Source organism: Epilithonimonas tenax DSM 16811 (genome assembly GCF_000428485.1).
GTDB lineage: Bacteria > Bacteroidota > Bacteroidia > Flavobacteriales > Weeksellaceae > Epilithonimonas > Epilithonimonas tenax.
The window spans coordinates 57,672-115,342 of the sequence record NZ_AUAA01000002.1; the positions used below are offsets into that span (position 1 = coordinate 57,672).

Annotated in this window: 57 protein-coding genes, 1 pseudogene and 1 riboswitch (2 of these 59 cut by a window edge); of the genes and pseudogenes, 24 read left to right on the plus strand and 34 right to left on the minus strand. The window is 38.4% G+C overall.

The annotated features are described in order from the left end of the window. The 13 genes from nadD to F564_RS0101165 form a co-directional block, all read right to left on the minus strand. On the minus strand, positions 1-138 hold the 5' end (the start) of the coding sequence (nadD, locus tag F564_RS0101105; protein ID WP_228373824.1) for a nicotinate (nicotinamide) nucleotide adenylyltransferase. It extends 477 nt beyond the left edge of the window; 138 of the gene's 615 nt are visible here — the first part of the coding sequence; the start codon lies at positions 136-138; its stop codon lies off the left edge, out of view. Positions 139-156: 18 nt separating this feature from the next. Then, positions 157-1,188, minus strand: coding sequence for a hypothetical protein (locus F564_RS0101110; RefSeq protein ID WP_028120972.1), 1,032 nt, complete (start codon positions 1,186-1,188; stop codon positions 157-159). Further along, complete coding sequence (locus tag F564_RS0101115; protein ID WP_028120973.1) at positions 1,188-2,780, minus strand: flavin monoamine oxidase family protein; 1,593 nt, start codon at positions 2,778-2,780, stop codon at positions 1,188-1,190. The genes F564_RS0101110 and F564_RS0101115 overlap by 1 nt, the downstream gene beginning before the upstream one ends. A 14-nt stretch (positions 2,781-2,794) precedes the next feature. Further along, positions 2,795-4,309, minus strand: coding sequence for a polyamine aminopropyltransferase (locus tag F564_RS0101120; protein ID WP_028120974.1), 1,515 nt, complete (start codon positions 4,307-4,309; stop codon positions 2,795-2,797). After that, entirely contained in the window at positions 4,302-4,517 is a 216-nt protein-coding gene (locus F564_RS0101125; RefSeq protein ID WP_028120975.1) for a DUF350 domain-containing protein, read from the minus strand. Before F564_RS0101125 ends, F564_RS0101120 begins: the two co-directional genes overlap by 8 nt. Before the next feature lie 24 nt (positions 4,518-4,541). Further along, entirely contained in the window at positions 4,542-4,736 is a 195-nt protein-coding gene (locus F564_RS0101130; RefSeq protein WP_034980406.1) for a hypothetical protein, read from the minus strand. Continuing rightward, a complete protein-coding gene (locus F564_RS0101135; RefSeq protein WP_051259518.1) occupies positions 4,736-6,178 on the minus strand; it encodes a DUF4178 domain-containing protein in 1,443 nt (480 codons plus the stop codon). The genes F564_RS0101130 and F564_RS0101135 overlap by 1 nt, the downstream gene beginning before the upstream one ends. Continuing rightward, positions 6,175-6,543 carry an S-adenosylmethionine decarboxylase family protein gene (locus F564_RS0101140; RefSeq protein ID WP_051259519.1) on the minus strand — a complete coding sequence of 123 codons (369 nt, stop codon included), beginning with the start codon at positions 6,541-6,543 and terminating at the stop codon, positions 6,175-6,177. The genes F564_RS0101135 and F564_RS0101140 overlap by 4 nt, the downstream gene beginning before the upstream one ends. Positions 6,544-6,635: 92 nt before the next feature. Then, a complete protein-coding gene (gene ctlX, locus F564_RS0101145; protein ID WP_028120979.1) occupies positions 6,636-7,553 on the minus strand; it encodes a citrulline utilization hydrolase CtlX in 918 nt (305 codons plus the stop codon). A 40-nt stretch (positions 7,554-7,593) separates the two neighbouring features. Continuing rightward, positions 7,594-8,508: a dimethylarginine dimethylaminohydrolase family protein gene (locus tag F564_RS0101150; protein ID WP_028120980.1), complete on the minus strand. Its 915-nt coding sequence runs from the start codon at positions 8,506-8,508 to the stop codon at positions 7,594-7,596. A gap of 178 nt (positions 8,509-8,686) precedes the next feature. After that, on the minus strand, positions 8,687-9,973 hold the full coding sequence (locus F564_RS0101155) for a citrate synthase (RefSeq protein WP_028120981.1): 1,287 nt from the start codon (positions 9,971-9,973) through the stop codon (positions 8,687-8,689). A gap of 219 nt (positions 9,974-10,192) precedes the next feature. Beyond that, complete coding sequence (gene eno / locus F564_RS0101160; protein WP_028120982.1) at positions 10,193-11,485, minus strand: phosphopyruvate hydratase; 1,293 nt, start codon at positions 11,483-11,485, stop codon at positions 10,193-10,195. A 124-nt stretch (positions 11,486-11,609) separates the two neighbouring features. Beyond that, a complete protein-coding gene (locus tag F564_RS0101165; RefSeq protein ID WP_051259520.1) occupies positions 11,610-12,002 on the minus strand; it encodes a septal ring lytic transglycosylase RlpA family protein in 393 nt (130 codons plus the stop codon). Positions 12,003-12,135: 133 nt separating this feature from the next. Here F564_RS0101165 and F564_RS0101170 point away from each other — a divergent pair, with 133 nt between their 5' ends. From F564_RS0101170 to F564_RS18495, 4 genes are all read left to right on the plus strand, one after another. Beyond that, complete coding sequence (locus tag F564_RS0101170; protein ID WP_028120984.1) at positions 12,136-12,903, plus strand: enoyl-CoA hydratase-related protein; 768 nt, start codon at positions 12,136-12,138, stop codon at positions 12,901-12,903. Between the two features lie 9 nt (positions 12,904-12,912). Continuing rightward, positions 12,913-13,344 carry a deoxycytidylate deaminase gene (locus tag F564_RS0101175; protein ID WP_028120985.1) on the plus strand — a complete coding sequence of 144 codons (432 nt, stop codon included), beginning with the start codon at positions 12,913-12,915 and terminating at the stop codon, positions 13,342-13,344. Between the two features lie 39 nt (positions 13,345-13,383). Next, entirely contained in the window at positions 13,384-14,295 is a 912-nt protein-coding gene (gene xerD / locus F564_RS0101180) for a site-specific tyrosine recombinase XerD (RefSeq protein ID WP_028120986.1), read from the plus strand. A gap of 97 nt (positions 14,296-14,392) precedes the next feature. After that, positions 14,393-14,944, plus strand: coding sequence for an NUDIX hydrolase (locus F564_RS18495; RefSeq protein ID WP_051259521.1), 552 nt, complete (start codon positions 14,393-14,395; stop codon positions 14,942-14,944). A gap of 503 nt (positions 14,945-15,447) precedes the next feature. Here the strand turns inward: F564_RS18495 and F564_RS0101195 are convergent. Both F564_RS0101195 and miaA read right to left on the minus strand, forming a co-directional pair. Continuing rightward, positions 15,448-16,002, minus strand: coding sequence for a thioredoxin family protein (locus F564_RS0101195; RefSeq protein WP_028120987.1), 555 nt, complete (start codon positions 16,000-16,002; stop codon positions 15,448-15,450). Positions 16,003-16,082: 80 nt separating this feature from the next. Next, the gene (miaA, locus tag F564_RS0101200) at positions 16,083-16,985 is read right to left on the minus strand and encodes a tRNA (adenosine(37)-N6)-dimethylallyltransferase MiaA (RefSeq protein ID WP_028120988.1); all 903 of its coding nucleotides are present in this window, start codon (positions 16,983-16,985) and stop codon (positions 16,083-16,085) included. Positions 16,986-17,383: 398 nt separating this feature from the next. Here miaA and F564_RS0101205 point away from each other — a divergent pair, with 398 nt between their 5' ends. Both F564_RS0101205 and F564_RS0101210 read left to right on the plus strand, forming a co-directional pair. Continuing rightward, entirely contained in the window at positions 17,384-18,538 is a 1,155-nt protein-coding gene (locus tag F564_RS0101205) for a methionine aminotransferase (RefSeq protein ID WP_028120989.1), read from the plus strand. 8 nt (positions 18,539-18,546) lie between these two features. Continuing rightward, on the plus strand, positions 18,547-19,113 hold the full coding sequence (locus tag F564_RS0101210) for a DUF2911 domain-containing protein (protein ID WP_034980407.1): 567 nt from the start codon (positions 18,547-18,549) through the stop codon (positions 19,111-19,113). Positions 19,114-19,170: 57 nt separating this feature from the next. Here the strand turns inward: F564_RS0101210 and F564_RS0101215 are convergent, their stop codons facing one another. Both F564_RS0101215 and hutI read right to left on the minus strand, forming a co-directional pair. Continuing rightward, on the minus strand, positions 19,171-19,794 hold the full coding sequence (locus F564_RS0101215) for an HAD family hydrolase (protein ID WP_028120991.1): 624 nt from the start codon (positions 19,792-19,794) through the stop codon (positions 19,171-19,173). Then, positions 19,791-21,017 carry an imidazolonepropionase gene (gene hutI, locus F564_RS0101220; RefSeq protein ID WP_028120992.1) on the minus strand — a complete coding sequence of 409 codons (1,227 nt, stop codon included), beginning with the start codon at positions 21,015-21,017 and terminating at the stop codon, positions 19,791-19,793. The genes F564_RS0101215 and hutI overlap by 4 nt, the downstream gene beginning before the upstream one ends. A 152-nt stretch (positions 21,018-21,169) precedes the next feature. On the opposite strand from hutI, the gene F564_RS0101225 reads away from it, so the two are divergent. After that, positions 21,170-21,856, plus strand: coding sequence for a hypothetical protein (locus tag F564_RS0101225; protein WP_028120993.1), 687 nt, complete (start codon positions 21,170-21,172; stop codon positions 21,854-21,856). 32 nt (positions 21,857-21,888) lie between these two features. Here F564_RS0101225 and metF read toward each other — a convergent pair whose 3' ends face one another. The 7 genes from metF to F564_RS0101260 all read right to left on the minus strand — a co-directional run bounded on the left by metF (position 21,889) and on the right by F564_RS0101260 (position 30,817). After that, complete coding sequence (gene metF, locus F564_RS0101230) at positions 21,889-22,848, minus strand: methylenetetrahydrofolate reductase [NAD(P)H] (RefSeq protein WP_028120994.1); 960 nt, start codon at positions 22,846-22,848, stop codon at positions 21,889-21,891. 38 nt (positions 22,849-22,886) lie between these two features. Beyond that, positions 22,887-25,550, minus strand: coding sequence for a methionine synthase (gene metH, locus F564_RS0101235; RefSeq protein ID WP_028120995.1), 2,664 nt, complete (start codon positions 25,548-25,550; stop codon positions 22,887-22,889). A gap of 76 nt (positions 25,551-25,626) precedes the next feature. Next, on the minus strand, positions 25,627-26,637 hold the full coding sequence (locus F564_RS0101240; protein ID WP_028120996.1) for a homocysteine S-methyltransferase family protein: 1,011 nt from the start codon (positions 26,635-26,637) through the stop codon (positions 25,627-25,629). A 21-nt stretch (positions 26,638-26,658) separates the two neighbouring features. After that, positions 26,659-27,075: a hypothetical protein gene (locus F564_RS0101245; RefSeq protein WP_028120997.1), complete on the minus strand. Its 417-nt coding sequence runs from the start codon at positions 27,073-27,075 to the stop codon at positions 26,659-26,661. A gap of 4 nt (positions 27,076-27,079) precedes the next feature. After that, a complete protein-coding gene (locus F564_RS0101250) occupies positions 27,080-28,240 on the minus strand; it encodes an O-succinylhomoserine sulfhydrylase (RefSeq protein WP_028120998.1) in 1,161 nt (386 codons plus the stop codon). 91 nt (positions 28,241-28,331) lie between these two features. Continuing rightward, positions 28,332-29,870 carry an ACT domain-containing protein gene (locus tag F564_RS0101255; RefSeq protein WP_028120999.1) on the minus strand — a complete coding sequence of 513 codons (1,539 nt, stop codon included), beginning with the start codon at positions 29,868-29,870 and terminating at the stop codon, positions 28,332-28,334. Further along, positions 29,870-30,817: an alpha/beta fold hydrolase gene (locus F564_RS0101260; RefSeq protein WP_028121000.1), complete on the minus strand. Its 948-nt coding sequence runs from the start codon at positions 30,815-30,817 to the stop codon at positions 29,870-29,872. The genes F564_RS0101255 and F564_RS0101260 overlap by 1 nt, the downstream gene beginning before the upstream one ends. A 57-nt stretch (positions 30,818-30,874) precedes the next feature. Then, a riboswitch (SAM riboswitch) is annotated at positions 30,875-30,982 on the minus strand. A 297-nt stretch (positions 30,983-31,279) separates the two neighbouring features. Between F564_RS0101260 and F564_RS0101270 the strand changes: the two genes are divergently transcribed. Beyond that, positions 31,280-32,086 carry a glucose 1-dehydrogenase gene (locus tag F564_RS0101270; RefSeq protein ID WP_028121001.1) on the plus strand — a complete coding sequence of 269 codons (807 nt, stop codon included), beginning with the start codon at positions 31,280-31,282 and terminating at the stop codon, positions 32,084-32,086. Between the two features lie 415 nt (positions 32,087-32,501). Next, on the plus strand, positions 32,502-35,108 hold the full coding sequence (locus F564_RS0101275) for an MGH1-like glycoside hydrolase domain-containing protein (protein WP_028121002.1): 2,607 nt from the start codon (positions 32,502-32,504) through the stop codon (positions 35,106-35,108). Positions 35,109-35,172: 64 nt separating this feature from the next. Here the strand turns inward: F564_RS0101275 and F564_RS0101280 are convergent, their stop codons facing one another. Then, positions 35,173-35,823 carry a hypothetical protein gene (locus F564_RS0101280; protein ID WP_028121003.1) on the minus strand — a complete coding sequence of 217 codons (651 nt, stop codon included), beginning with the start codon at positions 35,821-35,823 and terminating at the stop codon, positions 35,173-35,175. A 20-nt stretch (positions 35,824-35,843) separates the two neighbouring features. Further along, on the minus strand, positions 35,844-36,266 hold the full coding sequence (locus F564_RS0101285; RefSeq protein WP_028121004.1) for an OsmC family protein: 423 nt from the start codon (positions 36,264-36,266) through the stop codon (positions 35,844-35,846). Between the two features lie 128 nt (positions 36,267-36,394). Between F564_RS0101285 and F564_RS18500 the strand changes: the two genes are divergently transcribed. The 7 genes from F564_RS18500 to F564_RS19790 all read left to right on the plus strand — a co-directional run bounded on the left by F564_RS18500 (position 36,395) and on the right by F564_RS19790 (position 43,736). Next, positions 36,395-37,144, plus strand: coding sequence for an energy transducer TonB (locus tag F564_RS18500; RefSeq protein WP_051259522.1), 750 nt, complete (start codon positions 36,395-36,397; stop codon positions 37,142-37,144). A gap of 128 nt (positions 37,145-37,272) precedes the next feature. Next, a complete protein-coding gene (miaB, locus tag F564_RS0101295) occupies positions 37,273-38,709 on the plus strand; it encodes a tRNA (N6-isopentenyl adenosine(37)-C2)-methylthiotransferase MiaB (protein WP_028121005.1) in 1,437 nt (478 codons plus the stop codon). A 47-nt stretch (positions 38,710-38,756) separates the two neighbouring features. Beyond that, on the plus strand, positions 38,757-39,266 hold the full coding sequence (locus tag F564_RS0101300) for a hypothetical protein (protein ID WP_028121006.1): 510 nt from the start codon (positions 38,757-38,759) through the stop codon (positions 39,264-39,266). Then, a complete protein-coding gene (locus F564_RS0101305) occupies positions 39,238-40,035 on the plus strand; it encodes a tetratricopeptide repeat protein (RefSeq protein WP_028121007.1) in 798 nt (265 codons plus the stop codon). The genes F564_RS0101300 and F564_RS0101305 overlap by 29 nt, the downstream gene beginning before the upstream one ends. A 44-nt stretch (positions 40,036-40,079) precedes the next feature. Next, on the plus strand, positions 40,080-41,387 hold the full coding sequence (locus F564_RS0101310; protein WP_028121008.1) for a sigma-54 interaction domain-containing protein: 1,308 nt from the start codon (positions 40,080-40,082) through the stop codon (positions 41,385-41,387). Further along, positions 41,384-41,941 (plus strand): LPS assembly lipoprotein LptE, encoded by a 558-nt coding sequence (lptE, locus tag F564_RS0101315; protein WP_394330622.1) that lies wholly within the window; start codon positions 41,384-41,386, stop codon positions 41,939-41,941. Before F564_RS0101310 ends, lptE begins: the two co-directional genes overlap by 4 nt. Positions 41,942-41,987: 46 nt before the next feature. Beyond that, complete coding sequence (locus tag F564_RS19790; protein WP_051259523.1) at positions 41,988-43,736, plus strand: hypothetical protein; 1,749 nt, start codon at positions 41,988-41,990, stop codon at positions 43,734-43,736. A 35-nt stretch (positions 43,737-43,771) separates the two neighbouring features. Here the strand turns inward: F564_RS19790 and F564_RS0101325 are convergent, their stop codons facing one another. Both F564_RS0101325 and F564_RS0101330 read right to left on the minus strand, forming a co-directional pair. Then, positions 43,772-44,596, minus strand: coding sequence for a GLPGLI family protein (locus F564_RS0101325; RefSeq protein ID WP_028121010.1), 825 nt, complete (start codon positions 44,594-44,596; stop codon positions 43,772-43,774). A 4-nt stretch (positions 44,597-44,600) separates the two neighbouring features. Then, entirely contained in the window at positions 44,601-45,536 is a 936-nt protein-coding gene (locus tag F564_RS0101330) for a GLPGLI family protein (RefSeq protein ID WP_028121011.1), read from the minus strand. Between the two features lie 230 nt (positions 45,537-45,766). On the opposite strand from F564_RS0101330, the gene F564_RS0101335 reads away from it, so the two are divergent. From F564_RS0101335 to F564_RS20495, 7 genes and pseudogenes are all read left to right on the plus strand, one after another. Next, positions 45,767-46,096 carry a HesB/IscA family protein gene (locus F564_RS0101335; RefSeq protein ID WP_028121012.1) on the plus strand — a complete coding sequence of 110 codons (330 nt, stop codon included), beginning with the start codon at positions 45,767-45,769 and terminating at the stop codon, positions 46,094-46,096. Positions 46,097-46,130: 34 nt separating this feature from the next. Further along, positions 46,131-46,505, plus strand: a pseudogene (locus tag F564_RS21180) (four helix bundle protein). A 37-nt stretch (positions 46,506-46,542) separates the two neighbouring features. After that, positions 46,543-47,991 carry a Fe-S cluster assembly protein SufB gene (gene sufB, locus F564_RS0101345; protein WP_028121013.1) on the plus strand — a complete coding sequence of 483 codons (1,449 nt, stop codon included), beginning with the start codon at positions 46,543-46,545 and terminating at the stop codon, positions 47,989-47,991. Between the two features lie 45 nt (positions 47,992-48,036). Beyond that, entirely contained in the window at positions 48,037-48,780 is a 744-nt protein-coding gene (gene sufC / locus F564_RS0101350; RefSeq protein ID WP_028121014.1) for a Fe-S cluster assembly ATPase SufC, read from the plus strand. A 39-nt stretch (positions 48,781-48,819) separates the two neighbouring features. After that, entirely contained in the window at positions 48,820-50,127 is a 1,308-nt protein-coding gene (gene sufD / locus F564_RS0101355; protein ID WP_028121015.1) for a Fe-S cluster assembly protein SufD, read from the plus strand. A 264-nt stretch (positions 50,128-50,391) separates the two neighbouring features. Further along, a complete protein-coding gene (locus tag F564_RS0101365; protein ID WP_028121017.1) occupies positions 50,392-50,913 on the plus strand; it encodes a hypothetical protein in 522 nt (173 codons plus the stop codon). Between the two features lie 37 nt (positions 50,914-50,950). Continuing rightward, positions 50,951-51,103: a hypothetical protein gene (locus F564_RS20495; protein WP_154656775.1), complete on the plus strand. Its 153-nt coding sequence runs from the start codon at positions 50,951-50,953 to the stop codon at positions 51,101-51,103. Between the two features lie 99 nt (positions 51,104-51,202). Here the strand turns inward: F564_RS20495 and F564_RS0101375 are convergent, their stop codons facing one another. The 3 genes from F564_RS0101375 to F564_RS0101385 all read right to left on the minus strand — a co-directional run bounded on the left by F564_RS0101375 (position 51,203) and on the right by F564_RS0101385 (position 54,546). Then, positions 51,203-53,041 (minus strand): ABC transporter ATP-binding protein, encoded by a 1,839-nt coding sequence (locus F564_RS0101375; RefSeq protein WP_028121018.1) that lies wholly within the window; start codon positions 53,039-53,041, stop codon positions 51,203-51,205. A 55-nt stretch (positions 53,042-53,096) separates the two neighbouring features. Continuing rightward, positions 53,097-54,023 (minus strand): M28 family peptidase, encoded by a 927-nt coding sequence (locus tag F564_RS0101380; RefSeq protein ID WP_028121019.1) that lies wholly within the window; start codon positions 54,021-54,023, stop codon positions 53,097-53,099. 133 nt (positions 54,024-54,156) lie between these two features. Continuing rightward, positions 54,157-54,546 (minus strand): DUF4293 family protein, encoded by a 390-nt coding sequence (locus F564_RS0101385; RefSeq protein ID WP_028121020.1) that lies wholly within the window; start codon positions 54,544-54,546, stop codon positions 54,157-54,159. Between the two features lie 173 nt (positions 54,547-54,719). Here F564_RS0101385 and rho point away from each other — a divergent pair, with 173 nt between their 5' ends. Further along, positions 54,720-56,498, plus strand: coding sequence for a transcription termination factor Rho (gene rho, locus F564_RS0101390; RefSeq protein ID WP_028121021.1), 1,779 nt, complete (start codon positions 54,720-54,722; stop codon positions 56,496-56,498). 124 nt (positions 56,499-56,622) lie between these two features. On the opposite strand, the gene F564_RS0101395 is transcribed toward rho, so the two are convergent. The 3 genes from F564_RS0101395 to F564_RS0101400 form a co-directional block, all read right to left on the minus strand. Then, positions 56,623-56,916 carry a GNAT family N-acetyltransferase gene (locus tag F564_RS0101395; protein ID WP_028121022.1) on the minus strand — a complete coding sequence of 98 codons (294 nt, stop codon included), beginning with the start codon at positions 56,914-56,916 and terminating at the stop codon, positions 56,623-56,625. A gap of 72 nt (positions 56,917-56,988) precedes the next feature. Next, positions 56,989-57,129, minus strand: a complete 141-nt coding sequence (locus F564_RS20500; protein WP_154656776.1) for a hypothetical protein — start codon at positions 57,127-57,129, stop codon at positions 56,989-56,991. Beyond that, positions 57,126-57,671 carry the 3' end of a type IX secretion system plug protein gene (locus F564_RS0101400; RefSeq protein WP_028121023.1) on the minus strand. 666 nt of this gene lie beyond the right edge of the window, so only the last 546 of its 1,212 coding nucleotides appear in the window; the start codon falls outside the window, past its right edge — the gene reads right to left on this strand; the stop codon is at positions 57,126-57,128. Before F564_RS0101400 ends, F564_RS20500 begins: the two co-directional genes overlap by 4 nt.

Sequence of the window (57,671 nt, forward strand, 5' to 3'; positions counted from 1 at the left end):
CCACAGTTCTTCCATATCAGAATGCTCCAAGATATAATTCCCCAGGATCAAATGTCCAATATGAATGGGATTGAATGAGCCAAAAAAAAGGCCGATCTTCTTACGGTTTTCCAAATTGATGAGGGTTTTGAACCTCAAATTTAGAGAATTAAAATGTTAATCAGAAATCGCTTGGTTTTTATTTGCTTTCCAAATAAAGCCATCCAACAGATAATGCGTGAGTTGTGGAACTGTAAGCAAAGGAACCAGAAGGTAGTGCCAGTTTTCAATGCTGATGCCAGATTCGAAATGTTCTTTCCAAACCAGTTTTTCCCAGGACAATTCTTCGAAAAAAGCAAATCCAATGATGATCAAAATAAAAAATACCAATCCAAATCCTGTTTTGAAGACCGAACGGCGCTTGAGTTCAGAGACAGATTTTCCTCTAATTTCGCTCAGATAGATCAGCGCCATGTAAGGGATACCGTGCGAAATAACGTTGAGAAAAGTAAAGATCAAATCATTGTCAAAATAAATGATCCCAAAATACCAAGATAGATAAGTACCCAAGAGAATGAGGTTTTTCGGTAAATTAAACTGTTTTGTTTTAAGAAATGAAACTGTGGTTTTCATCACGTAGATCAGCAAGATCAAACCGTAAATGATCTGTGCGAGTTCCAGTAAAAATGGTACGTTCGGTATCCAACTGAATTCACCATCGATAAACCAATCAAACTTTCTCGGCGTCTGCGTCCAATAGATCATCGGAAAAATAGTGGCTGAGTAGATGGCAAATGTGTCGACCGTTTTTGAAAATCCTTTGGGTTCAAAACGGGAATACAGTCTAATAAAGCCGTATTGCTGACGGATAAAGTGAAAAACGGCCACCATAGCCAAACTGGACCAAAATATCAAATCTCCCAATCGGTAAAGCAAAATGCCAATAATCAAGCTGATAACAGGAATTGCCAAATACAATTGTTTCCGTTTTCTGAATTCTGAGCCTACAAAATACGTCTTGAAAAGTGTAGAATAGACGTGCGCAACATCTACAAAAACAATCAAAAAAAGCCATGTATAAAAGGAATAATGGTCTTCTATTCTGAGCAATAACCGTTGAAAAAACAAAACAATCAGCAATACCAAAAACGGAGGCGAGAGCATGAAAATACCGTCTAATTTACCGTTGTGAATCCAGGGCTGTCTCATTATTTGAACATTTCTTTTGCCGCATGGCGACCTTGGTGAAAAGCTTCCTCAAAAATAGAAATTCCGGAAAGGTCTGTGTGCGCAAAGAAAATTTTTCCGTCTATATTTTGCTGCGCTAATTTTTTTTCTTTCCCGAAAATAAAATCCGGAACAGGCGCGATCATCCCATGTCCTAATTTGTGAAAACGAATATCAATAATGAAATCTTCGATCTCCGGATGCGCGACTTTCAAATCATCCAAAACCAGTTTTTTCAGGGCTTCATCTTTCAGGTGGTATAATTTTTTCCTTGCTTTTTTGCAGTCGTCTGAAGAGAAACTTCTGTAATAAGTGATGACTTTTTCCCCGACAATCTGGTTGAGGTTCTGATGCTGATCGTTAATATAACCCAAACCTTCTGTGCCAAAGATCACATTGTCCCAAGCCAGTTCTTCGCCACCACCAAATTCATTCTTCAGGGTCAAAGTCGCCAACAACCAAGGCACGTAATTGAAATTCTTCAATTTTCTGTCTTTGAAAATATATTGATTGACAAATTGTGGCGTTGCAAAAAGCACTTTTTCTGCACTGATTTTTTTCGAAATTTTAGCTTGATTATCAAAAACAAAAACTTCTACATTTTCCTCATTCCAATTCACATCATAAACCAAATGTTGCGACAGATTTTTACCTTCCACAAACTTCGAAAGATGTTTTGCCAGTCGTGCATTTCCTTCTGGCCAAGTGAAAACCTGATCGTGGCGGTTGGTTGCCCAATTGTTTTTCCTTCCAGAGAAATAATGGATTCCGGCCCAGGCAGAAACGTATTTCATTCCCAAACCGTAATCGTCTTTGCAGGAATAATCCATCAGCCAAAGTAATTCTGTGGATTTGAAATGATGACGGACAAGCCAATCCCAAAAAGTAATTTTATCTAAATCCTTGGCTGCATCGCTGGATTTTGAAATCGGAATATCAAACCAATACTTTCCGGTATTATCTTTTTTAAGGCGAAATTCATCCATTAATTTGAAAAAACGCTCGAATTCTTTTTTTGTTTTTACTGAAATTCCGTTTTGTGGCACAAGGTCATTTTGCCATTCGTTTTTGAAAAATAAACGCTCTTCTTTTGGGAACGTCAGTTGTTCATCATCCAAGATTGGCAATCCATTTTCATCATCACCAAGATAGATGTTGCAGTCTTTCAGAAAATCAATTAAGTCCGGATCTTCTTTGTTGGGAATCGGAAGGTAATGCGCGCCGAGAGGAAATTTGGAGAATTTGTTCTCGCCGTTGGAAGCATTTCCTCCCAAATGATTTTCCATTTCTACCAGGAGAAAATCATTCTCATTATTTTTTTTAAAATACCGGCAAGCCGAAAGTCCCGAGATTCCGCTGCCTACAATGAGGAATTTGGTTTTGATTTCGTCCGAAGGTTTTGGGAAATCCTTCGCCCAAAGTTGGTGTCCCAAGACATCATTGGTCCCAGTGATCTTCAGTAATATTGTTTTTGTTTTCTGTTTGCAATACTGTAAAAAAGGCAACATAGCTCCAGCCCAAAACAAAGTTGTGAGGAATGATTTTCTTGAAATAGGCTTGGATTTCTGAGACACTTATAAGATTTTAATTACTGGACTTTTCCCCATTCTTCATCAAAATATCTTACCAAAACCTGATTGTCCAGACGGTTGACTTCCAGATTGTCAGCTTTCATATCCTTATCAAAGTGAGACATCTGCCGGAAATTATAATCGTAATATCTCAAGTTAGGAATTGTTCTGACGATTTTGTTATCAACCGGTGCAAATGAAGCGAGGCAAAATCCCCATTCTCCAAAACTAGGCACGTACGTGTGATAAGCGGTTGTAAAAGGGAAAATCTGATTAATGGTTTTATCAATGCACCAAAATGATTTCGGAGCGAAATAGGGCGATGTGGTTTGAACTACAATTATGGTGTCCGGCGTTGTGATTCTTTCCAGCTCTTTATAAAACTGAACAGAATATAATTTGCCCAAACTATAGTTGGAAGGATCCGGAAAATCGATGATGACAACGTCGTATTTATTTTTGTTTTCCTTCACCCAGATGTAAGCGTCTTTATTAATCACTTTCAGTTTCGGGTTAGAAAGTGAACCGTGATTGAGCTGTTTCATCGTTTCATTGTCACGGAAAAAATTGGTCATTTCGCCATCCAGATCTACCAATGTGATATGCTTGACCTCTTTATATTTCAGGATTTCCCGGACTGCAAAACCGTCGCCTCCGCCTAAAACCAAGACATTGGAAATAGACTTTGCTGTGGACATTGCCGGATGCACCAGAGCTTCGTGATAACGGTATTCATCAGCCGAAGAAAACTGAAGATTGTTGTTAAGATAAAGTCGGAAGTCCTTATTATTCCTCGTCAAAACAATTCTTTGATAAGGTGAATTGTTGGCGTAAACAATATTTTCGCCGTACAGTTTCTCTTCAGAAAAGGCTAAAATCTTATCAGAAAAAATAAAAAGTATGAATAAAACGATGAAGGAAAAGATGGCTCTTATTTTTAAAAAAGTTGAGTTTTTGAGTTCTTTTTGAAGATAAAAAGTGAGGAAAATTGCAATCGAAATATTAATTAATCCAAAAAATAAAGGCGTGCGGACAATTCCTAAATGAGGAATAAGAACCAACGGAAAAAGAATCGAAGCCAATAAAGCGCCAATGTAATCGAAGGCAAAAACATTGGAAACCAAATCTTTGAAAGCGACTTTGTCCTTGAGGATATTCATCAGTAGAGGAATTTCCAAACCGACCAAACAACCTGTAAGAAAGACAAACAGATACAACACTGGCTCAAAATGCTGAAGCGTGTTGAACAATATGAAAAGAACCACAGAGCTGATGCCGCCAACCAATCCTACCAGAATTTCTATTTCTACAAAGACATTCAGCAGGTTTTTATGGATGAATTTGGCCAAATAGGAACCTACACCCATCGAAAAAAGATAGACGCCGATGATAAAAGAAAACTGCTTTACAGAATCGCCCAACAGATAACTCGCCAGCGCGCCAGCTACCAATTCGTAGATCAGGCCGCAAGTTGCAATCACAAATACGGAAAAGAGCAGAAGCAGTTCAAACGAGATCCGTTTTTTATCCATGAATTGCTGCGCTGATAATGATAGAAATCCCGATGATGAAGGCGCCCAAAATGATAGCCAACGCTATGTTGTTGTTTTTTGAGATCTCGTGCCAGGTTTTTTCAGGTGTCAGTTTTTCGAGGATCACGTAGCAAACCAACAAGATTGCTACGCCCAAAAAAGCGTACAATATGGAGTTGAGTATCGGCAAATAATTAAAATTTCCCATAGTTTATAGTTTTAAGATTCAATTTTATTTATGATAAAATCTGTAGAATGATGTTCCATGTGATCGGCTGCTGGCGGTGCCATCTTTGTATTTTTCCGTGGTTGCGCAATCGCAAAATTGGTTGCCGGAATACGTGAGATACAGAAACCAACCTAGAAAAAATGTTCCTAGAAATATCAGTAACAGATTGTTTTTGAGGTAATGTGTGATTTTTTCCATCAGTTTGTAAGATCGTTAAACGGAGAGTAATTGCTATTTTCCCATTTTGCTTTGTCAAAAAGATATTTTCCCCAATAATTAAGAGCGACCAGCAGAGCCATAATGCCCAAAACAATTAAGTAATTCCAGAAGCTTACAGGTTCCCAGTAGGCCCGAATCCCAAAATTGGGATTGGAGGAATCTTTGTCTGGAATGTTGGCAGAAAAATTCGGGTTTTTCAGTTTAAAATCTTTTGCCTGCTGGAGTTCTTCGTAAAGGATAGGATCATTGGTTTTTAGATTGCTTAGGTTATAAGCTGTTTTATCTGCCGTAGCAAGGATCATAACATCCACAAAACCATCACCTGTGTAAGTGTATGATTTCTGACCATCTGGCGAAAAGAATGTTTCTTGGGCGGACTGCTCAAAACCCTGTTTCTGGGCACTGACCGTAAAATGATACTTCCCGGGCGCCACGCCACAAAAATTGAATTCTTTTTCTGTGCCGCCTTCTGACCAGCTTTCGCCATCTTCGAAGCCATGGTATTGTTCTATATCCTGAGACGTATATTCTATTTCGTTAGAGTTTTCATTGACGAGGCTTAATTCTACATTGGCCCAGGAATTATCTACGTTGGAAGCGAGTTTTACATTGAGGGGAGCCGAAGCGCCAGTGAGTTCAAATGATTTGGAAATCAATTCTTTGCCGCGCACAGAGTCGAATCTGATGTGGTCATTAAAAACCTCGTAATTGCTCCTGGAAATGGTGTTGTAAAATTGAAATAAACTGATGATCAGGGCCACCACTGCAAATATATGTAAGAGCTGTCTTGGATTCACATAGTAAGGCTGAATAATCCCAAAGCCCGAATATGTGGGCATAGAAGAGGGTTTGAACTGTCGTTTTATTTCGTATTTTGAGATGTGCTTCCCCCAGAAAAAATGCTTCTCGGCTCCCACTTCTTCCAGAGAGACCATTTCTGTTCCGTTGACAAATTCTTTGTAATGAGCCAGGGTGAATTTAATTTTATCTTCAAAAAAACCTGTTGCTGCTGCAATACTGTTGGGTGTAGACTCGTACCACCGGTATTTTTTGCCATTAAATTCCGCGTGGAATTTGAATTCCGTGGCCGGTTTTTCCTTTGGTAACATAAAGACCCAATGTCCGTTGCTCTCGCTGAGGAATGCGTTATTTAGATTTTGATTCTTGAGGTAATATTCCCGCCAGAAAACAGAACTTCCGTATTTTTTTACAACAATGGCAACAACGGTGTATTCGGTTCCATCGATTTTTCCTTTTTGACCAATGTCCAAAACCACATTTTCAGTTGGCTTTTTGACATTCTTGATAATTTTCCCTTGCTCACTCAACATTGCGCAAGACTTGCAGATATAGCTCTCAATTGTAAAATCAAGTTCTAAAGTGTTTTCTGTTTTGCAACTTGGACAGATGTAATTCATCATCTTCGGATTTTGTGTTCTTTGATGATTTGGGCTTCAAAATAAGTCAGTAATTTGGATGTGATCTTTTCCACCTTCTCTGTGTTATCGCCATAGTAATTACAAAGCAGCAGGTCCAGTGTCAATTGCTGAAACTCTGGCCAGGTGTGAATGCACAAATGGGACTCTTTCAGTATAATGGCGGAAGTGAAACTGTTATTGTCAAAAATATGGAATGTTTCACCAACGACTTCTGTGTCGCATTCTTCCAAAAGTTTTTTAGCATAGTCCAGATATTGGGGATAATTGATCAGCAGATCCGGATTATCAACCTGTAAAGTCAAGAGAACATGCAATCCTTCTTGATAAATTTGTAGAGGTTTCATCATTCTTGGTTATCGAGAAGCAATATCTTATTTTTTTGGTTGATTTACAACAGAAAATTAAAAAAGCTGCAAATGGTTGCAGCTTTCAGTAGATTTTATTTTTTCGGCAGGAAGACCTCGGCCAGCATACATCTGGCACTTCCACCGCCGTTGGTTTCTATGGTTTCCAGATCCGAGTAGATGATCTCACAGTGTTTTTCGATGTCAAAAACCTGATTTTTGTTCAGAGAACTGTAAGCACTTTGACTCATCACCAGAAATTTTTCTCCAGAATTGTTCTGGACCTGAAGCATATTGCCAGCGAAATGCTGCATTTGTTCTTCGGAGATTTCGATCAGTTCTTTTCCGCTATTTTTGATGGTTTCTACCACGTTTTGTCTTTCTGCTTTGTCATCGATGCAACCCAGGCAGACGACGACAAATTGGTCCGCCACACACATCATCACATTGGTATGATAGATCGGTAGTCTTTCTTCGCCTGCAGTCTGGTAAGAATGGAAAACGACTGGCGTAAATCCAAATTCACTGCAAAATTTTCTAAAAAGTGCTTCGTCTAATCTCAATGAAACAGATCCGTAAGCGATCATATGGTCGTGGTCGAAGATCATACTTCCGGTTCCTTCCAGATATTTGTTCTCAGTTTCAGTCTTAGAATAATCGATGACTTCTTTGACTTCAAACTGTTCTTTGATTTGATTAATGATATCTTCGCGTCTTTCCAAACGTCTGTTTTCTGCAAACATTGGATAGAGAACCGCTTTCCCATCTTGATGGAAGCTGACCCAGTTATTAGGGAAAATAGAATCCGGTGTTTTCGGGTCAATGGTATCTTTTATGGTGATCACATTGATGCCTTTTGACTTTAATTTGTCAACGAAAGATTTGAATTCCTGCAGGGCTTTTTCCTGCACATTGCCTTCCTGCTGAACTTGGAAATAATTGTTAACCGCCGTCTGCTCATTAAAACCGAAAGCGATGGGCTCTATCATTAAAACTGTATCTGTAGTTTGCATTGTATTAATTATAAGATTAAGAAATTTAGAGATTGAGAAATTATTCTCTCACTAATGGAAGTGTTGAACATCTCAAAAGTCCACCCATTTTAGAAATTTCACGGTATGGGATTTCTTCTACGGTAATACCCCATTCATTACGGAAATGGTCGTTCATTCTGGTGAAAGCTTTATCAGAAACTACGACATCTGGCGCAATTGAAAATACATTCGGGAACATCTGGAACATCTCTTCATCATTGACATTGAAACAATTTTCTTCACCAAAAATATCGATAACCAATTGATAATCATCTTCGTCAACGAATCCATTTTTATAAATGACACATTTGTCTTCACCAATTGGGTTAAAGGTACAATCCAGGTGTAGAATCCCTTCGTAAGGTTTGGTGTCGCTTTTCTTAAGGTCAAGATCGATGATTCTTTTTTTAGGGAAATACTCTTTCAGGATCTCGATAGCATACTCGTTGGTTCTGGCTGTTTTCAGATTTCTGTAATCCGGGCTGTAACTGGTTCCGATGAATAAGAATTCGTCCCAAACGATGACATCACCACCTTCGATGTGTGCTTTTTCCGGAAGGTTGATGACGTTTCTCCAGGATACTTTGTCTATGATGTGACGGTAAGCTTCCTGTTCATCTGCACGATCTGGTATGATGTTGGAAATGATCATCTTATCTTCTATCACAAAAGCCACATCGCGTGCAAAAACCTGATTGTAGTCCTTGATGATTTTGGGACGGAAAACCTCCACATCATATTTTTTCAGGACTTTTTCAAATTCTGACATTTCAAAGACAATATCCTGTTCTGTTGGGTAGATATTGTTTTGTATGGTGTGGTAGGATTTGGCATCATAGCTTTCTGCAAGCGTAGGCATAGGCCCATTTGACTTTGGTTGTCCAAGAACCACGGACTTCAGTTTGCCGGTTTCGTTTTTAATATTTAGATCAATTGCCATAAGATTGTAAGTGTCGCAAATATAATTAAAGCTTCGCAATAAGCAGGGATATAGGTATAATATCTATTTTAAATAGATATGATGATGTTTTACTTTCCTGTTGTGTTGTGTCACCAAAAAATCATCCCCAAAAACAGTGTTTCGGGGATGATTGATTTTTAGTCAAAAGATCTTATCTGCTTTTAATATCCAGGTAATCTCTTTGCTGAGCACCTTGGTAGATCTGTCTTGGTCTTCCGATTGGATCACCTTTCAGTCTCATTTCTCTCCACTGAGCAATCCATCCTGGTAATCTTCCTAATGCGAACATGACGGTAAACATTTCTGTAGGGATTCCCAAAGCTCTGTAGATGATTCCTGAATAGAAATCTACGTTTGGATATAATTTTCTTTCGATGAAGTACTCGTCTTCCAAAGCTACTTTTTCCAACTGCATAGCAATGTCTAGCGCTTTATCCTGGATTCCTAAAGAATTAAGGATGTCATCTGCTGCTTTTTTGATGATTTTCGCTCTTGGGTCAAAGTTTTTGTAAACTCTGTGACCGAAGCCCATCAAACGGAAACTGTCGTTCTTATCTTTGGCTTTTTCTACCCATTTGTTTACGTCGCCACCATCTTTTTCTATTAATTCAAGCATTTCAATCACTGCTTGGTTTGCACCACCGTGAAGTGGTCCCCAAAGTGCAGAAACGCCTGACGAAATGGAAGCGAAAAGACCTGTGTGAGCAGAGCCTACCATTCTTACGGTAGATGTAGAACAGTTTTGCTCGTGATCTGCGTGGAGGATCAGTAATTTGTCCAAGGCTGCAACTACAACAGGATCCATCACAAACTCCTGATTCGGAAGTTTGAAAGCCATTTTGTAGAAATTCTCTACATAGTTTAGGCTATTGTCTCCGTGGTTGATTGGTAAACCTTGTGTTTTTCTGTAAGTCCAGGCACAAAGGTGAGAGAACTTTGCAATCATTAATTCTGATGCATAGTCCAGCTCTTCTTTCGATTTTACATCTACTGCTTTTGGGTTAAAGGCTGTAAGCGCAGAAGTCAAAGAAGATAGAACACCCATCGGATGCGCAGAGCGGGGAAAAACATCGATCAGTTTTTTAAGCTCATCTGCAACAAAATTATACTTTTTGATGCTGTTTTCGAACGTATTATACTGTTCTGTTTTTGGTAATTCTCCGTGTAGCAAAAGATACATCACTTCCGTAAAATTGGATTTTTCTGCAATCTGCTCTATTGGATAACCTCTGTATAATAATTCTCCTTTATCACCGTCTAGGTAAGTAATTTCACTAATGGTAGCACCTGTGTTTTTGTAACCAAGATCCAAAGTAATCAATCCGGTTTGATCTCTTAATTTGGAAATATCAATTCCTCTGTCACCGATAGTACTATCTACAATGGGATATTCGAAATTTTTCCCATCGTAATTTAATATAACTTTATTATCTGACATTATTAAAATATTTATGTGTTAAATATAACACTTTAGTCGGAAATGGTCAACTGACAAAAGTCATATGTTGTCATTGATTCTGTTAATGTCAATTATTGAAGAAATGAAACGATTTATTATTAATAAGTGACTAAAATAAAGTATTGATTTCCAATTAAATAAAATAAAAAAGGCATTTGAGTGATTTCAAATGCCTTGCATAATAATTTATTTTGTTAACTATCTTTTGATCTTGAAAGCGTCCAATCCTGGGAAAACTGCTGTTTCGCCCAAAGCTTCTTCGATTCTCAAAAGTTGGTTGTATTTTGCCATTCTATCCGATCTTGAAGCAGAGCCTGTTTTGATCTGTCCACAGTTTTGTGCCACTGCAAGATCTGCGATGGTAGAATCTTCGGTTTCACCAGATCTGTGAGACATTACGGTGGTGTATCTGTTGTGCTGTGCCATTTGTACAGCAGCCATCGTTTCAGAAAGAGAACCAATTTGGTTTACTTTTACCAAAATTGAGTTTGCAATACCTTCATTGATACCTCTGGAAAGTCTTTCAACATTGGTTACGAATAAATCGTCACCTACCAATTGTACTCTGTCACCGATTTTATCAGTCAGTTCTTTCCAGCCTGCCCAGTCATTTTCCTGCATGCCGTCCTCGATAGAGATAATTGGATATTTGTTCGCCAAGTCTGCCAAGTAAGAAACTTGTTCGCTGCTGCTGAACTGCGCTGCATCTGGAGTTTGGAATTTTCTGTAATCATAAACGCCATCTTTATAGAATTCTGAAGCGGCGCAATCCAAAGCGATCATAATATCATCACCTGGTTTGTAACCTGCTTTTTCGATCGCTTGCAATAAAGTATCCAAAGCATCTTCTGTTCCTTTGAAAGTTGGTGCAAAACCACCTTCGTCTCCTACAGCAGTAGAAAGACCTCTTCCGTGAAGGATAGATTTCAGACTGTGGAAGATCTCAGTTCCTTTTCTAAGAGCGTGAGAAAAAGAATCTGCTTTTACCGGCATTACCATAAATTCTTGGAAAGCGATTGGCGCATCCGAGTGGGAACCTCCGTTGATCACGTTCATCATTGGAACGGGAAGTGTGTTGGCGTTCACACCACCTACATATTTGTAAAGAGGCATTCTGAGCTCATTGGCCGCCGCTTTTGCAACTGCTAAAGAAACACCAAGAATGGCGTTTGCTCCCAATTTTCCTTTGTTGTGTGTTCCATCAAGGTCGATCATTACAGCATCAATCAGATTTTGTTCGAAAACCGGAAGCCCGATTAATTCCGGAGCGATGATTTCTTTGACATTTTCTACCGCTTTCAAAACACCTTTTCCAAGGAATTCTGGTCCACCGTCTCTTAGTTCAACTGCTTCGTGCTCACCTGTAGAAGCACCAGAAGGTACAGCTGCGCGTCCCATTGCTCCACTTTCTGTGAAAACATCTACTTCAATTGTTGGATTCCCTCTGGAATCTAATATTTGTCTTGCTTCGATAAATGAAATGTAACTCATTGTCTTGATGTTGTTTTTTTAAGATTTTTATTTGTTGGCTTTATTTAAAGCATTGCAAATTTAAACATTTTTAATATATGATGTAGTGAATGGCTTTAGACATTTAAGCGTAACTTATGATGGTTTATTTTAAAAGGCGGTATTTCACTTTTACAATACCTTCATCCAGGTGGGCTATTTTTTTAAAAGCGCCTAGGCTCAGATCAAACGCCCTTGAGGGTTTCAAAGAACCGCGGTCGTTAACGGTAATGATGACGGATTTGTCATTTTTAATATTCACGATTTCAACCTTGGTTCCGAATGCAAGTGATTGGTGTGCGCCTGTCATTTTGGAAGGTCTGTAAGTCTCTCCGCTTGCTGTTTTGCTCCCATTCAATCTGGTGGCGTAATAGGAAACCGTGGTAGACTTGTAAGAGTTCGTGGCAGAATTTCTACTGCCACAGGAAATGAGTAGAAATGCAAATAAGAACCTGTTTTTTTTTAATGCATATTGCGGTATTTTAAATAAAATTTTCATTAAGATAATTTTCAAGGATTAATTAATTAGCAGTAAAAATGTTAATTGTTCATTAATATTTTGTTTATATTGCACAAATTTCTAAATTAGTTCCATAATTAGTTTACAGATTAAAATATAATCTCCTTTTTAAATGAATTACGAAAGTATAAAATTAACGGTAGAAAGAAAAATAGCCCTTGTCACGATCAGCCGGCCTGAAAGCTTAAATGCCTTAAACTCCAAGGTTTTTAACGATTTGGAAAGCGTTTTTGATTTTTTGGAAAATGAGAAAACGGTCAACTGCATTATCATTACCGGAAGTGGAGAGAAATCTTTTGTAGCAGGAGCAGATATTAAGGAGTTTTCAAATTTCAGTCAGGAAAAAGCTACCGAACTATCAAAAAGGGGACATTTTGTATTTGATAAAATTGAAAATCTTAGTAAACCGGTCATTGCAGCAGTTAATGGTTTTGCTTTGGGAGGAGGATTAGAATTAGCAATGTCATGTCATATTAGATATGCATCTGAAAATGCAAAATTGGGTCTGCCGGAGGTGACTTTGGGATTGATCCCAGGTTATGGAGGAACCCAGAGATTGCCAAAGCTGGTTGGGAAGGGCATTGCAAACGAAATGATATTTTCAGCGAAAATGATCTCTGCAGAAAAAGCCAAAACAATTGGCTTGGTCAATGAAGTGTTCCCTTTCGAAGAGTTGCTTCCGAAGACGCAGGCGCTTGCTGAGCAAATAGTGAAAAATTCGCCGCAAGGTATTGCGAAGGCGATCAAAGCTGTCAATGCGAGTGACAAAGAAACAGGAATGGACAGTGAGATCAATTCCTTTGGAGCATTGTTTGCTCAGGGAGATTTTAAAGAAGGTGTTTCGGCTTTTCTGGAAAAGAGGAAACCGGCTTTCGATTAAATGTAAAGAATGGATTATAATAAATTTGATATTGCTTATCTTAAGATGGCTTCTGAATGGGCAAATCTTTCTTATTGTAAGCGGAAAAAAGTGGGAGCTCTTATCGTAAAAGATAGGATGATCATCTCCGACGGATACAATGGTACACCTTCCGGTTTTGAGAATAACTGCGAGGACGAGGAGGGGAAAACCAATTGGTTTGTCCTTCACGCAGAAGCGAATGCGATATTGAAAATTGCCAGCAGCACGCAATCCTGCAAAGGCGCAACACTGTACATCACCATGTCGCCTTGCAAAGAATGCAGCAAGCTTATATTACAGGCAGGAATTCAAAAAGTCGTCTACACTACAGTCTATTCTGATGACAGTGGATTAGAATTTTTGAAAGATGCCGGCATTGAAACTTTAAATATAACAGAACAAGAATTAGATAATTTATGATGATATAATACTTTTTAAAAACAATTAAAAAACACAAATATGAACTGGTCCGAAAAAATTACAGACTTCTCAAATTTTCTCAAATTTGAGAAAAACTTCTCAGATAACACTCTTGACGCTTATCTCAGAGACATCAAAAAGCTGGAAAGCTTTGCCATTGCTGATCTAGGAGAGGTTTCTCCACAAGCTATCAGTTATGAAAACCTACAGGAATTCATCTATCAACTATCCAAAAAGAAAATCAGCGAACGCTCACAGGCGAGAGGAATATCTTCTATCAAAGCCTTTTTTAAGTTTCTTTTGGAAGAAGAGTACCGTGATGATAACCCTGCAGCACTCCTAGAAGGTCCTAAACTTGGACTTTACCTGCCAGACACTTTAAGTATTGAAGACATAGACAGGATTATTAGCAATATTGAAAAACATACCGATATTGGCAAAAGAAACCAATGCATCCTGGAAGTTTTATATGGGTGTGGTCTACGGGTCTCAGAATTGGTGGATCTTAAAATTTCAAACATCAATTTCAAAGAAAACTACTTAATAGTAGAAGGAAAAGGTGAAAAAACCAGACTTGTTCCTCTTGCGAAATCAACAGCTGCTTATATACAAGAGTACATACAAACGGTAAGGGTGAATGCTAAGGTGAACAAAAAATTCGAGGATATTCTTTTCCTGAATGCAAGAGGTACCAATATGTCAAGAGTCATTGTCTTTATCATCATCAAGGAATTGACGCAGAAAGCCGGCATCAACAAGAACATTTCACCGCACACTTTCAGACATTCTTTTGCGACACACTTGTTGCAGAATGGAGCAGATTTAAGATTCATTCAGGAAATGTTGGGCCATAGCAGTATTACAACCACTCAGATCTATACCCATTTGAAAACTGAGGAATTGCGAGATGTGATCATTCAATTCCATCCTAGAAATAGAAATGCCGTTTAGAATTTATAAATTTAAATTAAATATCAGCCACATAGAAATTGATTTTTATGTGGTTTTTTATTTTGTAAACTGATTTGTGTTTTCTTAATTTTATCCAATGGAAAATCTGAAATTCTGCCCAAAATGTGGACAAGAAACTTTGAAATGGAATAATGTAACCAAGTTCAGTTGCAGCAACTGTGATTTTGTCTTGTATCACAATACAGCCGGAGCAGTCGCAGTCATCATCAAACACGGAAATGAATTATTCTTCACGGTCAGAAATCAGGAACCGGGAAAAGGAAAACTGGATTTGCCAGGCGGTTTTTGTGACCCGAAAGAAAGTGCAGAAGAAACCTGCGCCAGAGAACTGTTTGAAGAATTAGAATTGAAAATCGATATTCAAAAACTGAAATATCTGGGAAGCCGACCGAACATTTATCCTTATAAAAACATCAATTACAACACGATGGATTTGTTTTATGAATATAAAGTAGTCGAAAAATTTGAAATCAAATTAGAAGAATCAGAAATTTCTGCCGGAATCTGGATTCCAATTTCGGAAATTAAAATTGATGAAATTGCTTTTGAATCTCAGAAGGATTTTATTAAAAATAATATTAATCTTTTGATTAAAACTAATAACACTTATATTGATAAAAAAGCATAAAAGCTCCCAGAAATGAGAGCTTGTGTTTTTATTAAAAATTTCTACTTTTATTTTCTATAAACTTTGTAAAGCAAATATAGAATCAATAAATTCTTGGGTAAATCATATAGAAAAATTAAGCAAAGAACTAGAAATGAAAATTGAAGATTTCTTAACTAATTCTGATAATAACATCAACACTAATAGGATAATGCCTCTGCGGTACAAACAAATACACATCAAGACACTCACATTACCATCAACCAGCTTTCGGAAAAAGTAATTGAATTGTACGAAGAGAGGATTTCTGCACTTAAGCAAAAAGTTTCAGATTTAAAAGAAGAACTTGACAAATTAAAATCCTAAACTGGGATTTGAGCCTTCAGAATAGTAAACAAAAGATGAATAATTTTATAATAATTGCCATTTTGAAAAGTAAATAAATAGAGAAAACCCGGAAAATAATTCTGGGTTTTATTGTATATTCCAAAGCCAATAGCTAAAAGCAAAATGCCAAAAGCCAACTACTTCCACTTGATATTACAGCCCAAACTTGGTCTTTGGAGATCTTCCTGCTCTTGATCCGCCAAATGATTTTCGAAAGCAATGATGAGATCCTCACCTGTAATTTCTTTTTGATTTCCTGGGCGCGAGTCGTCCATTTGTCCGCGATAGATCAATTTCAGATTCTCATCAAAGTAGTAAAAATCCGGCGTACAAGCCGCTTCGAAAGCTTTTGCGATGTCCTGACTTTCGTCGTACAGGTAAGGGAATTTCAAAGCTTTTTCTTCTACAAATTCCACCATCATTTCCGGAGAATCTGCAGGATAACTCGCAACATCGTTGGCATTAATGCCGATAAACTCGATGCCTTTGGATTTGTAATCTTCATACAGTTCTTCCAGTGTATCAATGATATGAAGTACAAAAGGACAATGGTTGCATATAAAAACCACCAATGTTCCTTTCTTTCCCTTCAGAGATTCTAGACTTTGAACCTGATTATTGACAGGATTTAGAAGGCTGAAATCTGGCGCTTTTGTTCCTAAAGCCAACATAGTAGATGAGGTATTTGACATAATTTTTATTTAATGTAACAATATTATAAGTTTAACAATTTACCAATTTTACGATTCAGATGGTCAAGCATGGTGAATTTTTACATTGGTCTATTTAACGACAAAGATAAGGCTTCTTCCAGAGAATTATCATAATTCACCCAATTCACATTCTCTAATTTTCGGTTCCACGTCATTTGGCGTTTTGCATATCTCCGGGAGTTTTTTTTGATTTCCGAAACGGCAAAATCCAAATCCCATTCGCCATCAAAATACCTGAACAATTCTGAGTAGCCAACAGTTTGCAGTGCCACTTTATCCCTATCGGAGAGCAGTCCTTTGGCTTCTTCCAGCAAACCATTTTCCATCATGATATCAACACGCCGATTGATTCTTTCATAGATCACTTCTCTTGGCGCATCAATTCCTATTCTGACGGTCTCAAAATCACGCTTGGGCTTTGGCAAACTAAGATTTTCGGTATAGCTTTTTCCGGTTTGCCAAATAACGTCAATAGCCCTTAATAATCGTCTTGAATTATCCTTATCAACGATAGAAAAATAGTCAGGGTCGAGTTCAGCAAGTAATTTTTGTAAAGGTTGGATGCCTTGATTTTCAAAAATATGTATTAATTTTTTCTGATTTTCAAGGTCAGCTTCTGGTAAATCGTTCAATCCTTCGGTAACGGCTTTCTCGTACATTCCGCTTCCGCCCACCATGATCGCGACATCTTTTTTGGAGAAAATTTCGTCCAATTTTTCCAAAGCTTCGTGTTCATACAAACCAATCGAATAGTAGTCATAGATACTAAGATTCCCGACAAAATGGTGTTTTGCCTCCGCTAATTCTGATTCGGTTGGCATTGCAGTTCCAATTTTCATCTCTCTGTAGAATTGTCGGGAATCGCAGGAGATAATTTCCGTAGCCAAATGATTTGCCAGATCGATCGCTAATCTGGTTTTCCCGATTCCTGTAGTTCCGATGATGGATATGAGACGTTTCAAATGAATGTTTTTGCAAATTTACGAAATGTGACTATCTTCTTTGCTGTTTTCAGCGCAAAGGCAGAATTTGTTATTGAAAAAAGGGTTCTCAGTCGCAATATTCTAAAAATGAGCTTACAAATAGATGGTTGGTAAAACTTTGCAAATTAAAGCGTTAGGTTTTTTTAAAGAAAATTGCGCCTTTGAAATAAAAAAATTTTCGAGACGTCAACTAATGATGTGATGGTCCGCCCATGGTCATCCCTTGCAAAGCTTTATATTTCTTGGTAAGTTGACGCCTTTGCATATCTAAAAAAACGGGTAGCCCGTAAAATTTTTTCTTTGACCTTACGTTAGATTAAACAAGATGAATAATAGTGGATATCCATAACTAATTATTACTTAATTTTACCATCGTTATGGCTTTAAGATTATCTGCATCCAAACTTCCGGATGTGAAAACCACGATTTTCACAGAAATGTCTCTGTTGGCTCAACAGGAAAATGCCGTCAATCTTTCTCAGGGTTTTCCTGATTATCAGGCTGATGGAAAGCTGCTGAAATATCTGGGCAATTTTGCGAAAGAAGGTTTTAATCAATATGCGTCTTTATCTGGCGTGAAAGAACTGCGGGAAGAGATTTCCAGAAAGTTCAGCGCACAATATCAGGCAGATTATCATCCCGATTCTGAGATCAATATTACGGCTGGTGCCACGCAGGGGATTTTTACCATTATTTCTGCTTTTGTGGAAAAAGATGATGAAGTGATCATCTTCGAGCCGGCTTATGACTGCTACGAGCCGGCGATTATCCTGAATGGTGGTGTGGTGAAAAATGTCAAAATGCTTTATCCCGATTATGAGATCCGCTGGAATGAAGTGAAAGATTTGGTTTCTGAAAAGACCAAAATGATCATCATCAACAATCCGAATAATCCGTCGGGAAAAATTTTTAAACCAACTGATATTGATGAATTGATCAAAATTGTAAAAGATACCAACATCATTATTCTAAGTGATGAGGTTTACGAAAATATCACTTTCGACGGAAAACCACATTTGACTGTAGCAAAATATCCTGAACTGAAAGAACGCAGCTTTGTCGTTGGCTCCTTCGGGAAATTACTACATATTACGGGTTGGAAAATCGGTTATATCAATGCGCCAGAAGACTTGATGAAAGAGTTCCGAAAAGTCCATCAGTTCAATGTTTTTTGTGTGAACACACCAGCACAATATGCGATTGCAAAATATCTAGGTCACATTCAGGATTTTTCCGAGATCTCGCCATTTTTTGAAGAAAAAAGGAATTACCTCAGAAATGCTTTGGCAGAAACGCCATTTCAATTACTGCATTGTGAGGGTACCTATTTTCTTTCTGCCCACTTTGGTTCGATTTCTGATAAACAAGACAAAGATTTTTGCTATTGGATGACCAAACAATACCAAGTCGCAACGATCCCTTTTTCCGCTTTTTATCAAGATAAGACTGATGAAAAAATCATTCGTTTTTGTTTCGCAAAAAAACAAGAAACGCTTGATAAAGCGATAGAACAGTTATTAAAAATAAAATAAAATACCTTATGAAACATTTCATCTTAGCCGCTTCTTTGTTCATAGGAGTGAGTGCTTTTTCTCAAGCTAAAATTGACCCAACGAAATTGAATTTCTTTTCAGTAGATGTAAGTCCTATGGATGCTGCGTATTTCCCGCTTCAGGTGACGTCTTCCAAAACGGAAACGCCAAAAGTAAAAGTGCTGTACTCCAGACCTCAAAAAAAGAACAGAGTGGTTTTCGGAAATCTTGTGAAATATGGCGAGATCTGGAGAATGGGCGCAAACGAGAACACTGAAATCAAATTCTACACACCTGTTAAGATCGCCGGGAAAGAAATCCCTGCAGGTACCTACAGCTTGTTTGCAGTACCGAATGAGAAAGAATGGACCCTCATTCTAAATTCTGCTACCGATAAATGGGGCGCTTATGCCTATGACAAAAGCAAAGATGTCGTCAGATTCAACGTGGCGACTGAGAAAGCCACTTCACCAATCGAATATTTTTCTGTGACTTTTGTACAGACAAAATCAGGAGCGGATTTGTATGCAGGTTGGGACAATACACAGATTAAATTCCCGATTGAATTTAAATAAGCTTAAGAACCTAAAATAAGTAAAGCCTTATCAGAGTATGCTAAGGCTTTTTTTGATTTAATACTGTAACAGATCTTCAAAATTTTCTATTCGGTATTCGGTATTTTCGATTGTTCCAAATCCGTAGGCAGCGTAGATAAAATCAACGCCTGCTTTATCAGAAGACTCCTTATCCCAGATTGTATCGCCGATATATATTGGGTTTTGAAGCTTATTTCTATGGACGATCAGACGGATATTCTCATCTTTCGGTAATTTGTCATTCCCAAAACATTCAAAATCCTGGAAGTAAGCGTTGAGTTCATAGAAATCCAGAAAACTCTCGATGTATCCTGACAGGCAGTTGCTGACGATGAAAAGACGGTGGCTTCCGTTTAGTTTTTCCAAAGTTTCCTTGATGTTGGGGAACAATTGGCCGCCAAAAGCGTTCAGGTATTTTTTCTCTTTTTCATTGTAGATTTTTTCGAAATCAGGAAGTATTTCTTTATGAATGAAGCTGAAATGCTGAGCAAAAATATCATCCATCTTCATCCCAGAGAAATTTCTGATGTCCAACGAAGTCAAATTGATGTCAAATCCTACTTCTTTGATACTGTCATTAAAGGCCTTAACGACCGTTTCGGATGCGTCCCAAAGCGTCCCGTCCAGATCGAAAATAATGCTGTCTCTTTCTTTTATCATAAAATTGATTTTCCGTTGATGTAAACTTGCGAAGGTGCAAGACGCCCTTGATTGTACAGGATGTTTTGGAAATGGTCTGTCTCGTAAGTGATGAAGTCTGCTTTTTTTCCTGTTGCAAGCACGCCGCGATCTTCAAGATCTAGTGCGAAGGCGGCACGAAAAGTAATGGCGGCCAAAATCTCGGCGGTTGATAATTTCTGGTAAGTGGCTAGTATTGACGCTTGTGTCACAAGATGACCCATTGGTGCAGATCCTGGATTCCAATCTGTTGCGATGGCCAGGATTCCTCCTTTATCAAGGATTTTCCTAGCCGGAGAAAATGGTTCGCCCAAACCTAAACTAGCACCAGGCAACGCAATGGCCACAGTATCAGAATGGGCTAAAAACGAAATGTCATCATCTATTGTTGCTTCCAGATGATCTGCAGATTTGGCACCCACTTCTACCGCAATTCTGGAGCTTCCAGCGGTGAACTGGTCTGCATGAACTGTGATTTGAAATCCCATTTCTTTAGCTTTCAATAAAAAGTTTTTACTTTCTTCTGGCTGGAAAGCTGACTTTTCTATAAAGATATCGACTCGTTTGGCAAGGTCTTCTTCTTTTACCTTTGGTAAAATTCCTTCAATAATATATTGGAGATAATCCTGAGAAGTTCCTTCAAAATCTTTTGGTTTGAGATGTGCTGAAAGACAGGTTGGGATCAAGGTTGCTTCAGTTTTGGTCTGTGCTTTTTTGATCGCTCTCAGCATTTTCAGTTCCTCATTGGCATTAAGACCGTAACCGCTTTTGATTTCGATAGTTGTAATGCCTTGCAGTAATAAAATATGAACCCTTTTCAGAATTCCGTCAATCAATTCATCTTCAGAAGCGGCTCTTGTATGTTGTACAGAACTCCAGATACCGCCGCCAGATTCCGCAATCTCTAGATAGGTCTTCCCAGCATTTCTCATTGCAAAATCATTAGCGCGATTGCCTCCAAAACAAATATGAGTATGTGCATCTGTAAAAGCTGGAAGAGTAATTTGTTCATTTTCAATCAAATCAATTTCGGAATCTTGAAATTGTTGTTTTAATAAATCAAAGTCTCCAACTTGTTGGATGATTCCATCTTTCGTAAGAATTCCTCCGTTTGTGATGATTTCTAAATCATCATCCTTTAATTTTCCATTTATTGGAAGATGATTCAATGTTACGATTTGTTTGAAAGGACCTGTTAATTTCATATAAAATCTTGTGATGTAAAAATAATGATAATCTTTAAGTTTATCATTCGTTGTCTGAAATTTTCATTATTCTTATAAATTTTTATTAATACGTTCGAAATTCTTTTTTTATCTTGAAAATCCTTGTATTTTTACATAAAATTTAAAAACAAATGAAAACTATAATCATTACAGCAAGTTTATTATTCAATGGGATATTTTTGCAAGCACAACAGATAAGTGTTAGCGATCTTGCAAGAACTGCACGATTTAATAAAATTATTGATGAAGTAAATAATGGTCCAAAAAAATTAAAATATTCTGAGATACAGGGAACACCATATTATTTTGCGAATTTTGTTCCTGCCAGAGTAGGCGATACTTCAGGTATAATCCCGATTCGTTATAGTCCTTTTTTGGATTCTGTAGAGATCTTAGATAGTAATACAGGTAATGTTTATGAACTTCCAAAAGAAGCAGCATATCCAAAATTCACTTTTGAAACAACACATGAAAAATTAGTTCTTATAAATACACACAACGAATATTCCGGATATTTTTTCGAATTAGTTGGGGGTAAAAATAAACTTCTTAAGAAAGTTATTACAACATTCAAGAATGAAACACCACCACCAAATACTTTAGTCCCCGGAATACCTGCAAAATTTGAAATTCAGAGACCAATCTATTTTATTAAAACTGAAGACAGTGTAATAAAACTCTCAAAAAAAGCTGATGACTTATTAAATGCTTTGCCTGCCGATAAGAAGGATGCAACTAAAGATTTCATCAAAACAAATAAAATAAAATTAAACGAAGAACTAGATCTTATAAAATTGGTTACTTTCCTTAATAAATAAAAAAAGAGATGCGATTAGCATCTCTTTTACGGTTAAAAAACTTCCCGTCCGATTTTTAATATATTGTCACTTTTCCCCATAGAATAGAAGTGCAAGACGTCAACACCAAAATCCAGTAATTCTTTGCATTGGTTGATTGCCCACTCTATCCCAACTTCGCGAACATCGCTGTTGGTTTTACAGTTCAGAACTTCTGAGATCAGATTTTCAGGCAGATCGATCTTGAAAACCTGTGGCAACATTTGCAAATGTCCTTTGGTAGCAATGGGTTTGATACCTGGAATGATTGGAACCTTAATCCCTATTTCCCGAGCTTGTTTTACAAATTCAAAATATTTTTGATTATCAAAAAACATTTGAGTTACGATGTAATCTGCTCCGGCTTCCACTTTTTTCTTCAACATTTGGAGATCATAATTCATAGAAGGCGCTTCGATGTGTTTTTCGGGATAGCCAGCAACACCAATGCAGAAACTGCTGTTTTCCTCACATTGGATGATTTCTTCGTGAAGATATTTTCCGGTTCCCAGATCGTGAATTTGTTTTACCAGATCCGAAGCATATTTGTGACCGCCTTTGGATTGTTCAAAATATTTTTCACCTTTCATAGCATCACCTCGTAAAGCAACGATGTTATTGATTCCCAGATACATACAATCTACCAAAAGATATTCGGTTTCTTCTTTTGTAAATCCTCCGCAAAGAACATGTGGAACAGTATCAACATTGTATCTATTCTGAATCGCCGAGCAAATCCCCAAAGTTCCTGGGCGCATTCTGGTGATTTTGCGCTCCATCAATCCATTTCCTCTTTCCAGAAAAATATATTCTTCGCGGGAAGTCGTCACATCTATAAAAGGCGGCTTGAACTCCATCAAAGGGTCAATGTTTTTATACAAATCAGCAATCCCAACGCCTTTTTGGGGCGGAACAATCTCGAAAGAGAAAAGTGTTTTTCCGTTGGCGTTTTTTATATGGTCAGTAATTTTCATTATTTTTAATTCAAAATTCAAGGTTTAAAATTCAAAGTCTAATCCGCCAAATTCGGGCTCAGCCATTTTCTCGCATATTCCAAATCGACTTTTTTTCTTTCCGCATAATCTTTTAACTGGTCTTCGTCAATTTTTCCAACGCCAAAATATTTTGATTTTTCATTGCCGAAGTAATAGCCAGAAACTGCTGCAGTTGGCCACATTGCTAAGCTTTCGGTTAAAGTCACTCCGATTTTCTCATCAACCTTAAGCAAATCCCAGATTGTCAATTTATCCAAATGGTCAGGGCAAGCTGGATAACCGGGAGCCGGACGAATTCCCAGATATTTTTCTTTAATCAAATCATCATTGGTCAAAGTTTCATTTTCTGAATAACCCCAATAGTCTGTTCTGACTTTTTTGTGAAGATATTCTGCGAACGCTTCTGCCAATCGGTCTGCCAAAGCTTTGACCATTATTGCATTGTAGTCATCCATTTTATCTTCGTATTCCTTCGCCAATTCATCCGCACCAAAACCTGTACAAACGCAGAAAACACCGATGTAATCTTGCTTCTCGGAATTTTCAGGCGCAATGAAATCTGACAAAGCGAAATACTCTTTTCCTTCTGATTTTTGATGTTGTTGTCTCAAAGTTCTGAAAGTCGATATCACATTTTGATTCTCATCATAAACCAGAATATCATCACGTTCGGTCGCATTCGCTGGGAAAATCCCGAAAATTCCTTTGGCTTTAAAGCTCTTTTCTTGAAGGATTTTATTCAACATTGCTTTAGCTTCATTGAACAAAATTGTCGCTTGCTCGCCAACAACATTGTCCGTCAAAATATCAGGGAATTTTCCAAACAATTGCCAGCTTCTGAAAAACGGCGACCAGTCGATAAATTCTACCAATTCATCTAAATCTTGGTCTTCAATTACAGTAATTCCAAGTTTATTTGGCTTATGAATATTTTCATTTTTCCAATCGATTTTGAATTTCTGTTTTCTGGCTTCATCAATCGTTACGTATTGTTTATCAACTTGTCGGTTCAGGAATTTCTCACGGAAATCGTCGTAATCTTTCTTCAATTCCAAAGAATAAACGCTGGATTTGTCTTTATTTAAAAGTGAACTTACCACACCAACTGCTCTGGAAGCATCGTTGACGTGAACAACTGTATTGGCATATTTTGGAGCAATTTTTACGGCTGTATGCGCTTTGGAAGTTGTTGCACCACCAATTAACAAAGGAAAACTCAAGTTTCGTCTTTCTAATTCTGATGCCAAATGAACCATCTCGTCCAGACTTGGTGTAATCAATCCGCTCAGACCAATGATATCGACGTTTTCGTCAATTGCTGTTTGGATGATTTTGTCCGCCGGAACCATCACGCCAAGGTCAACGATTTCATAATTATTACAACCCAAAACCACACTCACAATATTTTTCCCGATATCGTGAACGTCGCCTTTTACGGTTGCCATTAATATTTTACCATTCGCAGGTCTTGTTCCGTCTTTTTCAGCTTCAATGAAAGGTTGAAGGTAAGCAACGGCTTTTTTCATTACTCTCGCCGATTTTACCACCTGAGGTAAGAACATTTTTCCGCTTCCGAAAAGATCGCCAACAACGCCCATTCCGGTCATCAGATTAACTTCGATCACGTGAAGTGGTTTTTCTGCCTGTAATCTTGCTTCTTCTGTATCTTCCTCGATAAAACGGTCAAGTCCTTTGACTAATGAATGCGTGATTCTTTCCTGTAAAGACATCTCGCGCCAAGCCAAATCTTCGGCTTTTTCTTTTTTGGTAGATTTTACTCGTTCGGAATAGTCTAATAATCTTTCAGTTGCGTCGTCTTTTCTGTCGAGCATCACGTCCTCAACCAGTTCCAAAAGTTCTTTCGGGATTTCGTCATAAACTTCGAGCATTGTTGGGTTTACGATTCCCATATTCATCCCAGCTTTTATGGCGTGGTACAGGAAAACGGAATGCATTGCTTCCCGAACAGAATCATTCCCTCGGAAAGAAAACGAAACGTTGGAAACGCCTCCACTCACGGATGCGTAGGGAAGATTGGTACGAACCCAACGCGTCGCCTCGATAAAATCAATGGCATTTCTTCGGTGCTCTTCCATTCCTGTTGCAACTGGGAAAATATTGAGATCGAAAATAATATCTTCTGCCGGGAAGTGGAGTTGATTGACCAAAATATCATAAGAACGTTGGGTAATTTCCAGTCTTCTTTCAAAATTATCCGCTTGCCCCACTTCATCAAAAGCCATGACAATCACCGCAGCACCGTAACGTTTGATGGCTTTGGCATGTTTGATAAATTCTTCTTCACCTTCTTTTAAACTGATGGAGTTGACCACCGCTTTTCCCTGAACTACCTGTAATCCGGCTTCCAAGATTTCCCATTTTGAGGAATCAATCATAATCGGGATTCTGGAAATATCCGGTTCCGAAGCAATGAGGTTGAGGAATTTCACCATCGATGCTTTTCCGTCAATCAATCCGTCATCGAAATTGACGTCGAGGATTTGTGCGCCACCATCTACCTGATGACGGGCAATGTCAAGCGCTTCAGAAAATTTTTCTTCCTTAATTAATCGAAGAAATTTTTTGGAACCTGCCACATTGGTTCTTTCTCCAACATTGATGAAGTTGGATTCCGGCGTTATAATTAGAGGTTCTAGACCTGATAATTTTAAGTATTTCATAAATTAATTTACCAATGCAATGGTTTACCAATGTGACAATCTTGAGCTCGTGGCTTATTGGTAAATTGACACATTGTTATATTGTTACATTGATTCTTCTAGGTTCGTAGTTATTTGCCAAATCAGCAATCGCTTTGATGTGTTCCGGCGTCGTTCCACAACAACCACCAATGATGTTAATGAGTCCTTTTTCCAGATATTCCTGCACCTGCTCGGCCATTTGACTCGCCGTTTCATCGTACTGTCCGAAAGCGTTCGGTAAGCCGGCATTTGGATATGCTGATATTCCGAATTCTGATTGAGAAGAAATCGCTTCCAAATAAGGCGTCAGTTGTTTTGCACCCAAAGCACAGTTGAATCCTACGCTCAACAAATTAAGGTGAGAAACGGAAATCAGGAAAGCTTCTGCCGTTTGTCCGCTCAAAGTTCTTCCGGACGCATCGGTAATCGTTCCGGAAACCATAATGGGGATTTGGATATTTCTTTCTTCCTGGATTTGGTCAATAGCGAAAAGTGCAGCTTTTGCATTCAGGGTGTCGAAGATGGTTTCAACTAAGAGAATGTCTGAACCACCATCCAGCAGAGCTTCTGCTTGTTGTTTGTAGGCAATTCTCAGTTCGTCGAAAGTAATGGCTCTGTAACCTGGGTCGTTGACGTCTGGACTTAAACTCGCCGTTTTGTTGGTTGGTCCTATTGAACCTGCTACAAATCTTGGTTTGTCAGGATTTTGAGCGGTAAATTCGTCGCAGACTTTGCGGGCGATTTTGGCAGATTCATAATTGAGTTCATAAACCAAATCTTCCATATGATAATCGGCCATTGCAATTGTGGTTCCGGAAAACGTGTTGGTTTCAATGATGTCTGCGCCGGCTAATAAATATTTTTTGTGAATTTCTGCAATAGCTTCGGGTTGTGTCAAAGAGAGCAAATCGTTGTTTCCCTTGAGTGAGGATTCCCAGTCTTTGAAACGCTCGCCACGATAATCTTCTTCCGAGAAATTGTAGCGCTGAATCATTGTTCCCATTGCACCATCTAAGATTAAAATGCGTTCGGAAATCGCTTTATATAATTGTTCTGAATTTTTCATTTTCTATTTTTATTTGAGCATCTAGTTTTCTACAGATTGCTGTTTAATAATTTTTTCCACTTCTTTTATATAACTCAGTGTATAAAAAGGCAAATGAAATTTTGGCAAAAATCTGAATTGTTTAATCTGACTACCAACCTCATATTTAATAATGTAAGAAGCACTTAAATAATTTTTCCTAATTGACATTATTTTTTTAAATGGAATTTTTTCATCATCTACTTGAAAATAATCTTTATCTAAAAAAACTGTTTTTAATTTTCTTGAGATAAAAAACGAAGGAATAAAAAACAGCAAAAAAGAATAAATAATAAGAAATAAAAACTCGTAAGAAAATTTAAAAATAATAAAGCAGAAAACTCCAACAACCAAATATGTTATAAGTAACCAAAATATTTTCGTGTAAAAAGGTGTTAATCTGCTTGAAATTTTTCGCATAAATTTAGTCTAAAGCCTGTTTCAAATCGTTGATAATGTCATCGATATTTTCCAACCCTACCGAGCAACGCACCAATCCAGCGGTGATTCCGACCTCATTGCGCTCGTCATCGGAAAGCTTGGAATGGGTTGTGGAAGCAGGATGCGTGACAATCGTCCGCGTGTCGCCCAAGTTGGCGGAAAGGGAACACATCTTGATTCGGTTGAGGAAATTGCGACCGCCTTCGATGCCGTTTTTGACTTCGAAAGCGACGATGTTTCCGCCTAATTTCATTTGTTTTTTAGCGATCTCGTAGTTTGGATGAGATTTCAGGAATGGGTATTTTACCAATTCTACATTCGGGTGATTTTCCAGAAACCTGGCCACCTTAAGTGCATTTTCGCAATGTTTCTCGACACGAATTGCTAAAGTTTCCAGACTCTTGCTCAAAACCCACGCATTGAACGGCGACATTGCTGGACCTGTGTTTCTGGAGAAAAGGTAAATCTCGCGAATCAAATCGGCTTTTCCAACGGCAACGCCACCGAGCACACGACCTTGCCCGTCCAAGAGTTTCGTGGCGGAATGAACGACAATATCTGCGCCGTACTTAATCGGCTGTTGCAGATAAGGTGTTGCAAAACAGTTATCTACAACGAAAATAAGATTGTGTTTTTTTGCAATTTGACCAAAAAATTCTAAATCTAAAATCTCGATTGCCGGATTCGTCGGCGTTTCTAAATATAAAATTTTTGTATTTGGTTGGATGTATTGTTCAACATTCTCGGCGTCTTCTGCTTTGAAATAAGTGGTTTCGATATTCCATTTTGGGAAATATTTTGTGAACAATGTATGCGTGCTTCCGAAAACGGACTGACAGCTGACGATGTGGTCGCCAGCATCCAACAAGGCCGCAAACGTGGAATAAATCGCTGCCATTCCTGTTGCAAAAGCGTAACCCGATTCTGCGCCTTCCATTTTCGTGATTTTATCAACAAATTCAGTCACATTCGGGTTGCTGAAACGGCTGTAGAGGTTTTTGTCTTTTTCCTCCGCAAAGCTTGCACGCATATCTTCCGCATCCTCGAAAACGAAGCTGGAAGTGAGGTACAAAGGCGTGGAATGCTCGTCAAACTGAGTTCTTGCTGTTTGCGTTCTGATGGCTAGTGTTTCGAAATTTTCCATATTTATAAATGTATCAATGTAAGAGTTTATCAATTTAACAATTGCAATAATTATTGGTAAACTGTTACATTTTTATATTGTTAAATTAATTTTATTTTGTTTCGCTCAATCTTAAAATATCTCCGAAAACGCCTCGGGCAGTTACTTTAGCTCCGGCTCCAGCGCCCATAATGACGATTGGATTTTCGCCATAACTTTCTGTGTAAATTTCAAAGATGGAATCTGAACCTTTCAGTTGTCCGAGTGCGGAGTTTGCTGGAACAGAAATCAATTTCACGTCCAATTCTCCTTTTTCTTCCTGAAGGTTTCCGTGTAAATCGCCGACGTAACGTAAAACGTGGTCTGGCTTCTGCTTTTCTTTAATGCTTTGATATTCTGAATCTAATTCTTCCAGTCTGGAAATGAATTCATTTTTATCAATAGCCAAGAGTTTTTCAGGAACCAGATTCTGAATATTAATGTCCTGAAATTCATTAATCAAATCTAATTCTCTTGCTAAAATCAACAATTTTCTGGCGACATCATTTCCGGATAAATCTTCGCGCGCGTCTGGTTCTGTGAAACCTTTTTCCATTGCTTCCCGGATGATGACAGAATATTTGTCATTTCGAAGAGAGAAATTATTAAAAACATAACTCAAGGTTCCGGAAAAAACACCTTTGATTCTTGTGATGTTTTCGCCTGAGAGATGCAGAAGCTTGATGGTGTCAATTAGTGGCAAACCTGCACCAACATTGGTTTCGTAAAGGTATTTCTTTTTATTTTTATCCAATAATTTTCGGAAATCGCGGTATTCGGAAATTGGTAAAGTATTGTAGATTTTGTTGGAGCCTACGACGTCAAAACCGTTTTCTACGAATGTTGGATAATGCCTCACAAAATCTTTGCTCGCCGTATTATCTACCATCACCAGATTTTCCAGATGGTGTTCTTTGGCAAACGCTAGCAGTTTTTCTACGCTGGATTCTGTCTGAGAAAACTTGATTTTCTGTCTCCAGTCGCTTCCGAAACCAGCTTGGTTAAACGCGATTTTTTTTGAATTGGCAATTGCAACGATTTTCAAATCCACTTTTTTTCTCTTCAGGATGTCATAAGCAGAATCCAGGATTTGCTCTACCAAAGTGCCACCGACATTGCCATGACCAATCAAAGCGAGGTGAACGGTTTTTGGTTTTCCGTAGATTTCGGTTTCGATGAGGTTTTTGGTGATTTCGGTTTGGTTTCCTGTTACCACAATGTTCACTCTTCCGGCAGACGCGATTTGACTTAATAATAGAGGGAAAATCTTGTTGCGGTGAAGTTCTGATAAAATCTTATTGTAATTATCTGATACAAAGCCGATCACGCTCAAATTATCTATACTATAAATGTTGCTGACGTGACCTTCTTTTGCTTCTTGGTCGAATTCTTTTTTCAGAAATTGGACAGCATCTTCTGCGTCCACTTCGTCTACCAGAACCGATATTCCGTTTTCTATTGCGTGCTGGGAAATCACGCCAACGCTGATTCCGCCTCCATTCAAAGCTTGGAAGATGCGTGAATCCACGCCGATTTGTCCAAGGAAATTTTTTCCTTCGAAATTGACCAAAGCTTTGTTTCTATAAATATTAATGGCGTTCTTGTCTGTCATCAGTTCAAAAATATAGGTGTTAATATGCTGTTCAGCTGCTCGTATTCCATCAGGAAAGCATCGTGTCCGTGGATGGATTTGATCTCGTGATACTGAACGTTTTTGTTTTTCTGTTTTAAGTAATCATAAGTATTTCTAATCTCAAAAGCAGGATAGAAAAGGTCTGAATCGACTGATATCAAATGAATCGCTGCCGTAATGTTTTCCAGCTCATCTTCTTTCCCGTTGATGTTCATCAAAAGGTGATTGACGAGTTTGTAGGCTTTTAAACTAAATCTTTCGTTTAATCGTATTCCGTGGAAGTTGAGCCAGTCGTGGGACTTTAAAATGCGCTTTTCAGAATCTATTTCTCTGTTGAATCTAGAATTAAGGGATTCTGGTGTTCTGTAGCACAACATCGCGTGGACTCTGGCTTTTTCCAACGGTTTGTCTTCTGATTCCAAAAGATATTTCTGAACCACACATTGGGAGTGAAGCCAATCCGACGTTTTGAAATCTGTTGCGATTGGGATGAATCTCTCTGTCAGATGAGGTGCCAAAGCCAGCATTTCCCAGCCAATAGAACCGCCCACAGAACCGCCCACGAGAGCAAACAGTTTTGCGATTTTTAGAAGCCTTAGGCCTTTGGTGAAAATTTTGGCGATGTCCTGAACGATGAAATCCTCGTACTGATCAATGAAAAACCCATCAAATCCATTGCCTGGAATGTTGAAACAAATCACTGTGAAACGATTGGTGTCAATGACTTTTCCGTCGCCAACCAAGGTTTTCCACCAGCCATTCTCTCCAGCCACATCAGAATTGCCTGTCAGAGCGTGGTTGATCAAAACAATGGGAGCAGAGTGTAATTCTTTTCCAAAAAGCTGATAGCTTAATGGAATGTCATAAACCTTTCCGGTTTGTGTTGCGAAATGAAGTGTTTGAAGGTGTTGTAGCTTGTTTTCCAATTTTAATAAATAATAAAAAATTGAAAATGCTACGGGGAAATGTAGAATAATTGTTTTTGGTTATCTTTTCCCACGTACTTCGGGATAGAATTTAGCACCTTCTTCGTTTCCGAAGGGTTGCCAAGGTTTCACAGAGTCTAATCTCTCCACCTTTCTCGATAACATTTTCAATATGTAAATGAACAATTCTGAGTGCAAATATAGTTCACAAAATTGATTTTTTCCAAATTTCAGTGGGAATTTTTAAAATAATTATTTGTTAATAATATATTTTCCCAGAACTTGCGTATGGTATTTGTATAGGAAATTTTATGACTTTCTGTTTTACAATTGAGAAAAGTTTGCAATGAATTTTTGAATTTATCAAAAATAATTGAAGGTTCGCACAGGCGTAAAACTCATCAAAGAAAGCCGTGTTTATTGTGCAATTTTAAATGAATACAAATTATTAAAACAAAAAAAATGGAAATCAATCTTAATAAACAAGTCGCTATCGTAACAGGTTCCAGCAGTGGCATCGGGAAAGGAATTGCCATCAGTCTGGCAAAGTCTGGTGCAATCACCATAGTCAATCATTCATCTGACCATTCTCGTCCGGAAGCTGAAGAGACTTTGAAAACCATTGAGGAAAATGGGGGCGAAGGCCTTATTATCCAATGTGATGTAAGCAAGGAAGACCAAGTTTTGGCCATGTTTCAAACGGCGATTGAGAAATTTGGGACCATTGACATTCTTGTTAATAATGCTGGTTTGCAGCAAGACGCCGCTTTTGTTGATATGACCTTGGCGCAATGGCAAAAAGTGATTGATGTGAATTTGACGGGACAATTTCTGTGTTCAAGAGAAGCCATCAGAGCGTTTCTGAAACGTGGAATGAATGACAAATCCAAAGCTTTGGGCAAAATCATCAACATCAGCAGTGTTCACGAGACGATTCCGTGGGCTGGACACGCGAATTATGCTTCCAGCAAAGGGGCGCTGAGAATGCTAATGCAGACTTTGGCTCAGGAATATGGAAAGCAAAAAATCCGTGTGAACAATATTTGTCCGGGCGCCATCCAGACGCCAATCAATAAAGCGGCTTGGGATAACAAGGCGTCTTTGGATGCCCTGATGACGCTGATTCCGTACGACAGAATCGGGCAACCGGAAGACATTGGAAATTTAGCTGTATTTTTGGCGAGTGATTATTCGGATTACATTACGGGAGCAAGTATTTATGTAGATGGAGGAATGACGACGCTGGAGAGTTTTGCGGACAACGGGTGATTAGGAATGATCAATGATGGGTGATCAATGATTTTTTGCTGAAAATAATTTTTGTGGAATTTTAAACGCAAAGATTTTTAAGAGTGAAGGCATTTTTTAAGTGGGCAAAGTTTCGATGAATTGATTTTTGAAGCGGATGGAAATTGTAGTGAATCTTTATTTTGAGGATTTAAAAGTTTCAATTTGATTTGTATCATTTATCGATGATCACCTATCAATTATATCGTCTGAGAGTAACAAAACCTCAACATAGCCCCGATGGGAACGGCATCCTTTTTATGGTGTTGCCAGAGCGAAGTCGAAGATAACACCATAAAAAGATAGAGTGGACAGCGGGCTGGACAGTTGGGTCAAAAGTCGAAACGTGATGCTCCGGATAAAAAGCGAATAATTGTTCTTAAAATAATTAGAAAATATGAACGAGGAAGAAAAATTGAGAAATCCACGTTGGAAGAAATGGGGCCCTTACGTGAGCCATCGCCAATGGGGAAATGTACGTGAAGATTACAGTGCAAATGGTGATGCATGGGGATTTACCGGTCACGACACGGCAGAAGCCTGGTCCTACAGATGGGCCGAGGAAGGCATCGCAGGCATATCGGACGACAAGCAGCAATTGTGTTTTGCCCTGTCTTTTTGGAATAAGAAAGATGTAAGAATAAAAGAGCGTTTTTTCGGACTGAGTAATTATCAGGGCAATCACGGAGAAGATATAAAGGAGATTTTTTATTATTTGGACAATACACCGTCTCATAGCTATATGAAGATGGTTTACAAATATCCAATCAACGCATTTCCTTATGATGAGCTGATTGCGGTCAATGGGCAGCGCTCCAACAAAGACCCGGAGTACGAGATCATCGACACCGGAATCTTTGATAATGATGAATATTTTGATATTTTTATTGAATATGCAAAGGCTGGGGAAGATGATTTTCTCATTAGGATTGATGTTCATAACAGAAGTGATAAATCAGCGCCAATCGTGGTTTTACCGACGGTTTGGTACAGGAATAATTGGGTTTGGGGTTATAATGATTATAAGGCCAATCTGAGCTTTTCAAAGCAAGGCGAGATCGATGTCCAGCACGATAGTCTGAGCATCAAAAAGCTATACTCCAGAAACAGAACTGTGGACGCTTTGTTTTGTGAAAATGAAACGAACAGAGCAAGATTATTCAATACACCTAGAACGGAAGGTTTCTTTAAAGATGGTATCAACCAATACATTACCAAAGGATTAGACACCATCAATCCTAAGAAAACCGGAACCAAAGCGTCTTTGCATTGCGAGGAAATCGTGGAAGCACACAGCAACAAGGTTTTTGAGTTCCGATTGTCGCCTCATATTATGGAGGATGCGTTTTGGGATTTTGATGAGATCATCAACCACAGAAAGCAGGATTCTGATAATTTCTACGCCAACATCCAAAAAGATATTGAAAACGAGGACGAGAAAAATGTGCAGAGACAGGCTTTTGCAGGTTTGCTTTGGAACAAACAATTCTATCATTACAACGTTGGTAAATGGGTGAAGGGTGACCCGAATTTTCCGATTGAAAGAAAAGGCTTCGTCCGAAACAGCGATTGGGAACATCTTCATAACAAAGACATCATATCGATGCCCGACAAATGGGAATATCCTTGGTATGCCACTTGGGATTTGGCGTTCCATTGCGTGAGTTTTTGTGTGATTGATTCGGAATTTGCTAAAGCCCAATTGGTTACAATGACTAAGGAATGGTATATGCACCCAAACGGACAAATGCCGGCTTACGAATGGAACTTCGATGACGTGAATCCACCGGTTCACGCTTGGGCTACTTTCAGGGTTTTTAAAATTGATGAAAAAAATAATGGGAAACCGGATTTGGCTTTTCTGGAAAGGGTTTTTCAAAAATTATTACTGAACTTCACCTGGTGGGTGAACCGGAAAGATTATAATGGTAACAACCTTTTTGGAGGTGGATTCTTGGGTCTTGATAATATTGGAGCCTTTGACCGGAATATGGAATTCAGTGAAGGTGAACATCTGGAACAGGCAGATGGAACCAGTTGGATGGCAATGTACGCGCTGAATATGATGCGAATCTCTATGGAGCTGGCAATCCACAATCCGGTTTACGAAGATATGGCCATTAAGTTCTTTGAACATTATCTTTATATCGCACAAGCGATGGAAAATATCGGTGATGGAAAACAGGGACTTTGGAATGAGGAAGATGGGTTTTTCTATGATTTACTTCAGTTATCCAACGGAGACAGTGTGAATCTGAAACTTCGGAGCATCGTTGGGTTGATTCCAATGTTTGCAGTAGAAGTGGTGGAGCACAGTATGTTGGAGAAACTTCCGGCTTTCAAAAAAAGAATGGAATGGATTCTCAAAAATAAGCAAGACCTCACGAAACTCGTTTCGCAGTGGTATGTAGAAGGCGAAGGCAACAAACACCTTCTGAGTATCCTGCGAAAAACCAGACTGACGAAAGTTCTGACGAGATTGGTAGATGAATCCGAATTCCTGAGCGATTACGGAATCCGTGCCATGTCCAAAGTGTATGAAGAAAATCCCTTCCGATTTACCGTTCACGACCAGGAACACGTGGTTTATTACACGCCGGCAGAAAGTGACAGCCGAATGTTTGGCGGCAACAGCAACTGGCGTGGACCAATTTGGTTTCCAATTAACTTCCTGATTGTCGAGAGTTTGCAGCGTTTCCATTTCTTCTTCGGCGATGCTTTGACGATTGAATATCCGAAAGGAAGCGGTGTTCAAAAGAATCTGGAAGAAGTTTCCAAAGACATCAGCGACAGACTTTGTGGTATTTTCCTGAAAGATGAAAATGGAAACAGAGCGTTCAACGGCGGTGTTGATAAATTCAATAACGACCCACATTTCAAAGATTACATTATGTTCTTCGAATATTTCCACGGCGATAATGGCCGAGGCGTTGGTGCTTCCCATCAAACCGGATGGACTTCTACGGTGGCGAAGTTGATTCAGCCGAGGTTGACGAATAGATAAAAATTTTAAAATGAAAACCTTATCAGATTTAATAAGGTTTTCATTTTTTGGAAAGAAATCCTTTTTATTTGATAGCGTTTTTTGAAATATCTTTCAGAAGTTTTTTTAGATTAATAAAAATCAATTGGTTAGCTGAGTAAGCAAAGTACGGTCCTGAATTTTTTTTATTAATTTGTTCCCGACTCGTTTCTTCATTTGGATATTTTCTTCCTTCTAAGGATTGTTCGGATGACACTTTTTGATAATATATTCTTTTCAGTGTTTTTACATCGTAAACTTCAATAATAACAAATGCTTCATTTTTACGATATTGAGAAGGCAATTCAGTTTCTATACCTGCGATTTCATCCCGCACATTCTTGGTAAAGCTATTAACCAAATAATCATAGTCTGTGGATTTTTGTAAGGTTTCCAACTCATCTAAACTGGGATGGTAGGCTATTTTACCGGGAATAAGATTTTCTTTTTGGGCCTGAAAAATAGTTTTTGTACTTCCATTGCTTAACTTATTGAAAGTTTCAAAAATCTCTTGATTTAATTTTGCCGCATCTGTAGCATATAAATCAGTAAGAGTTTTATTGATAATCCATTTTTTGTTACCGTTAAAAACCAAGGATTTGCTAAAACCCTGATAATCTCTTTGAGGAATTACAATACAGCTTTGAGAGCTTATCAAAAGAAAAACTGAACAAATAATTCCAAATGTGATTTTCATGTTTTTAAGAGCAAGGTTATTTATGATGCTAATTCTCCATTCACGCTCACTTCATAAGTGATTTCTACATTTGGCTCCAGCGTTTTGGAAACGGAACAATATTTTTCGAAAGATAATTCTGCCGCTTTTTTTGCTTTTTTCGGGTCGATATTTCCTTGAAGAAAGAAACTGACTTTGATGGTTTTAAAGGGTTTTGCTTCATCCACCTGAACTCTTTCGCCTTCCACTTCGGCAAAGAAAGTATCAATCTGCTGGCGCTGTTTTTTCAGGATCGAAACCAAATCTATTCCGCTGCAACCTGCAACAGCCATCAAAAGTGACTGCATTGGCGAAACACCTTTTGCGCCAGGCAAAGTGGTATTGTCAAGTAAAATCGAATTGCCTTGTTCATTGGTGCATTCAAAAAGAAAATCGTCGTTGAGTCTGTTAAGTTTTATCTTCATTATTTTTAAATTTATGATTCAAATTTACGAAATCAAAACAGGATATTTAATCAATTGGATAGAAGATCACTGATTAATACAAATAAAGAAACAGAGGCATTTCTTTTTTGTGCAGACATTTTATATATTTGGCTGATTACATTTTTATTGTATTAAAAAATCTGTTAATGAAAACTAGCTGGCTATTTTGTTTGATCACTGCATTCTGTAATGCGCAGTTTTACTACTTTCCAAAAGATCAATCTCCCTATGTTGGCGGAGTAGAAAACTACTATAAAGATTTTCATAGAATACTTATTGATAAGGGACTTCAACCCTGCGAAAATAAAGATGAAATGTACAATTTGAGAGTTTTGATCTACCCGGATTCTACAATAAAATTTGTAAAAGATTCTGACGAAAATGATGTACAAGAAAATAAATGCGCTTCTGACCTCGCAAAAGAAGTTGCCAAATATCAATCTGGATGGAATCCCGCCAAGATTAAGGGGGAGAAAATAGCTGCCGTCACTAGCTTTCTTATTTACCCAGATGAACTTTTCGAGAATTTTAAAGAACATTATGATCCTTATGAGACGATGGTTGGCGCAAGTTATGAAGGAGTTGGCGTTAGTAAATTTCGGGAAAAAGTTTCAAAGAGCATTGATTTATCTAATTTTTCTTGGACAGGTCAGTTTAGTCTTGTAGTGAGATTTGTTGTGGAAAAAGACGGTACTGTAACTGATGTAGAAATGGAGCAATCCTCTGGTGTGAAAAATTTTGATGAAATGATTATCAAATCCATCAAAAAAATAAAAAATAAATGGACTCCCGGAAAGATGCACAATAAGCCTGTAAAAACCAACATGCGACTTCCGCTCAGTTTTACAATGAATTAATTCTGCCATTCTGTCACAATATTTTGTATCTTTGCAAACTCATTAGTTCAAGGTTTTTTAATTTTTAAGTTCAAAGTTTTTCACTCGGAACTTAGAACTCGAAACCAAGAACTTAAAACCGATTTTACGTGCAGGAAAAATATATAGACGAAACCAAACAAGGCGAAGCTTTTGCCATCGCAGAAAAACCTGGGAATGGTAAAAAACTCTTTCTCGAAAGCTACGGATGTCAAATGAATTTCTCAGATTCTGAAATCGTCGCATCCATACTTAATGAGCAGGGTTACAACACTACTTTGAAAGTAGAAGAAGCAGATTTGATTCTTCTAAATACTTGTTCTATCCGTGAAAAAGCTGAGCAGACCGTGAGAATGCGTCTGGCGCAATTCAAAAATCTTAAAAAAGAACGTCCCAATATGACCGTGGGCGTTCTAGGCTGTATGGCAGAAAGATTGAAAACCAAATTCTTAGACGAAGAACAACTCGTGGATCTGGTAGTAGGTCCGGATGCGTACAGAGATCTCCCAAACCTCCTCAAAGAAACCGAAGATGGGAGAGATGCGATCAACGTCATTCTCTCAAAAGAAGAGACATATGCAGACATCAATCCCGTTCGTTTGGGTGGAAATGGTGTGACTGCTTTCGTGACGATCACCCGTGGTTGCGATAATATGTGTACTTTCTGTGTAGTTCCTTTTACGAGAGGTCGTGAGAGAAGTCGTGATCCTCATTCAATCATCGAGGAATGTAAAAATTTGTGGGAAAATGGCTACAAAGAAATTACGTTATTAGGTCAAAATGTAGACTCGTATCTTTGGTACGGTGGCGGTCCTAAAAAAGATTTTGCAAAAGCTTCTGAAATGCAAAAATTAACAGCCACGAATTTTTCTCAGTTGCTTGATATGGTAGCGGTAGCGGTTCCGGAAATGAGAATCAGATTCTCAACTTCTAATCCCCATGAAATGACGGAAGAAGTTTTTAAAATGATTGCAAAACACGATAATATTTGCAATTACGTACATCTTCCCGTTCAAAGTGGAAGCGACAGAATTCTTCAGTTGATGAACCGTCAACACACGCGTCAGGAATATTTAGATTTAATTAAAAAAGGAAAAGAAATAGTTCCAGATATTTCATTTTCACAAGATATGATTATCGGGTTTTGCACAGAAACCGAAGAAGATCATCAACTCACAATGAGCCTTATGCGAGAAGTGGAGTACGATTATGGCTATATGTTTTCCTACTCTGAAAGACCGGGAACGCCCGCTCACAAAAAGATGGAAGACGATATTCCTGCCGATGTAAAACAGCGTCGTCTTGCCGAAGTAATTGCTTTACAAGGCGAACTTTCCCGAAAAAGAATGCAAGGTTACGTTGGTAGAGTTCATGAAATTTTGATTGAAGGAATTTCAAAGAAAAACAAAAACCAATGGAAAGGAAGAAATTCCCAAAACGCAGTTTGCGTATTTGATATGAAGGAAGGCCAGAAATTGGGAGACATAGTGTCTGTTTTCGTCCACGGCAATACACAGGGAACGCTTTTGGGGGAAACGGTTTTGTAAATTCGCAAACATAGAATTTTCGTTTTAATTGGGGTTGAAAAACATCTATGAAAAACATTTTTTTTTACATATTATTTCTTTTACCGATCCTTTTCAGCTGTCAGTCTGAGAAAACCGTCACTGTGTATCCAAATCAAGTTGGAGATGTTATATTTGATAAGAACACAGACGATCCAAATTTCAAAAGATGTATGGACAAAGATTATGGGATTCAGTATTATAATGATGAAAAAGGCTTTGGATATACAGGAGAAAAGATTGAAATTGTTGAAGCATTAGAAAAACTTAAATTATCCTGTTCAAAAAGTACAAACGGCTATGTTACCATTAGATTTGTGGTCAACTGCGAAGGGAAAGCGGGATTGTTCCGTATCCTGCAGATGAACGAAAATTATCAGCAGAAAAATTTTGACCAACAGTTCGTGGAAAAACTTTTGAATTTTACAAAATCTTTGAAAGGCTGGTTACCAAAAGAAATCCAAGGACACCATTTAGATTATTATCAATATTTAACCTATAAAATTACCGATGGAAAGGTTTCAGAAATATTACCTTAGCTTAATTTTCTTTGCGGTTTATTCTCAAATTTCCGCTCAGGTCAATTGCAGTATTTATACGGATGAAAATTGCAAAAAAGCTTGTGAGATTTCTAATCAGGCTGGTGATGCGCAAGGCTATGCTTTTTCGCAAATGGCATTTGATACGGCAATCGAAATTTGCCCGAATTACGATGATGCCTACACCGAAAAGTCTGTTCCGTATCTCAAAAGAGGCGATTTCATCACTTGGAAAAAGCTAATTGATAAGGCTGTAGAAATTAATCCTAAAGATCATTTGGATTACAGAGGCTGGTGCAAATTTCAATTTTTAAGAGATTACAAAGGCGCCATTCAGGATTTTGATTTGCTTGAAAAATACAGACCAGAAAATATCGGCTATTCCAAAAACGGAGATTATCATTTGTATGTTGCAAAAGCGCTCTGTCATAGTGCTTTAGGTCAAAAAGATAAAGCAATCCAGATTTTGGAAAATCTTTACAAGACTAAAGATTATCATTTTGGGCTTTACGATTATTATCAATCGGGCGTGACGTATTTCGAAACTGGGAAATATGACAAAGCCTTAGGAAACTTTGAGAAACAAAGCAAAGTTTATGATTTTGCTGAAAATATATATTTTAGAAGCAAAGTTTCTAAGATCAGAAATAAAGATTATTTGGATTTGAAAAGTCTTGCCATCAAAACATACGATGACGGCAAAACGATGAAAGATGGCTACACGCATCATTTCAACAAAGTTTACAGAAAGCAGATTGCTGAACTGTAAATTTCAAAACATTAATACTTTAAACAAAAAACATTGAACAGACAATGGCAGACTTACAATCCATAAAAGCACGCTTCGGAATTATTGGGAATTTTCCCGCACTTAACCGCGCTTTGGAAAAGGCAATCCAGGTAGCACCAACAGATATTTCAGTTTTAGTAATGGGAGAAAGTGGTGTCGGGAAAGAGTTTATCCCGAAAATCATCCACGGCGAATCCAGAAGAAAACACCAGCCTTACATCGTCGTCAACTGCGGCGCCATCCCGGAAGGTACCATTGATTCTGAATTATTCGGACACGAAAAAGGCGCATTTACCGGTGCAACGGCCACCAGAAAAGGCTATTTTGAAGTCGCAGATGGCGGAACTATTTTCCTGGATGAGGTGGGCGAGTTGCCACTGCAGACGCAGGTACGTCTGCTGAGAGTTTTGGAAAGTGGAGAGTTTATGAAAGTAGGTTCTTCTCAGGTTCAGAAAACGAATGTGAGAATTGTGGCAGCCACCAACGTCAATATGATGAAAGCCATCAATGACAATCGTTTTCGTGAGGATCTTTATTACCGTTTGAATACCGTTCAGATCGATATGCCGGCGCTTCGCGAGAGAAAAGGTGATATTCATTTGTTATTCAGGAAGTTTGCAATCGATTTTGCTGAAAAATACAGGATGCCTGAGCTGAAATTGACGGACGATGCAGTTTCTTATTTGGAAAATTATGTATTTCCTGGAAATGTTCGCCAGCTCAGAAATTTGGTAGAGCAGATGACCGTTGTAGAGCAAAACCGCGAAGTGAATTCGACCAAGTTGGCAGAGTATATTCCGATAAATGCCAATCTTCCTGCAGTTATTGCTAAAGCAAATGGAGCTGGGACTACCGGAGATTTCGGTTCGGAAAGAGATATTATGTACAAAATCCTTTTCGATATGCGGAATGACATTAATGATTTAAAATCCTTAACTTCGGAACTCATAAAAAATAAAGGAAATTCTGACCTCAGCCTTCAGGAAAAAAATCTGATCAACAGGATTTATACCCCGGAAACACAACAGGGAACGAGTCCTAATTCGCTGCTGTATTTTGAAGATAATCGGAGTCAGCAGAATGATCAAAGCAATCAGATCCACCATCCAACGATTGTTTCTGAGAATGAGGAACACCATTACAATGATGTGGAAGATATAGAAATAGAAGAGAGCAGGCCAGAGTCGCTTTCACTGCAGAATAATGAAAAAGATTTGATTATCAAGGCTTTGGATAAGCATAAAGGAAGGCGAAACAAAGCAGCAGATGAGTTGGGGATTTCCCAAAGAACGCTCTACAGAAAAATTAAACAGTATAATCTAGAAGAATGATGCTTAAAAGTCAGCAATCGCAAGTCAACTATCAAAAGAGAACGGTGTTCTTTTCTCTTTTCTGCTTATGCTTGATGCTCTCCAGTTGTTACAGCTTCACGGGATCATCTCTGAGCCCGGAAATGAAAACGGTAAAGATCAATACGTTTCCGAATAATGCGGCCAACAATCTCCCGAGTTTGAGTCAGGAATTTACAGTGGCTTTGCAAAACCGTTTCCTGCAAAGAACGACACTGAAAGGTGCTGTTGATAATCCGGATCTTTTGATAGAAGGGGAAATCAGTGATTACAACATTACACCAACCAGTGTAGGAACGCCAACAACTACAAACACAGGCAATACAATCCAGGCTTTGCAAAATAAACTAACCATCACAATCAAAGTACATTACGAAAACAAAATAGATCCCACTTTGAGCTTCGACAGGACGTACAGTGATGAAGCTGTTTTTAACAGTGATCTGGACCTCAATACAATTGAAACGGCACAAGTCAAAATTGTAAATGAGAGAATCATCAATAAAATATATAACGACATTGTCGCCAACTGGTAAATATATGAATACTAGAGTTTTAGAATTAATAAAGAATCCAAAAACAATGACCGAATCAGATCTGAAGATCCTGGAGTCGGAATCAGAAAAAATGCCTTATGCACAAAGTATCCGTGCACTTTATCTTTTCGGGATCAATCTTTATAAAACTGAAAATTATAAAGAAAATCTTTCTAAAACTGCAGCTTATACTACAGATAAAAAGATACTTTACCAATTCATCAATTTTCAGAAAAATACGCAGAAAGATGAACCGCAAGTTCAAGAAATGGGGCGTGAGATTGCTGTAAGTCCGCCTGGGAACGACTTAACAACAGCAGAAGATATCATAGAGAAAACAGAAGAACATTCACCGGAAATTAAGGACGCGTCAGTTGTTCTTAATAAATTTGATGTTGATCAAATTATACAATCAGAAAATCAGGGAAATCCAGAGTTTATTCTTGTGGAAGGAGAAAAGAACCGTTTGCTCTACGAAGGGGAAGAAAATTTTCTAGAAGAAAAAGCACAAGAGATAGACTTTGAAGCAACCAAGGAATCAGGTGTCATCACTGTGAAAGATGATTTGGAGATTAAAGAAAACCTGATCATCAATGATGAAAACCGTTCAGAAGAAACGATTTCTGAAAAAACAGAAGTAGCAGAGGTTTTGGAAATTCCTAAAGAAAAAGAGGTAGAGACTCAAAGCAGAACACAGATTCTGGATGAGGATTCTTCCGGGAATATCAGTTTCAATGGTATCGAAGAATTTCTGCCTCAAGTCAAATTCTCTGTTCCGAAAAATCATTTGGATTATCTGAATCCACCTAAAAAAGAGCTTAAGAAAGAAGAAATCCCGCAAGAAGAAAAACCGATTTCCAAACCAAACTATCAAGAGCCTGTATTTGTGGAAATCTCTGAAGATAAAATTGATAAAAGCCAGATCAGCTTTGGAGACACGCAGTCTTTCGACGTTGTGGAATCTGCACAAACAGTAGAAACCGAAAACCAGTCTATTCACGAAATAGCTGATGACAGAACAAAAGAGCAAATTGGTTTTGAAAATAAGCCTCATGGTGAAGCCTCAAAACCAGAAGAAGCGGTTATTGAAACCACAAGTTTGGAACCGGAAAGTGTTAAAATAGAAGCAGTTACAGAAGTGCCTGTTGCTGCCTGGAAACCAATGTCGTTCTCTGCCAATACGCCAGATGCTTTGATTGGCAAAACCGCAGAAAAAGAACAGCCAAAATCAGAAATTATTCCCGAGGAAGAGACGCCAAAACCTGAAGAGAAGAAGGAGATCGTCCTTGTCGAACTTGCAATTACGGAAGAAAAACCTCAGGCCAGTGAAGCGGAAAGACCAGTACTGAATGTTTCATTCTTCGGAAATCAGGTGTCCAAGATTACAGATCAGAAAGAAATTCCTCCGATTCTTGAAAAACCAAAAGACGAAGAGCTGATGGATAGTAATGTGGGAATATTCATCAACACTTGGCAAAGCTGGCTGAAGATCGACAGACCAAAAACTGCGGAATCTGCCGAGAAAACAACCGTGGTCAAAGAAAAAATCATCGATCAATTCATAGAGAAAAACCCTAAGATCTCTCAACTGAAAGATGAGGTCAACTTTGTGGTGAAGGAGAAAAAAGATGACATTTCGCACCTCATGACAGAGACTTTGGCAAAGTTGTATGTTGAGCAGAAACTGTATTCCAAAGCCATCAAAGCTTACGAAATACTCATTGAAAAACATCCGCAGAAAAAGGATTATTTCAAGGATAAAATTGAAGAAGTCAAGGAAATAAGAAAATCATAAAAAAACCGCCTCAAAATAATAATGAGGCGGTTTTTTTATTTTCTTTCGATAGGATTGTTCTTGCTTTTGATTTCGGTTTCCATTCTTTTTTGGATCGCCTGCATTTGTTTGGGGTCCATTGCTGGTCGGTTTCCACCACCGGACATGCTCATTGGTGCAGCAATGCCTCCACTTGGAGAATTAGAGAAGCTGATTGGATCTTTCTGGTAGTTGCTTTCCATGGCTGTATATTTTGCTTTTGGAATAGTGATGTACTGGCCTCTGGTCTGTGGCTGTTGCACTTCTGCGATCTTTTTGGTCTGCATCAGATCAAATGAATAATCACCCTCCGAGTCCTGAACTTTTACAATCAATCCAGGCAAACCTCCGAATTTGTACGGCCCGTCTTGCAAAGGAACTTCTTGTGTAAACCAAGCATACCAAGTTCTTCCACCAAATTTGGTTTCTGCTTTCTGTGTTTGGTAATCACCAATTTTTACGGTTTCTGGTAAGATATTCCATTCAAAGACTGGCGTTTCTAAATAAGAATAATTATCTCTTCCGATTCTGGATTTGTATACCAAACTTTGATTGACCAGATCTTTCTCGATTGTAAATTGCAGATTGCTTCTCAGATTTTCCATTTGACTACGGTCAAAATTTTTCGTCGCACGCATTCTTTCCATTACAGAATCTCGCTTCATCGCATTCTCCGCATAGAAATAAGATTTTTTCCCGTCCGTATCCAGATAGGCTAACTCTGTTTTTTTTTCCATATTTGTAGAATCCGGCGTCAACGTTGCCTGGTAGATAAAACGTGTGCTTTGTTGAGCCATCGCAAGTGGCATGGCAAGCAGACTCAATATTTTTAAAAGTTTCATGGGGTTAGTATTTATTACTTAATTCTATTGGGTTTGTATTCCCGAAGTTCATAACGCCTCCAGTGTTTCCAGAAGTGCTTCCTTGCGGATTTTCCAGGGGCATATTGGGTGGTCCTCCCATTCCGCCAGCCTGTTGATCTTGACCTCCGAATCCGTTGTTCATTCCATTTCTTTGGTTCATGCGGTTGAAGCTGTCAAAGTTGATCTCGGGATCTTTATTTTTTACCATTTCCATTCTCACAGATGCTTTGTCTCCTTGGAAATTGATTCTTGTGGATTTTCTGGCATCAGATTTTATGGTTTCCGAATAGGCTTTTTCTATATTGATTTTTTTTACAAAACTAAATCTGTAATCGCCTTTGTCATCTTCTAATTTTAAAATTAATCCCGGAAGTCCGAGAAATTTATAAGGGCCATCAGAAGTCTTAATCTCTGGCGCAAACCAAGCAGTCCAAATCCTGCCACCGAAAGGCATCGTTGCCTTTTGAATTTTATAGTGATTAAACTCAGCAACCTGTGCAGCAATGTCCCAGATCATTTTGCGGTCTTCCGGATAGTAAACCTGTTTGGACCCTATGCTTTCCACAAAATTCACAGATTTGTCATCCCGGTTTTTGGTGATGAAATAATCGAAGAAGGTGGGTTGGATAGATTTGCCATTGGGTAGTTTTGGAAACTCTGATTTGTCTTTTTTAGATTTTTTAACTTCAGTAATTCCCTGTTGTCTCAGAACAGCGGTCAAAGAGTCTCTCAGCAATTTGCTTTCGCTGATGAACAAGGATTGGTTCCCTTTGATATCCAAAAACGTATTCTCAACTTTCATATTCACCAGATTGATGGTGTCCGGATTCACTTCCGTATGATAGACGTAACGTTCCGTCTGGCTCAGAACTTTTCCGAAAAAGGAAATCATCACCATCAAAATAAGTAGCTTCTTCATAGTTTATAACTGATTCTTTGATTAACAAAATCAAGCAAAGTTAATTATAAGAAATTTGAGAATTAATAATTGTTCCTTTTTTTGACAACAATTTAACATTAACAAACTGTTTTTCATTACCAAAGCAATCTGCGCGGATGTCATAAAATCATCAAAATAGATGTCATCGATTTGAGATTGCGGAAATTAGTTCGTACTTTTGTGGACTCAAATCATTCTAAATAAAAATAATGATACAAGTTAGCGATCAGGCAAAATCCAAAGCGGCTCAGCTAATGACCGAAGAAGGTTTTAACCCTGAAACAGATTATATAAGAGTAGGCGTAAAATCTGGCGGATGTTCCGGTCTGGAGTACGTTCTCAAGTTTGATAATATAAAAAATGAAACAGACACAATCTTCGAAGATAACGGCGTTAGAGTCATTATTGAGAAGAAATCCATCCTTTATCTTGCCGGTACAATGCTGGAATATTCTGGCGGATTGAATGGGAAAGGTTTTATTTTTAACAATCCAAATGCTGCAAGAACTTGTGGCTGTGGAGAGAGTTTCTCTTTGTAATTAAAAGATTAAGTTATTAGGAGATTTAGCAATTATGACTGCTTCATTTGAAAATTTTCCAGTTTACAAGAAAACTATTTCATTTACAGTTAAAATTTTTAAACTTCTTGAAAATGAAAAGCTTAATAAAGAAATTTCACTTAAAGACCCATTAAAAAGAGTTGCTTTATCAATATAAAATAATATTGCAGAAGGCTCAGAATATGGCAGTAACAGACAATTCATAAGATTTCTTTGGATAGCAAAAGGAAGTTGTGCCGAAGTAAGAAATATGTTATTTGTTTTATATAGTTTAGAAAAAATAGATGAACAAACTTTTAATGCTACAAACGAAGAATGTTTAGAAATAACAAAAGAAGTTTATCATTTCATAAAATATTTGGAAAAGAACAATTTAGGAAAAAAGTAATTTCTAAATCTCTTAATTTCTAAATTTTTAATTAATTATGGCAAAATATACAGAGGACGATTTAAGGGAAGACCTTAAAACTAAAGAATATGAGGCGGGCTTTTATACTGATATCCAGTATGATGATTTCCCGACTGGACTGAGTGAAGACATCGTGCGCGCTATTTCTGCAAAGAAAGAAGAGCCGGAATGGATGACGGAATGGCGTTTGGAATCTTTCCGAATCTGGCAGAAAATGACAGAACCGGATTGGGCCAATATCAATTACGAAAAACCAGATTTCCAAGCGATCAAATATTACGCGGCTCCCACAGTGAAGCCCGAGTTAGCAAGTTTGGATGAAGTGGATCCTGAGCTTTTGGCCACTTTTGCAAAATTAGGAATCAACATAGAAGAGCAGAAAAGATTGGCAAACGTTGCGGTGGATATCGTGATAGATTCTGTGTCTGTGAAAACAACCTTCCAGGCAACTTTGTTGGAGAAAGGTGTGATCTTCTGCTCTATTTCAGAAGCGATTAAGAATCATCCGGATTTGGTTAAAAAATATCTTGGGAAAGTAGTTCCAAGAGGTGATAACTTCTACGCTGCGCTTAACTCCGCAGTTTTCTCGGACGGAAGTTTCTGCTACATCCCAAAAGGCGTAAGATGCCCAATGGAATTATCAACCTATTTCCGTATCAATCAGTCAGGAACAGGACAGTTCGAAAGAACTTTGGTGATTGCAGATGCGGGAAGTTATGTTTCATATCTGGAAGGTTGTACCGCGCCATCGAGAGACGAAAATCAGCTGCACGCCGCAGTTGTGGAATTGATTGCAATGGATGATGCTGAGATCAAATATTCTACTGTTCAGAACTGGTATCCGGGAAATGCGGAAGGAAAAGGTGGTGTTTTCAATTTTGTGACCAAAAGAGGACTTTGTGAAAACAGAGCCAAAATCTCTTGGACGCAAGTGGAAACAGGGTCTGCAGTAACTTGGAAATATCCATCTTGTATCTTGAAAGGTGATCACTCAATCGGAGAATTTTACTCCATTGCAGTAACCAACAATCACCAATATGCTGACACGGGAACCAAGATGATTCACATCGGTAAGAATTCGAGATCAACAATTATTTCTAAAGGAATCTCTGCTGGTAAATCTCAAAACTCGTACAGAGGTTTGGTAAAAGTAATGCCTTCTGCAAAAGGAGCGCGTAACTTTTCCCAGTGTGATTCATTGTTGATGGGTAACGAATGTGGCGCACACACGTTCCCTTACATCGAGATCAAAGATCCTACAGCACAATTGGAACACGAGGCGACGACTTCCAAAATCGGAGAAGATCAGATCTTCTATTGCAACCAAAGAGGAATCGATACAGAAAGAGCAATTGCATTGATTGTGAACGGCTTCAGTAAAGAAGTTTTGAACAAGCTTCCTATGGAATTTGCAATTGAAGCTCAGAAATTACTGGAGATTTCACTCGAAGGCTCCGTAGGATAAAAGAATAAAGAAACTATACATAATATTTGCATTAAACAATATACAATGCTTCAAATCAAAAACTTACACGCCAAAATTGAAGATGGCGCAGAAATATTAAAAGGAATCAATCTTGAGATCAAACCAGGCGAGGTTCACGCAATTATGGGACCTAATGGTGCCGGAAAATCTACGCTTTCTTCTGTGATTGCAGGGAAAGAAGATTACGAAGTGACAGAAGGTAGCATCCTTTTCGAAGGCTACGATATCGCTGAAGATGCGCCAGAAGAAAGAGCGCACAAAGGGATTTTCCTTTCGTTCCAATATCCGGTAGAGATTCCCGGCGTTTCTGTTACCAACTTCATCAAAGCGGCGCTTAATGAGACCAGAAAAGCAAACGGACTGGAAGATATGGGCGCAAAAGAAATGCTTGGTCTGATCCGCGAAAAATCTGAGCAACTAGGCATTAAAAAAGATTTCCTTTCCAGATCACTTAACGAAGGTTTTTCCGGAGGTGAGAAAAAAAGAAATGAGATCTTCCAAATGATGATGCTGAATCCAAAATTAGCCATCCTAGATGAGACAGATTCTGGTTTGGATATCGATGCTTTGAGAATCGTTGCTGATGGTGTCAACAAGTTCAAGAATGAAGGCAATGCGGTTCTTTTGATCACGCATTACCAAAGACTTCTGAATTATATCGAGCCAGATTTCGTACACGTTTTGGCAGACGGAAAAATTATTAAAACAGGAGATAAATCTCTAGCACTGGAATTGGAAGAAAAAGGCTACGATTGGCTTTTAAACTAAAAACAAATCTTCTAACAGATGCAAAATCAAACCATTACAATGGCTTTATTTGAACAGACAATACATCAACATTCTGATTTTTTAGGAACCCTTCACCACCATTTTTTGGATGAAGAGAGAAAAAATGCACTTCAGGCTTTTGCCGGAAAAGGTTTTCCAACCAAAAAAGACGAAGAATACAAATACACCAACCTGAAAGAGATCACGGAGAAAAACTACAACTTTTTCCCGAAAGAAGAGCACCACATCTCGAGAGAGCAGTTGGATGCACTTCATCTTGGGGAGGAAAACTTTGACAGAATTGTTTTCATCAATGGGAAACTTCACAAAGAATTTTCTAAGATCTCCATCGGAAATGCAGAGTTCCTATCATTCAATTACGCGTTGAATGATCCCGCTCACAGAGAGGTTTTTGATCAATATTTCAACACCATCGCTAACCAAGATTTGGCGTTCACTAACCTGAATTCCGCTTACTGCAAATTCGGATTCTTCTTGAGAGTTCCGAAAAATGTAGTGATTGAGAAACCGATTCATGTTTTCTATCTTTCTCAAAATCAGGAAGAAAACACCTTTTACAACACAAGGAATCTCTTGATCGTAGAAGAAGGTGCCAAAGTGGAAATCATAGAAAGTCATCACAATCTGGACGAATCTTTTGTACTAACCAACTCTGTGACAGAGATATTCACGTATCAAAATGCAAAAACCGATTGGCACAAATTGCAGAATGACAACGACACCTCTTACCTCGTAGACCACACGTTTGCGAAACAGGAAAGAGACAGTTTGACGACCGTGAACACCTTCACTTTCGGAGGGAAATTGGTTCGTAACAATCTGGATTTCATTCACAACGGTGAGAATATCAATTCGTTTATGAACGGCATCACGATCATCGGAAAAGACCAATTGGTAGATCACCACACGGCCGTTCATCACAACACGCCCAACTGCGAATCTTACCAGAACTACAAAGGCATCTACAAAGACAAATCGCACGGTGTTTTCAATGGGAAAGTGTTTGTGAATAAGATCGCGCAGAAAACCAATGCTTATCAGCAAAACAATAATATCCTGTTGGACGAAGGCGCAAGCATCGATACCAAACCACAGTTGGAGATTTTCGCAGACGATGTCAAATGTTCCCACGGATGTACCGTTGGACAGCTGAATGAGGATGCCATGTTCTACCTGAGAGCGAGAGGGATTTCCAAGAAAGAAGCCAGAGCATTGTTGCTTTACGCTTTCGCCAACGACGCCATGCAAAACATCGATATCGAGCCACTGAAAGTCAAAGTCTCCAAACTCCTTGCAGAAAAGCTGGAGGTAAGTATGGAATTCTAAAGCTTCAACATAAACAATTTAAATCCCGGAATTTTCTGGGATTTTTTATTTTTGGGCGCCTTTATCCGCCGTAGTTTATCCTGAGCTTGTCGAAGGGTTCCCGCTTTTTTGTCATTGCGAAAGACGAGACACAAACCATAGACCATTTCTACACTCGCAATGCCAAAAAGAGCTCCACTCAAGTCGGGGCGCGGTGACGACATATTTTGAACATTTGTCTTTAAGTTGTAAATTTGATCATATTAAAATCTACAAAAAACCCAAATGAACTACGAAAAACTACAATTCAACCTCAACGCTTACAAAGAAACTGGCGAAATCCTAGACGGCGCGAAATTCCTCATTCACCAATTCGATTTGGACGACGATAACTTTGCCGGATTTGGTTTCCGAGAAGAATTAGAAAAAACATCAATCCTCTTAACAGCGAATGGAGAACTCGGAGAACTGCAACACGTGATGATTCCCAAAAACCTCTTCGATTTTGATCTCACTTTGGTTCTCAATATGCTGGCTCACGAGATGCTTCACGTACGTCAAAAATCCCCCAAAATGATGATTGCCGATAAGAATGAACGAGAATGGCAAGCTTACTACGAAATGCTCTTCCATACCAATTTTCCGCAGATCCCGACGCTTTCTGATTACTACATCAAATTCTTCGGAGAAAAAGCTTTGGTCTATTATTCCAGAATGGGTGAGGGAAGTGAACTTCAGTTAAAGTATGCGGGACAAAAATCAGAAGTTGAAAAGCTCTTGGAAAATCTAATTAACAAAGAAAAATAAAATGACAAAACCGGAAATTATCGGGCCGGATTTTTAGATGATAGACAGCCGTGCTGGGACCATCATTTCTGCTACACCTTTTGAGAAAGCCAGAAATCCGTCTTATCAGCTGCTGGAGAGTGCTTTTGGAGATTTGGGTATAGATCATCTGCTGCTCAGATTGCAAGCTTGTACTAAAAAGAAGAATTGATGAGGAAAACAAATGATGGCGGTCGTCAACTTCTCCAAAGAAACAGATCTCCCATGTTTTCAAACTTGCCAGTGAAATGGATTGGAAGTAGGATAGCTTCTAATCAAAATTCTGCAACTCGACCAGCTTTCTGTAAGTGCCGTTTTTTTCCATCAATTCCTGATGGGAACCTTGCTCTATGATGTCGCCTTTTTCCATCACCACGATGTGATCTGCTTTTTGAATTGTGGACAATCTGTGTGCGATGATCAATGATGTTCTGTTTTCCATCATTTTTTCCAAAGCTTCCTGAACGTATCTTTCGGATTCTGTATCCAGGGCAGAAGTTGCCTCATCCAAAATCATAATCGGTGGATTTTTCAGCACTGCTCTTGCGATAGAAACGCGTTGTTTCTGTCCGCCGGAAAGTTTGTTTCCATCATCACCAATGTTCGTGTAATAACCGTCTTGGAGCTGAGAGATAAACTCGTGAGCATTGGCAACTTTTGCAGCTTCTATCACCTGCGCTTCGGTGGCGTCAGGATTTCCCATCAGGATATTGTTGTAAACCGAATCATTGAAAAGAACAGATTCCTGCGTTACCATTCCCAAAAGCTGGCGGTAATCTGTCAGTTTTAGATTTTTGATGTTATGACCGTCTATGAGGATCTCGCCTTCCGAAACATCGTAGAATCTAGCTAATAAGTTGGCAATCGTGGTTTTTCCACTTCCGGATTGTCCTACCAAAGCGACAGTTTTTCCTTTTGGTAAAGTGATGGAAACATTTTTAAGAATCAGATTGGACTTCTCATAATAGAAACCAATATTTTTGAACTCTATTTTATCTTTAAGTTCAGAAATAGATGTTGGATTCGGGATTTCTTCTACTTTAAGATCATAATCCAGAACTTCTGAGACTCTCTCCAGACTCGCCATTCCGCCCTGTATTGCAGAAATTGCATTGGATAATCGTTTTGCCGGATCCAAAACCTGAAAGAAAACACCAATAAAAGCTAAAAATGTTGCAGGGTCCTTGTTGGTTCCGTTGATAATTTCAGTTCCGGCATAGTAAGTAATAATCAGCATTGTAATAGATCCAAGAAACTCACTCATTGGAGAAGCCAGTTCCCGTCTTCGGCTCATAGAAATGGCGTGATGCTGCCATTGACTTGTCGTTTTATTGAATCTGTTTTTTAGGATTTTATCAGCATTAAAAATTTTAATCACTTTCGAAGATTTTAAGGTTTCATCAACCAGAGAAAAAAGATTTCCCAGTTCTTCCTGAGCAAATCTTGCCTGTTTTTTCAGACTTTTTCCTACCCAAGAGATGATCCAACCCATAATCGGGAAGACAATTAATGAGAATAAAGTCAGTTTTGGGGATAAAAGAAATAATGCTGTAAGGGATGAGATAATCATAAACGGCGAATTCACGATATCTACCAATGAACCCATAATGCCGCCTTCTACTGCGCCTATGTCATTGGAAATCCGTGACATCATATCGCCTTTCCTTTGTTCCGTAAAAAAGGAAACAGGTAGCTTCAGAAATTTATCATACATCAAAGTACGAAGATCTCTTGTAATTCCCACACGGTAATTCACCAATAAATAAGAACCGAGATATCTGAAAATATTTCTAAGTAAAAACGCAACCGCAGTAATAGAACAGAGAACGGCTAAAACCTTGATACCTCCGTGCTCGTCCATATTAACCTGAATCGTGTAATATGCCCAATCTTTGAGGTAACCAAAATAATCTGCAATTCTACCACTCCAAACCGGAACTTTTGACGTGTCTACTTTTTCCACAGTTCCAAACATCACAGATAGAATAGGCAGTAAAGTTCCAATAGAAGCAATCTGGAGAAGAGAATACAAAATATTAAAAAACATACTGCCCCACAAAAATCTTTGATGCGGTCTGGCAATACTGATGATACGTTGAAATGGTTTCATTCAAAAAAATTGAATTGCAAAATTACGGAAAATAAATAGTTCTTTGAGAAGACGTTTAGAAATCGAAATTTACTTTACTATTGTAGTTTGGATGGAAGTTTTTGGTGTTCAGTTTCTCAATTGTTTTTGCGAAATTGTTGATAATATTAGTTAGGTTTTCCGCATCTACGATTTTTATATCGTCATTCACAGCGTGATAATGCGTCGCTTTGTTCATATCAACTGTTGAGATTGAATGGGCGATGATTTTCCTTTTAACGAAATTCACATTGTCCGAGCGGTAAAACAATTGCTGACCTTGATATGGATCTGGATAAACTTTCAAACCATTTACGGCATTTGTATTAATTAATTCATCAAAATCAGAAAACTCATCTCCAGTCATGAAAACTGCATTTTTGCCAAACTGAGATTCTGTTGCCAGCATTTCGAAATTGAAAAGAGCCGAGATGTTATTGAAAACAGGATCTAAGTCTTTGTTTTCTGACAAAGCTTTGGAGCCGATAAGGCCAATTTCTTCTGCATTGAAAGCCATGAAAACCATTGAGTAATCTGTCTTTTTATCTTTGAAATAATCTGCAAGACCTATCACTGCGGAGATTCCGCTTGCGTCGTCATCTGCGCCGTTGTAGACGTTGTCGCCAGATTTATTATTAGTTCCGATGTGATCAAAATGCCCTGAGAAAGCCAAGCTTTTTTCAGAATTTCCTTTCTTGATACCGCAAACGTTGAAGCCTTTCTGTTCTTTGTATTCAAACGGGACAAGATAAGAGTTGCCAAAGCAATAATCCAGATTATTTTTTTTGAATTCCGATGCGATGTATTCGGCAGCTTTATCATTTTCCGGTGTTCCGAATTTTCTGCCCTTCATCTCGTCAGAGGCCAAAGTAGAAATAATTTGTACAACCCTTTCTTGAGGGATTTCTTGAGCAAATGAAAATATTGATTGAGTAATAAAAAGAATAAGGCTTAATTTTTTCATAGTGGCTGATTAATTGATGATAGATAGGTCATTCATTATTCGGATTTGTTACCATTGACTTTAATAATCACAAGTAAAAAAAAACAGCCTCCAAAAAAGGAAGCTGTTCTTACTCAAAAAAATCGTCGTAAGCTTATCGAAGTCTGTCTACAGATTTTACGAGCCTCTCATCTTTTTTGATGTACACATTTGCCAGAAGCAAACATACAATCGCAATCACTGAGAAAACCGGCTCAATACCCTTCTCAGGAAAAGAGATTCCTCCGGGTAAGTTTTGTAGCCAATAAATCAAAAAACCAACCAACAAAGCGTTTATAAACAGGCTGATGTTGTTCAGCAAAATTTGTCTTTTTCGGTTTTTGAAACTGAAAATACTTAGCAATCCTAATAATATCAATAAGATAGTAGAAATATTAATGAGCATGTTTCCGCCCAATATATCAAAATCCTGAGCTGTAAGATTCAGGAACAAAGCGCCTAAAACAGCTAAAAATATCCAGATTGTTTGTATTCTTTGTAACATTCTTTTTAATCAATTCCTTTTTTAAAAGGGAATAAATGGTCTGCAAAAATAAAATAATTTTTGCGTAATTCAAAAATTAATGTAGATTTGCATTGTAATCACCTATTAAAAATGATAATCGCCTGATTTTCATTCTTACTTTTACAAAATAAATTTACTTTTTTACGCATTATATGTTTAATATTGAAACGCTAAAGTCAAAATCCGAAGAGGAATTGACCAAACTTTCTAAAGATTTAGGCGTCAATTTGGCAAAGAAAAGCTCTCCGGAAGACACTGTTTTCGCCATTCTGGATTATCAGGCTTCTAACCCAAAAATCATTAAAGATTATCTAAACGCCAATCAGGAAAATATGAATAAAAACACAGAAGACAATTCTGAGGAAAAAGCTGCTCCTGCTAAAAAACGAGGCAGGAAACCTGCAGTAAAACCGAAGCCAGAAGCAGAGGTTTCTACAACAGAGGTTGTCCTAGTAGAAACGCCTGTGGCTGCAGAAGCTCCGGTTGTGGAAGAGGAAGTCAAAAAGACAAATCCTCCCAAGAAAAAACAACCAAGAGCAAGAGTTGCACCAACCGAAAACAAGGAAGATGTTCTAAATGATGCACCTTCGGAGGCTACTCAGCCTACAGAAGTTGCTCCACAAATTGACGACAAAGCGGAGGAAGCAAAGCCTCAACAAAGAGCGCCACAACAGCAGAATAACCGTCAGCAACAGCAAAAGACCAACAACAACAGAGGTCAGCAAAAAACACAAAATCCCAATTCTCCCCAACACAACAATCAAAAAGAACCATCCGAAAACCCACAGGACAATTCCCCAAAGAAAGAATTCAACTTTGATGGATTGATCACCATAGAAGGTGTTTTGGAAATACTTCCGGACAATTACGGATTCCTTCGTTCTTCAGATTTCAGTTATATCTCTTCTCCGGATGACGTTTACGTTTCTACGAATCAGATCAGAAATTATGGTTTGAAGACAGGAGATACTGTAAAAGGATTTGTAAGATTACCAAAAGAAGGCGAGAAATATTTCTCTCTTTTGAAACCTACCGAAGTGAACGGACGTGATCTTGCATTTATCAAGGACCGTGTTGCTTTTGAATACCTGACACCACTTTTTCCTCAGGAGAAATTTAATCTGGCAGGGAGAGGTTCTACACTTTCTACAAGAATCGTTGATTTGTTTGCGCCAATTGGAAAAGGACAGAGAGCAATGATCGTGGCACAGCCAAAAACAGGTAAGACTATTTTACTGAAAGATATCGCCAACGCTATTTCTGCCAATCATCCGGAAGCTTATATGATGGTTCTTCTTATCGACGAACGTCCAGAGGAAGTGACTGATATGCAGAGAAGTGTGAACGCAGAAGTGATTGCCTCTACCTTTGATGAAGCGGCAGACAAACACGTGAAAGTTGCAAATTTGGTTCTTTCAAAAGCGCAAAGAATGGTAGAATGTGGACACGACGTGGTGATCCTTTTAGATTCTATCACACGTTTGGCCAGAGCTTATAACACCGTCACGCCAGCTTCCGGAAAAATACTTTCTGGTGGTGTGGATGCCAATGCCCTTCACAAGCCAAAACGTTTCTTTGGAGCTGCAAGAAAAATTGAGAACGGCGGATCGCTTACCATCATTGCAACGGCACTGATCGATACGGGTTCCAAAATGGACGAGGTGATCTTCGAAGAGTTCAAAGGAACTGGGAATATGGAATTGCAATTGGACAGAAAGATTGCTAACAAAAGGATTTATCCAGCAGTTGATTTGGTGTCATCCAGCACAAGAAGAGATGACCTTCTTCTGGACGAGGCGACGATGCAGCGTATGTGGATTATGAGAAAATATCTGGCCGATATGAATCCAATGGAAGCCATGGAATTTGTACAGAAGCAAATGAAAGCGACATTGAACAACGAAGAGTTCCTGATGTCTATGAACAGGTAGAATTGAACAATGTAAAAAGGATATTGTATTTAATAATAAAAAATTCCGAATCAGACTTGATTCGGAATTTTTTATTGATGTATTGATTGTAAATGATGCTTATTAGCTCATCCGTCTTACGGTGTTAAGATACAAACACATCCTCAACATCCTGTTTTCTGCTGAGAACAGCGTGTGCGTAAGAGCAATGCGCTTTTATTGTCCAGCCATTTTTTCTGGCAAATTCTACAGATTTTTCGACTAATTTTTTTCCAAGACCTTGCCCTTCGAATTTTGGAAAAACCATCACGTAGCTGACAATTAATTTTTTAAGTTCCGGAACAATGGTGTATGTGAGTCTTCCGACATCTTCGGTTTCATTTTTCAGGGTGATGTAACCGCCGTTTCCGGATTTGTTATTTTCAAAGCGAAGTTCCATAAGCGTCTATTTTAAAATAATGAATAGCGAAAAATATTCCAAATAAGATCAAAACCAACAATCATCTTCAAATTATTTTATTTTCAAAGTATTAGAAGATGATTGCAATCGCAAAAGTGAGAAATGAGCATCAACTCCACCTATGACTTCAATCAGCCAATGAAGATGGTATTTGATTTTTCCTTGATAGGCGTTCATTGGGTTCAATATCATCTGATAGGCGTTCGGAACTCTCCGTAACCAATGAGTCCATCGAAGTTTCTGCCAAATGGTGTGTAATACAAAAAGGCCTGATACAGGTTTTCTGTCTGCCAAAAGTTCCCGTTGACCTCGCCATAATTCAGTTTCCCGTCCGTACCTTTTGTGGCGATGATGTAACTGTAAAACCCTTGTTTCAGATAGATCTTTGCGAGGTATTTTTGTGCTTTTTCGTCGTATTGCATTTGGCTTTTGGCGTCAGCTTTATAATCATTGAACAGTCCCAGAACATAGAATTCCTTGTCAGATTTTTGACTGTCTAGCGCAAAATAAACCCAGGAATAGTCGCCTTCTTTGTCTGCATCTCTTTCGATTCCAAGATCATTTCTTCTGTAGTAATAAGCGCCATTCACGTCGGGCTGGTATTGATAATCGCCTGGATAAGCCCACACTGGATGAAGGTAAGTATAGTTCTTACCATCAATGTTTTCTGTATTTGCGACCATATCCAAAGCCTGATTCATGACTTTGTTATCAAAATAATAGAACTCATTATT

Bases quoted from the DNA above. Each gene is read 5' to 3' on its own strand.
- F564_RS0101280 (WP_028121003.1), bottom strand. From the start codon at position 35,823: ATGAAAATCACATTTGGAATTATTTGTTCAGTTTTTCTTTTGATAAGC.
- F564_RS0101165 (WP_051259520.1), bottom strand. From the start codon at position 12,002: ATGAAAATTTTATTTAAAATACCGCAATATGCATTAAAAAAAAACAGG.
- F564_RS0101305 (WP_028121007.1), top strand. From the start codon at position 39,238: ATGGAAAGGTTTCAGAAATATTACCTTAGCTTAATTTTCTTTGCGGTT.
- F564_RS18495 (WP_051259521.1), top strand. From the start codon at position 14,393: ATGGAAAATCTGAAATTCTGCCCAAAATGTGGACAAGAAACTTTGAAA.
- F564_RS0101275 (WP_028121002.1), top strand. From the start codon at position 32,502: ATGAACGAGGAAGAAAAATTGAGAAATCCACGTTGGAAGAAATGGGGC.
- F564_RS0101170 (WP_028120984.1), top strand. From the start codon at position 12,136: ATGAATTACGAAAGTATAAAATTAACGGTAGAAAGAAAAATAGCCCTT.
- F564_RS0101135 (WP_051259518.1), bottom strand. From the start codon at position 6,178: ATGATGAATTACATCTGTCCAAGTTGCAAAACAGAAAACACTTTAGAA.
- F564_RS0101285 (WP_028121004.1), bottom strand. From the start codon at position 36,266: ATGAAGATAAAACTTAACAGACTCAACGACGATTTTCTTTTTGAATGC.
- F564_RS0101365 (WP_028121017.1), top strand. From the start codon at position 50,392: ATGAACTACGAAAAACTACAATTCAACCTCAACGCTTACAAAGAAACT.
- F564_RS0101250 (WP_028120998.1), bottom strand. From the start codon at position 28,240: ATGGAAAATTTCGAAACACTAGCCATCAGAACGCAAACAGCAAGAACT.
- eno (WP_028120982.1), bottom strand. From the start codon at position 11,485: ATGAGTTACATTTCATTTATCGAAGCAAGACAAATATTAGATTCCAGA.
- F564_RS0101270 (WP_028121001.1), top strand. From the start codon at position 31,280: ATGGAAATCAATCTTAATAAACAAGTCGCTATCGTAACAGGTTCCAGC.
- F564_RS0101225 (WP_028120993.1), top strand. From the start codon at position 21,170: ATGAAAACTATAATCATTACAGCAAGTTTATTATTCAATGGGATATTT.
- metH (WP_028120995.1), bottom strand. From the start codon at position 25,550: ATGAAATACTTAAAATTATCAGGTCTAGAACCTCTAATTATAACGCCG.
- F564_RS0101140 (WP_051259519.1), bottom strand. From the start codon at position 6,543: ATGATGAAACCTCTACAAATTTATCAAGAAGGATTGCATGTTCTCTTG.
- xerD (WP_028120986.1), top strand. From the start codon at position 13,384: ATGAACTGGTCCGAAAAAATTACAGACTTCTCAAATTTTCTCAAATTT.
- lptE (WP_394330622.1), top strand. From the start codon at position 41,384: ATGATGCTTAAAAGTCAGCAATCGCAAGTCAACTATCAAAAGAGAACG.
- F564_RS0101110 (WP_028120972.1), bottom strand. From the start codon at position 1,188: ATGAGACAGCCCTGGATTCACAACGGTAAATTAGACGGTATTTTCATG.
- F564_RS0101330 (WP_028121011.1), bottom strand. From the start codon at position 45,536: ATGAAGAAGCTACTTATTTTGATGGTGATGATTTCCTTTTTCGGAAAA.
- hutI (WP_028120992.1), bottom strand. From the start codon at position 21,017: ATGAAATTAACAGGTCCTTTCAAACAAATCGTAACATTGAATCATCTT.
- F564_RS0101240 (WP_028120996.1), bottom strand. From the start codon at position 26,637: ATGAAAAATTCAGAACAATTATATAAAGCGATTTCCGAACGCATTTTA.
- F564_RS0101130 (WP_034980406.1), bottom strand. From the start codon at position 4,736: ATGGAAAAAATCACACATTACCTCAAAAACAATCTGTTACTGATATTT.
- F564_RS0101375 (WP_028121018.1), bottom strand. From the start codon at position 53,041: ATGAAACCATTTCAACGTATCATCAGTATTGCCAGACCGCATCAAAGA.
- F564_RS0101255 (WP_028120999.1), bottom strand. From the start codon at position 29,870: ATGACAGACAAGAACGCCATTAATATTTATAGAAACAAAGCTTTGGTC.
- F564_RS0101380 (WP_028121019.1), bottom strand. From the start codon at position 54,023: ATGAAAAAATTAAGCCTTATTCTTTTTATTACTCAATCAATATTTTCA.
- F564_RS0101325 (WP_028121010.1), bottom strand. From the start codon at position 44,596: ATGAAACTTTTAAAAATATTGAGTCTGCTTGCCATGCCACTTGCGATG.
- F564_RS0101300 (WP_028121006.1), top strand. From the start codon at position 38,757: ATGAAAAACATTTTTTTTTACATATTATTTCTTTTACCGATCCTTTTC.
- F564_RS0101210 (WP_034980407.1), top strand. From the start codon at position 18,547: ATGAAACATTTCATCTTAGCCGCTTCTTTGTTCATAGGAGTGAGTGCT.
- F564_RS0101125 (WP_028120975.1), bottom strand. From the start codon at position 4,517: ATGGGAAATTTTAATTATTTGCCGATACTCAACTCCATATTGTACGCT.
- F564_RS0101310 (WP_028121008.1), top strand. From the start codon at position 40,080: ATGGCAGACTTACAATCCATAAAAGCACGCTTCGGAATTATTGGGAAT.
- F564_RS0101155 (WP_028120981.1), bottom strand. From the start codon at position 9,973: ATGTCAGATAATAAAGTTATATTAAATTACGATGGGAAAAATTTCGAA.
- sufB (WP_028121013.1), top strand. From the start codon at position 46,543: ATGGCAAAATATACAGAGGACGATTTAAGGGAAGACCTTAAAACTAAA.
- F564_RS0101395 (WP_028121022.1), bottom strand. From the start codon at position 56,916: ATGGAACTTCGCTTTGAAAATAACAAATCCGGAAACGGCGGTTACATC.
- sufC (WP_028121014.1), top strand. From the start codon at position 48,037: ATGCTTCAAATCAAAAACTTACACGCCAAAATTGAAGATGGCGCAGAA.
- F564_RS20500 (WP_154656776.1), bottom strand. From the start codon at position 57,129: ATGATATTGAACCCAATGAACGCCTATCAAGGAAAAATCAAATACCAT.
- F564_RS0101245 (WP_028120997.1), bottom strand. From the start codon at position 27,075: ATGCGAAAAATTTCAAGCAGATTAACACCTTTTTACACGAAAATATTT.
- F564_RS0101120 (WP_028120974.1), bottom strand. From the start codon at position 4,309: ATGGATAAAAAACGGATCTCGTTTGAACTGCTTCTGCTCTTTTCCGTA.
- F564_RS0101335 (WP_028121012.1), top strand. From the start codon at position 45,767: ATGATACAAGTTAGCGATCAGGCAAAATCCAAAGCGGCTCAGCTAATG.
- F564_RS19790 (WP_051259523.1), top strand. From the start codon at position 41,988: ATGACCGAATCAGATCTGAAGATCCTGGAGTCGGAATCAGAAAAAATG.
- ctlX (WP_028120979.1), bottom strand. From the start codon at position 7,553: ATGCAAACTACAGATACAGTTTTAATGATAGAGCCCATCGCTTTCGGT.
- F564_RS20495 (WP_154656775.1), top strand. From the start codon at position 50,951: ATGATAGACAGCCGTGCTGGGACCATCATTTCTGCTACACCTTTTGAG.
- F564_RS0101205 (WP_028120989.1), top strand. From the start codon at position 17,384: ATGGCTTTAAGATTATCTGCATCCAAACTTCCGGATGTGAAAACCACG.
- F564_RS0101385 (WP_028121020.1), bottom strand. From the start codon at position 54,546: ATGTTACAAAGAATACAAACAATCTGGATATTTTTAGCTGTTTTAGGC.
- F564_RS0101195 (WP_028120987.1), bottom strand. From the start codon at position 16,002: ATGTCAAATACCTCATCTACTATGTTGGCTTTAGGAACAAAAGCGCCA.
- F564_RS0101175 (WP_028120985.1), top strand. From the start codon at position 12,913: ATGGATTATAATAAATTTGATATTGCTTATCTTAAGATGGCTTCTGAA.
- rho (WP_028121021.1), top strand. From the start codon at position 54,720: ATGTTTAATATTGAAACGCTAAAGTCAAAATCCGAAGAGGAATTGACC.
- sufD (WP_028121015.1), top strand. From the start codon at position 48,820: ATGGCTTTATTTGAACAGACAATACATCAACATTCTGATTTTTTAGGA.
- metF (WP_028120994.1), bottom strand. From the start codon at position 22,848: ATGAAAATTACTGACCATATAAAAAACGCCAACGGAAAAACACTTTTC.
- F564_RS0101215 (WP_028120991.1), bottom strand. From the start codon at position 19,794: ATGATAAAAGAAAGAGACAGCATTATTTTCGATCTGGACGGGACGCTT.